This is a genomic window from Paenibacillus silviterrae (assembly GCF_030167925.1).
GTDB classification, from domain to species: Bacteria; Bacillota; Bacilli; order Paenibacillales; family NBRC-103111; genus Paenibacillus_G; species Paenibacillus_G silviterrae.
Map to the genome: position 1 here is coordinate 1 of NZ_JASKUT010000003.1, position 44387 is coordinate 44387.

At 46.4% G+C, this 44387-nt stretch carries 69 protein-coding genes and 9 pseudogenes; 63 read left to right on the top strand and 15 right to left on the bottom strand.

Annotated features, from left to right (window positions below; translation table 11 throughout):
- From QMO62_RS32535 to QMO62_RS32740, 44 genes and pseudogenes are all read left to right on the top strand, one after another.
- Window positions 1-329, top strand: a pseudogene (locus QMO62_RS32535) (hypothetical protein); the annotation flags it as partial.
- Window positions 284-457 carry a hypothetical protein gene (locus tag QMO62_RS32540; protein WP_284646758.1) on the top strand — a complete coding sequence of 58 codons (174 nt, stop codon included), beginning with the start codon at window positions 284-286 and terminating at the stop codon, window positions 455-457. The pseudogene QMO62_RS32535 and the gene QMO62_RS32540, both read left to right, overlap by 46 nt.
- A gap of 150 nt (window positions 458-607) precedes the next feature.
- The gene (locus QMO62_RS32545) at window positions 608-895 is read left to right on the top strand and encodes a hypothetical protein (RefSeq protein ID WP_284646759.1); all 288 of its coding nucleotides are present in this window, start codon (window positions 608-610) and stop codon (window positions 893-895) included.
- Window positions 892-1716, top strand: a complete 825-nt coding sequence (locus QMO62_RS32550; protein WP_284646760.1) for a terminase large subunit domain-containing protein — start codon at window positions 892-894, stop codon at window positions 1714-1716. The genes QMO62_RS32545 and QMO62_RS32550 overlap by 4 nt, the downstream gene beginning before the upstream one ends.
- A 135-nt stretch (window positions 1717-1851) precedes the next feature.
- Window positions 1852-2013, top strand: coding sequence for a hypothetical protein (locus QMO62_RS32555; protein WP_284646762.1), 162 nt, complete (start codon window positions 1852-1854; stop codon window positions 2011-2013).
- A complete protein-coding gene (locus QMO62_RS32560; RefSeq protein WP_284646763.1) occupies window positions 1992-2312 on the top strand; it encodes a terminase TerL endonuclease subunit in 321 nt (106 codons plus the stop codon). The genes QMO62_RS32555 and QMO62_RS32560 overlap by 22 nt, the downstream gene beginning before the upstream one ends.
- A gap of 15 nt (window positions 2313-2327) precedes the next feature.
- Window positions 2328-2576, top strand: a complete 249-nt coding sequence (locus tag QMO62_RS33310; RefSeq protein WP_348651748.1) for a hypothetical protein — start codon at window positions 2328-2330, stop codon at window positions 2574-2576.
- Window positions 2573-3661 (top strand): phage portal protein, encoded by a 1089-nt coding sequence (locus QMO62_RS32565; RefSeq protein WP_348651749.1) that lies wholly within the window; start codon window positions 2573-2575, stop codon window positions 3659-3661. Before QMO62_RS33310 ends, QMO62_RS32565 begins: the two co-directional genes overlap by 4 nt.
- Window positions 3658-3906, top strand: a complete 249-nt coding sequence (locus tag QMO62_RS33610) for an HK97 family phage prohead protease (RefSeq protein ID WP_372516762.1) — start codon at window positions 3658-3660, stop codon at window positions 3904-3906. The genes QMO62_RS32565 and QMO62_RS33610 overlap by 4 nt, the downstream gene beginning before the upstream one ends.
- Before the next feature lie 22 nt (window positions 3907-3928).
- The gene (locus tag QMO62_RS33615; protein ID WP_372516763.1) at window positions 3929-4369 is read left to right on the top strand and encodes an HK97 family phage prohead protease; all 441 of its coding nucleotides are present in this window, start codon (window positions 3929-3931) and stop codon (window positions 4367-4369) included.
- Window positions 4284-4598: a hypothetical protein gene (locus QMO62_RS32575; RefSeq protein WP_284646814.1), complete on the top strand. Its 315-nt coding sequence runs from the start codon at window positions 4284-4286 to the stop codon at window positions 4596-4598. Before QMO62_RS33615 ends, QMO62_RS32575 begins: the two co-directional genes overlap by 86 nt.
- A 421-nt stretch (window positions 4599-5019) precedes the next feature.
- Window positions 5020-5334, top strand: coding sequence for a phage major capsid protein (locus QMO62_RS32580; protein WP_284646764.1), 315 nt, complete (start codon window positions 5020-5022; stop codon window positions 5332-5334).
- On the top strand, window positions 5258-5473 hold the full coding sequence (locus QMO62_RS32585; protein WP_284646765.1) for a hypothetical protein: 216 nt from the start codon (window positions 5258-5260) through the stop codon (window positions 5471-5473). The genes QMO62_RS32580 and QMO62_RS32585 overlap by 77 nt, the downstream gene beginning before the upstream one ends.
- A gap of 12 nt (window positions 5474-5485) precedes the next feature.
- Entirely contained in the window at window positions 5486-5707 is a 222-nt protein-coding gene (locus tag QMO62_RS32590) for a hypothetical protein (protein ID WP_284646766.1), read from the top strand.
- An 85-nt stretch (window positions 5708-5792) separates the two neighbouring features.
- Complete coding sequence (locus QMO62_RS32595; protein WP_284646767.1) at window positions 5793-6017, top strand: hypothetical protein; 225 nt, start codon at window positions 5793-5795, stop codon at window positions 6015-6017.
- 10 nt (window positions 6018-6027) lie between these two features.
- The gene (locus QMO62_RS32600) at window positions 6028-6174 is read left to right on the top strand and encodes a hypothetical protein (RefSeq protein WP_284646768.1); all 147 of its coding nucleotides are present in this window, start codon (window positions 6028-6030) and stop codon (window positions 6172-6174) included.
- A 661-nt stretch (window positions 6175-6835) separates the two neighbouring features.
- Window positions 6836-7315 (top strand): phage neck terminator protein, encoded by a 480-nt coding sequence (locus QMO62_RS33655; protein ID WP_443690018.1) that lies wholly within the window; start codon window positions 6836-6838, stop codon window positions 7313-7315.
- Between the two features lies 1 nt (window position 7316).
- Entirely contained in the window at window positions 7317-7961 is a 645-nt protein-coding gene (locus QMO62_RS32605; RefSeq protein ID WP_284646815.1) for a hypothetical protein, read from the top strand.
- Window positions 7958-8323, top strand: a complete 366-nt coding sequence (locus QMO62_RS32610) for a hypothetical protein (protein WP_504928726.1) — start codon at window positions 7958-7960, stop codon at window positions 8321-8323. The genes QMO62_RS32605 and QMO62_RS32610 overlap by 4 nt, the downstream gene beginning before the upstream one ends.
- 14 nt (window positions 8324-8337) lie before the next feature.
- Complete coding sequence (locus QMO62_RS32615) at window positions 8338-8493, top strand: hypothetical protein (protein ID WP_284646771.1); 156 nt, start codon at window positions 8338-8340, stop codon at window positions 8491-8493.
- Window positions 8494-8587: 94 nt separating this feature from the next.
- Window positions 8588-8731, top strand: coding sequence for a hypothetical protein (locus QMO62_RS32620; protein WP_284646773.1), 144 nt, complete (start codon window positions 8588-8590; stop codon window positions 8729-8731).
- 225 nt (window positions 8732-8956) lie between these two features.
- Window positions 8957-9121: a hypothetical protein gene (locus QMO62_RS32625; RefSeq protein WP_284646774.1), complete on the top strand. Its 165-nt coding sequence runs from the start codon at window positions 8957-8959 to the stop codon at window positions 9119-9121.
- 180 nt (window positions 9122-9301) lie between these two features.
- A complete protein-coding gene (locus tag QMO62_RS32630) occupies window positions 9302-9658 on the top strand; it encodes a hypothetical protein (RefSeq protein ID WP_284646775.1) in 357 nt (118 codons plus the stop codon).
- Window positions 9627-9848 carry a hypothetical protein gene (locus tag QMO62_RS32635; RefSeq protein ID WP_284646776.1) on the top strand — a complete coding sequence of 74 codons (222 nt, stop codon included), beginning with the start codon at window positions 9627-9629 and terminating at the stop codon, window positions 9846-9848. Before QMO62_RS32630 ends, QMO62_RS32635 begins: the two co-directional genes overlap by 32 nt.
- A gap of 111 nt (window positions 9849-9959) precedes the next feature.
- Window positions 9960-10400, top strand: coding sequence for a hypothetical protein (locus QMO62_RS32640; protein ID WP_284646777.1), 441 nt, complete (start codon window positions 9960-9962; stop codon window positions 10398-10400).
- A gap of 302 nt (window positions 10401-10702) precedes the next feature.
- Window positions 10703-11245: a hypothetical protein gene (locus QMO62_RS32645; protein ID WP_284646778.1), complete on the top strand. Its 543-nt coding sequence runs from the start codon at window positions 10703-10705 to the stop codon at window positions 11243-11245.
- A gap of 19 nt (window positions 11246-11264) precedes the next feature.
- On the top strand, window positions 11265-11447 hold the full coding sequence (locus QMO62_RS32650) for a hypothetical protein (protein WP_284646779.1): 183 nt from the start codon (window positions 11265-11267) through the stop codon (window positions 11445-11447).
- Between the two features lie 177 nt (window positions 11448-11624).
- Window positions 11625-12073: pseudogene (locus tag QMO62_RS33500) on the top strand (phage baseplate protein).
- Between the two features lie 125 nt (window positions 12074-12198).
- A complete protein-coding gene (locus QMO62_RS32660) occupies window positions 12199-12399 on the top strand; it encodes a phage baseplate plug family protein (protein ID WP_284646781.1) in 201 nt (66 codons plus the stop codon).
- A 120-nt stretch (window positions 12400-12519) separates the two neighbouring features.
- Complete coding sequence (locus QMO62_RS32665; RefSeq protein WP_284646782.1) at window positions 12520-13182, top strand: phage protein; 663 nt, start codon at window positions 12520-12522, stop codon at window positions 13180-13182.
- A gap of 120 nt (window positions 13183-13302) precedes the next feature.
- On the top strand, window positions 13303-13524 hold the full coding sequence (locus tag QMO62_RS32670) for a hypothetical protein (protein WP_284646783.1): 222 nt from the start codon (window positions 13303-13305) through the stop codon (window positions 13522-13524).
- Window positions 13521-13958: a DUF2634 domain-containing protein gene (locus QMO62_RS32675; RefSeq protein ID WP_284646784.1), complete on the top strand. Its 438-nt coding sequence runs from the start codon at window positions 13521-13523 to the stop codon at window positions 13956-13958. The genes QMO62_RS32670 and QMO62_RS32675 overlap by 4 nt, the downstream gene beginning before the upstream one ends.
- On the top strand, window positions 13945-14907 hold the full coding sequence (locus QMO62_RS32680) for a baseplate J/gp47 family protein (RefSeq protein ID WP_284646785.1): 963 nt from the start codon (window positions 13945-13947) through the stop codon (window positions 14905-14907). The genes QMO62_RS32675 and QMO62_RS32680 overlap by 14 nt, the downstream gene beginning before the upstream one ends.
- A 34-nt stretch (window positions 14908-14941) precedes the next feature.
- The gene (locus QMO62_RS32685) at window positions 14942-15124 is read left to right on the top strand and encodes a hypothetical protein (protein ID WP_284646786.1); all 183 of its coding nucleotides are present in this window, start codon (window positions 14942-14944) and stop codon (window positions 15122-15124) included.
- Between the two features lie 177 nt (window positions 15125-15301).
- A complete protein-coding gene (locus tag QMO62_RS32690; protein ID WP_284646787.1) occupies window positions 15302-15766 on the top strand; it encodes a hypothetical protein in 465 nt (154 codons plus the stop codon).
- A 128-nt stretch (window positions 15767-15894) separates the two neighbouring features.
- Window positions 15895-16287, top strand: coding sequence for a hypothetical protein (locus tag QMO62_RS32695; RefSeq protein WP_284646788.1), 393 nt, complete (start codon window positions 15895-15897; stop codon window positions 16285-16287).
- Between the two features lie 218 nt (window positions 16288-16505).
- Entirely contained in the window at window positions 16506-16718 is a 213-nt protein-coding gene (locus tag QMO62_RS32700) for a hypothetical protein (protein ID WP_284646789.1), read from the top strand.
- Between the two features lie 1178 nt (window positions 16719-17896).
- A complete protein-coding gene (locus tag QMO62_RS32705) occupies window positions 17897-18346 on the top strand; it encodes a hypothetical protein (protein ID WP_284646790.1) in 450 nt (149 codons plus the stop codon).
- Window positions 18346-18456: a CD1375 family protein gene (locus QMO62_RS32710; protein WP_284641175.1), complete on the top strand. Its 111-nt coding sequence runs from the start codon at window positions 18346-18348 to the stop codon at window positions 18454-18456. The genes QMO62_RS32705 and QMO62_RS32710 overlap by 1 nt, the downstream gene beginning before the upstream one ends.
- Before the next feature lie 45 nt (window positions 18457-18501).
- Window positions 18502-18699: a CD1375 family protein gene (locus tag QMO62_RS32715; protein ID WP_284646791.1), complete on the top strand. Its 198-nt coding sequence runs from the start codon at window positions 18502-18504 to the stop codon at window positions 18697-18699.
- Between the two features lie 128 nt (window positions 18700-18827).
- Window positions 18828-19128: pseudogene (locus QMO62_RS32725) on the top strand (phage holin family protein).
- Between the two features lie 79 nt (window positions 19129-19207).
- Window positions 19208-19600, top strand: coding sequence for an N-acetylmuramoyl-L-alanine amidase family protein (locus tag QMO62_RS33505; RefSeq protein ID WP_369699123.1), 393 nt, complete (start codon window positions 19208-19210; stop codon window positions 19598-19600).
- A gap of 750 nt (window positions 19601-20350) precedes the next feature.
- Complete coding sequence (locus QMO62_RS33510) at window positions 20351-20506, top strand: LexA family protein (protein ID WP_284646813.1); 156 nt, start codon at window positions 20351-20353, stop codon at window positions 20504-20506.
- Between the two features lie 42 nt (window positions 20507-20548).
- Window positions 20549-20779, top strand: a complete 231-nt coding sequence (locus tag QMO62_RS32740; RefSeq protein ID WP_284641171.1) for a LexA family transcriptional regulator — start codon at window positions 20549-20551, stop codon at window positions 20777-20779.
- 839 nt (window positions 20780-21618) lie between these two features.
- Here the strand turns inward: QMO62_RS32740 and sda are convergent.
- From sda to QMO62_RS32780, 13 genes and pseudogenes are all read right to left on the bottom strand, one after another.
- Window positions 21619-21699, bottom strand: a pseudogene (gene sda, locus QMO62_RS33515) (sporulation histidine kinase inhibitor Sda); the annotation flags it as partial.
- 1007 nt (window positions 21700-22706) lie between these two features.
- Window positions 22707-23384, bottom strand: a complete 678-nt coding sequence (locus tag QMO62_RS33315) for a recombinase zinc ribbon domain-containing protein (RefSeq protein ID WP_348651752.1) — start codon at window positions 23382-23384, stop codon at window positions 22707-22709.
- Window positions 23385-23450: pseudogene (locus QMO62_RS33320) on the bottom strand (recombinase family protein); the annotation flags it as partial. It abuts the gene before it with no gap.
- A 4-nt stretch (window positions 23451-23454) separates the two neighbouring features.
- Complete coding sequence (locus QMO62_RS33325; RefSeq protein ID WP_348651753.1) at window positions 23455-23817, bottom strand: recombinase family protein; 363 nt, start codon at window positions 23815-23817, stop codon at window positions 23455-23457.
- 65 nt (window positions 23818-23882) lie between these two features.
- The gene (locus tag QMO62_RS33330; protein WP_348651750.1) at window positions 23883-24266 is read right to left on the bottom strand and encodes a recombinase family protein; all 384 of its coding nucleotides are present in this window, start codon (window positions 24264-24266) and stop codon (window positions 23883-23885) included.
- 921 nt (window positions 24267-25187) lie between these two features.
- Complete coding sequence (locus QMO62_RS32750) at window positions 25188-25370, bottom strand: hypothetical protein (RefSeq protein WP_284646794.1); 183 nt, start codon at window positions 25368-25370, stop codon at window positions 25188-25190.
- Between the two features lie 380 nt (window positions 25371-25750).
- On the bottom strand, window positions 25751-26173 hold the full coding sequence (locus QMO62_RS32755; RefSeq protein ID WP_284646795.1) for a hypothetical protein: 423 nt from the start codon (window positions 26171-26173) through the stop codon (window positions 25751-25753).
- Window positions 26160-26717 carry a helicase-related protein gene (locus QMO62_RS32760; protein ID WP_284646796.1) on the bottom strand — a complete coding sequence of 186 codons (558 nt, stop codon included), beginning with the start codon at window positions 26715-26717 and terminating at the stop codon, window positions 26160-26162. Before QMO62_RS32760 ends, QMO62_RS32755 begins: the two co-directional genes overlap by 14 nt.
- Before the next feature lie 67 nt (window positions 26718-26784).
- Window positions 26785-26976: a DEAD/DEAH box helicase family protein gene (locus tag QMO62_RS33520; protein WP_369699124.1), complete on the bottom strand. Its 192-nt coding sequence runs from the start codon at window positions 26974-26976 to the stop codon at window positions 26785-26787.
- A 222-nt stretch (window positions 26977-27198) separates the two neighbouring features.
- Window positions 27199-27405 carry a hypothetical protein gene (locus QMO62_RS32765; RefSeq protein ID WP_284646797.1) on the bottom strand — a complete coding sequence of 69 codons (207 nt, stop codon included), beginning with the start codon at window positions 27403-27405 and terminating at the stop codon, window positions 27199-27201.
- A 96-nt stretch (window positions 27406-27501) separates the two neighbouring features.
- Window positions 27502-27792, bottom strand: coding sequence for a hypothetical protein (locus QMO62_RS32770; RefSeq protein WP_284646798.1), 291 nt, complete (start codon window positions 27790-27792; stop codon window positions 27502-27504).
- A 16-nt stretch (window positions 27793-27808) separates the two neighbouring features.
- The gene (locus QMO62_RS32775) at window positions 27809-28099 is read right to left on the bottom strand and encodes a hypothetical protein (RefSeq protein ID WP_284646799.1); all 291 of its coding nucleotides are present in this window, start codon (window positions 28097-28099) and stop codon (window positions 27809-27811) included.
- A gap of 24 nt (window positions 28100-28123) precedes the next feature.
- Entirely contained in the window at window positions 28124-29491 is a 1368-nt protein-coding gene (locus QMO62_RS32780) for a helix-turn-helix domain-containing protein (protein ID WP_284646800.1), read from the bottom strand.
- Window positions 29492-29659: 168 nt separating this feature from the next.
- On the opposite strand from QMO62_RS32780, the gene QMO62_RS32785 reads away from it, so the two are divergent.
- The 15 genes and pseudogenes from QMO62_RS32785 to QMO62_RS32850 all read left to right on the top strand — a co-directional run bounded on the left by QMO62_RS32785 (window position 29660) and on the right by QMO62_RS32850 (window position 39696).
- Window positions 29660-29866, top strand: coding sequence for a helix-turn-helix domain-containing protein (locus QMO62_RS32785; protein WP_284641215.1), 207 nt, complete (start codon window positions 29660-29662; stop codon window positions 29864-29866).
- Between the two features lie 115 nt (window positions 29867-29981).
- Entirely contained in the window at window positions 29982-30134 is a 153-nt protein-coding gene (locus QMO62_RS32790) for a hypothetical protein (protein WP_284646801.1), read from the top strand.
- Between the two features lie 144 nt (window positions 30135-30278).
- Window positions 30279-30671 (top strand): XRE family transcriptional regulator, encoded by a 393-nt coding sequence (locus QMO62_RS32795; protein ID WP_284646802.1) that lies wholly within the window; start codon window positions 30279-30281, stop codon window positions 30669-30671.
- Between the two features lie 134 nt (window positions 30672-30805).
- Window positions 30806-31069 (top strand): hypothetical protein, encoded by a 264-nt coding sequence (locus tag QMO62_RS32800; protein WP_284641212.1) that lies wholly within the window; start codon window positions 30806-30808, stop codon window positions 31067-31069.
- 59 nt (window positions 31070-31128) lie between these two features.
- Entirely contained in the window at window positions 31129-31353 is a 225-nt protein-coding gene (locus QMO62_RS32805) for a hypothetical protein (RefSeq protein WP_284641211.1), read from the top strand.
- A gap of 6 nt (window positions 31354-31359) precedes the next feature.
- Window positions 31360-31722 (top strand): hypothetical protein, encoded by a 363-nt coding sequence (locus tag QMO62_RS32810; RefSeq protein WP_284646803.1) that lies wholly within the window; start codon window positions 31360-31362, stop codon window positions 31720-31722.
- A gap of 5 nt (window positions 31723-31727) precedes the next feature.
- Window positions 31728-32048 (top strand): hypothetical protein, encoded by a 321-nt coding sequence (locus QMO62_RS32815; RefSeq protein ID WP_284646804.1) that lies wholly within the window; start codon window positions 31728-31730, stop codon window positions 32046-32048.
- Between the two features lie 901 nt (window positions 32049-32949).
- Window positions 32950-33405 carry a hypothetical protein gene (locus QMO62_RS32820; protein ID WP_284646805.1) on the top strand — a complete coding sequence of 152 codons (456 nt, stop codon included), beginning with the start codon at window positions 32950-32952 and terminating at the stop codon, window positions 33403-33405.
- A gap of 205 nt (window positions 33406-33610) precedes the next feature.
- A complete protein-coding gene (locus tag QMO62_RS32825) occupies window positions 33611-34384 on the top strand; it encodes a DUF3102 domain-containing protein (RefSeq protein ID WP_284646806.1) in 774 nt (257 codons plus the stop codon).
- A 38-nt stretch (window positions 34385-34422) separates the two neighbouring features.
- Window positions 34423-34587, top strand: coding sequence for a hypothetical protein (locus tag QMO62_RS32830; RefSeq protein ID WP_284646807.1), 165 nt, complete (start codon window positions 34423-34425; stop codon window positions 34585-34587).
- A gap of 85 nt (window positions 34588-34672) precedes the next feature.
- The gene (locus tag QMO62_RS33680) at window positions 34673-34873 is read left to right on the top strand and encodes a hypothetical protein (protein WP_504928727.1); all 201 of its coding nucleotides are present in this window, start codon (window positions 34673-34675) and stop codon (window positions 34871-34873) included.
- A 622-nt stretch (window positions 34874-35495) separates the two neighbouring features.
- Window positions 35496-35675 (top strand): hypothetical protein, encoded by a 180-nt coding sequence (locus QMO62_RS32835; protein WP_284641205.1) that lies wholly within the window; start codon window positions 35496-35498, stop codon window positions 35673-35675.
- 1101 nt (window positions 35676-36776) lie between these two features.
- Window positions 36777-38171: pseudogene (dnaB, locus tag QMO62_RS32840) on the top strand (replicative DNA helicase).
- Window positions 38172-38301: 130 nt separating this feature from the next.
- Window positions 38302-38610 (top strand): hypothetical protein, encoded by a 309-nt coding sequence (locus tag QMO62_RS32845; protein WP_284646808.1) that lies wholly within the window; start codon window positions 38302-38304, stop codon window positions 38608-38610.
- A gap of 543 nt (window positions 38611-39153) precedes the next feature.
- Window positions 39154-39696, top strand: a pseudogene (locus QMO62_RS32850) (tyrosine-type recombinase/integrase).
- 539 nt (window positions 39697-40235) lie between these two features.
- On the opposite strand, the gene QMO62_RS32855 reads toward QMO62_RS32850, so the two are convergent.
- Window positions 40236-40409 (bottom strand): hypothetical protein, encoded by a 174-nt coding sequence (locus QMO62_RS32855; RefSeq protein WP_284646809.1) that lies wholly within the window; start codon window positions 40407-40409, stop codon window positions 40236-40238.
- A gap of 1237 nt (window positions 40410-41646) precedes the next feature.
- Between QMO62_RS32855 and QMO62_RS32860 the strand changes: the two are divergent.
- Window positions 41647-41921, top strand: a pseudogene (locus QMO62_RS32860) (P27 family phage terminase small subunit).
- A 685-nt stretch (window positions 41922-42606) separates the two neighbouring features.
- On the opposite strand, the gene QMO62_RS33335 reads toward QMO62_RS32860, so the two are convergent.
- Complete coding sequence (locus tag QMO62_RS33335; protein ID WP_348651751.1) at window positions 42607-42816, bottom strand: hypothetical protein; 210 nt, start codon at window positions 42814-42816, stop codon at window positions 42607-42609.
- Window positions 42817-42827: 11 nt separating this feature from the next.
- Between QMO62_RS33335 and QMO62_RS33340 the strand changes: the two are divergent.
- The 3 genes and pseudogenes from QMO62_RS33340 to QMO62_RS32875 all read left to right on the top strand — a co-directional run bounded on the left by QMO62_RS33340 (window position 42828) and on the right by QMO62_RS32875 (window position 44248).
- Window positions 42828-43603 (top strand): annotated as a pseudogene (locus QMO62_RS33340) (terminase TerL endonuclease subunit).
- A gap of 181 nt (window positions 43604-43784) precedes the next feature.
- Window positions 43785-43970: a hypothetical protein gene (locus QMO62_RS32870; RefSeq protein WP_284646810.1), complete on the top strand. Its 186-nt coding sequence runs from the start codon at window positions 43785-43787 to the stop codon at window positions 43968-43970.
- Window positions 43967-44248, top strand: coding sequence for a phage portal protein (locus tag QMO62_RS32875; protein ID WP_284646811.1), 282 nt, complete (start codon window positions 43967-43969; stop codon window positions 44246-44248). Before QMO62_RS32870 ends, QMO62_RS32875 begins: the two co-directional genes overlap by 4 nt.
- Window positions 44249-44387 lie beyond the last annotated feature (139 nt).

Sequence of the window (44387 nt, forward strand, 5' to 3'; positions counted from 1 at the left end):
TAATGCGAAAAAAAGTCCCCGACGAAAGTTTTGAAAGGAGGAGGTTGTTCGTCGTGCATGAGGTTGTTCGGTTCGACCACATGCGGGTCGGTAAAAAGGGTGGAGGAAAGCACTGGACCCAGAAGGAAGTGGAGGCCAGAGAAGCAGCTGCAAAGAAGTTTCAGCGCAGAAAGAAGGCTAAGCTCAAGATTCCCGAGTGGCTATCCGATGAAGCACGTAAGGTATGGCGCAAGACGGTTAAGGACATGGAGGAATTGAAGTCCTTGATAAGGTCGATGAAGATGTGCTTGGAACCTACTGCGACGCCGTTGCAAAATACCAGGAATTGAACGGGCTGATTGACGAGCATGGATACACGGAGTACAATGCTGCCGGTTCAAAACAGGTCAGTTCCTACGTGAAGCGGCACAGAGCTATGCTAGGCTTATTCTTACTTATTCCAGCAAGCTCGGACTGAATGCGGATTCCAGGGCAAGACTAGCGAAGAAGGATTCTGAAGGTGGTGGGGACGATCCTAATGGGGACCTCTTCGATTGATTGGGAGGACGTTCACCCCACGAACCGTTATGCTGCAGAAATCGTCATGGGGATTCGCCCCAGCTGCCGCATGGAATACCTCGCGTGCGAACGTCATCTGAAGGATTTGCAGAGGCAGGCCACTGCTGACTTCCCGTATGTTTTTGATGAATCGCGTGCCAATCGTATTTTTGACTGGTTTGAAAAATGCTGCAGGCACGTGCGCGGCCCGTTCAGCGGTCAACTCATCGAACTTCTACCGTTCCAAAAGTTCGACCTCGGGTGCGTGTTCGGCTGGGTTCACATGGATTCCGGCAAGCGCAGGTTCAAAAAGCGTTCCACATGCGGGCGCGGGGTAACGTTAAATCCACCGAGATGAGCGGACTCGCCCTGTATGGTATGTGCAGTGATTGTGTGTATCCCCCAGGGCAGCCGGAGTTTAAACGGTACGAGGACAGCCCAGAGGTTGAGTGTGCTGCTGTAGATAAGGGTCAGGGCGAACGGGTGTGGGGCGATGCTCAGGAAATGGGGAAGAAAAGCCCCGACATCTTAAGGCGGCTGCGGATCAAGCGGACGTATATCGAGCATGCTTCACGCGGCGGGTGGCTGCGGCCTCTGTCAAAGGACACGAAGAACAAGGACTCTGGAGCACCCTGCATCGTCATCATTGACGAGTATCACGCCCATTCTTCAAGTGAGATCCACGACGTTCTGCAGTCCGGTTTCGGTAAGCGACTGCAGTCGCTGATGATGATCATCTCTACAGCGGGCAAGGATGCGGAGAACAGTCCCTGTAAGAAGGAATACGATTCCCTGTGCAAGATGATGAAGGGCGAAATCGACATGAACGAGGCATATTTTGTTATGATCCGGGAGATAGAGAAGGGCGATGACCCACACGATGAGAGCGTATGGGTTAAAGCGAACCCCATTCTGCAGGAGAATAACGAGTATGCCGAGGAGCTGCGCAATCAGATCCGGCGAGAGCATGACGATGCGTACAATACTGGTGACCCGGATAAAATCCGCGAGTTTCTGATCAAGCGGGTGAATCGCTGGCAAGCGGACAGCGAAAAGAAGTACATGTCCGGGATTATGGACAAATGGAAGGCCCTCGCGATACCTCGGGAGGATTTTTTGGCGTTGGTTCGCGGCCTGCCATGCTGGAAAGGCTTAGACCTTTCAAGACCACCGACCTAACAGCAGATGGAACCGTGTTTCACTTGGAGGACGGGCGTTTTGCCGTTACTGCTCACGGATACATCCAGAAGATGCCGTGAAGAAGCACGAGCACGGCGACCGCATTCCTTATACGGAATACATCGAAGGTGGTTGGTGTACCAAAACAGACGCGCTGTCGTGGATTACCGCAAAATCAAGGAGCGATTGAAGCAGGAGCAAGAGGAACAGCAGCTGGATATCAGCGAGATTTGCTTTGACGATTACAACGCGACGCACTTCGCCAGGAGCTGGGGATGGACGGATACACTATGGTGAAGATCCCGCAAACGATGAAGGTGCTCAACGGACCGACGAAGTTTTTCCGTGAGCTCGTGCTGCGGGGCAAGATCGTTCACGATGGGAGTCCGTTGTTGACCTGGTGCCTCTCCAATGCGATGGAGATCGAAGACACGAATGGGAACATCAAGCTGTCAAAGAAGAACAAGGACGACAGCCAGCGGATTGACCTTATCGCTGCCATAATCAATGCCATGGCTCGTGCCATGATCGGCGCAGGGAATATCGACGTATCCGAATTTGCCGAGGAAGACGTGCTCGAAAAACTGTGGGGATAAGGAGGTGATGCCTGTGTGTTAAAAACATTACGCCGGTGGGTTCACTGGCCTGAAAAACGGGAGGTCTTAGATCTCAATGATTCCCGGCTCTTGGAGCTGCTTGGGATCCAACGGGGGGACGTGGACGTTCGCGGCAGGAAGGCGCTGAAAGTAGAAACGGTGTATGCCTGCGTGAAGATTCTTTCCGAATCTATTTCGAAGCTCCCTCTCAAAGTATACAAGGAAGATGAGAGTGGGGTCCAAAAGCGACCCGTCATCATTTGATTGACCTGCTGCGGCTTCGACCGAACCCGCTCATGTCGGCTTCGGACTTCTGGAAGTGCACCGAGGCGCAGCGTAGTTTTGGCAACGCCTATGCGTACATTGAGGTGGATCAACGAACCGGCAAAGTTAGCGGCTTGTGGCCGATTGACCGAAGCAAGGTTACGATCTGGGTCGATGATGCCAACCTGCTGAGTGGGATCGGAAGTTTTATCAATGGGGGCACACGGCTTTGGTATGAAGTCGATATCGGAGGCGGCCAGAAGCGCAAACTGCTGCCGGATGAGATGCTGCATTTCAAGGGCAGCGTGACGCTGGACGGTATCGTCGGCATTAACCCGATTGAATACCTGCGTTCCTCCATCGAGAATGCAGCCAGCGCAAGTAAATTCATCAACAACTTTTACAAGCAGGGCTTGCAAACGAAGGGGCTTGTGCAGTACACCGGCACGCTCGATGAGAATGCGAAGAAAATTTTCCGTGAGCGATTCGAGGAAATGTCGAGCGGGCTTAGCAACAGTCACCGCATTGCCCTCATGCCTGTGGGGTACCAGTTTACTCCCATGGCGCTCTCGATGGCTGATGCGCAGTTTCTGGAGAATACGGAGCTCACCATTCGGCAGATCGCCACTGCCTTTGGCGTGAAGATGCACCAGATCAACGAGTTAACCCGGGCTACGTTCAACAATGTGGAGCAGATGCAGATGCAGTTTTACTCCGACAGCTTGCATCCCATCCTTACGGGGTATGAACAAGAGCTTACGTGGAAGCTGTTCTTGGATCACGAGATTCAGGAGGGTTATTACACGAAGTTCAATGTCGATAGCATCCTTCGGGGCGACCTGAAAACGAGGTACGAAGCCTATCGAACGGCGATCCAAGGCGGATTCCTGATGCCGAACGAGGCACGGGCCAAGGAAGATTTGCCTCCAGTGGCCGGAGGCGATCGATTGTACGCGAACGGGAACTTTATCCCGCTTGAAATGGCTGGCACGCAATACGTCAAGAAGGGAGGTGACAAGAACAATGAGCCAGGAGCTGAAGACGAAGGAAGCGAAGGAAGTAAGAGCGGTACCGATAACGATTGAGATCCGAGAGCAGAACGGAGGAGGGAGTGCCTTCCAAGCGAACGATCTCCGGCTCGATCAAGTTTAATTCACTGAGTGGAGAAATGCGGGACTATTACGGAGATTCCTTTGTAGAAGAGATCGCCACAGGCGCCTTCGATGAAAGCCTGAAAACCCGCGGCGTGGTCGGGTTATGGTCGCACCGAACAGATATGGTCCTCGGGAACACCAAGAGCGGCAACGCTGCGGATCGTAGCGACAGCTAGTGAGCTCCGTTTCGAGATCGACCTGCCGGATACGAGCATCGGCAATGATGTGTGGGAGACGATCAAGCGCGGGGACGTAGACGGCGTTTCCTTTGGCATGCGAGTGACTAAGGATAAATGGTCCAGCGAGAAGCGAGAGTCTGGCGGCAGGCTCTACAAGCGGTCGATACTGAACGCGGAGCTGTACGAAATTTCGCCGGTCGCCTTTCCGGCCTATCCGGCCAATGAGGTTTCGGTGCGCAGCCTGGATGATTACCGTAACGAGCAGCGCAGAGCTGCCACGGAGTATCAAAAAAGAAAACTGCTGCTCTGGAGCTCGATGCAACCTAGTCGGCTCCTTTTTTTATTCACATCAAACCCATATGGAGGTTTTTTCAATGTCCAAAGAATTACGCGCTATGCTTCAGCAACTGGAGCAAATGAAACAAGAAGTCCGGTCCTTCATCGCGGCGGACAAAATTGACGAAGCAGAGCAGCGCATGAATGATGTTCGCGCATTGAATAAGAAAATTGAACTGCATCGAGCGCTCGACGGAGAAGAACGCGACGGATTCGGAGGCGGCAAGCCGTATGAAGGCACCAACCCTCTGGAGTCCCGCGAGGATGCGCAGCTTGAGCAGGAATACCGCAGCGTATTCTTCAAGGCGATTCGACGTCAAGACGTTCTTCTTCCGACGAACGGAGCATCTTGAGGGAATATGAGAAGCGTGCCGTTATGCATGCTGGCGGGGCTACCGGCCAAGCTAACGAAATTCTTCACTGATTGTGCCGCAGGACATTCAAACTCGGATCATTGCCGTGACAAGACAACTGGTTGACCTTTCACAGTACGTAAATGTGCAAGGGGTAACGGCATTGAGCGGCAGCCGCGTGCTGGAGAGATCGAGGACATGATTCCGTTCCCTGAAATCGAGGAGTATGGTCTCATCGGCAATACAGACAACCCGCGTTTTATCCCAGTTACCTATCAAGTGAAAAAGCGTGGGGGAATTTTGCGTTGACGAACGAGTTACTTGCGGACAGCGATCAAAATATCGCTGAGTATGTGAGTAACTGGATCGGTCGAAAATCTGTTGTTACCCGAATACCTTGATTCTTGCTCAGCTCAACGCGATGGCAAAGACAGCGTTAACCAACTTTGATTCGATCAAGACGGTGCTGAACGTAACGTTGGACCCTGCGATCAGCGCCAACAGCATTATGCTCACGAACCAAGATGGCTATGACTGGATGGATAAACAAAAGGATTCCACCGGAAAGTACTTGCTTACAGACGACATTACCCAGCCGGGTCGAAAACTGTTCAAAGGCAAACCGGTTGCGGTTGTATCCAACCGTCACATGCCAAGCAATGCCACAGATCCGGCCAACATCAAGCGCCGCTGGTCATCGGGACCTGAAAGAGCTGATCGTCCTCTTTTCCCGTAAGTTCTACGAGCTCGCCAGCACCAAGGAAGGCGGCGACGCGTTCAAACGCGACACCACAGACCTTCGGGCCATCATCCGTGACGATTGCAAAACGTGGGACTCCGGTGCCGCGGTGTTCGGTGAACTGGATATCAACTAGGAAGGTGATTGCATGCTGACGACGATTGCGATCGCAAAGCAAATGCTCGGCATTGCGGAGGATGACATGACTCAGGACGGGCAGCTTACGCTCGCCCTGATCGCCTCGTCTCAGCGGATTGAGCAGGAGTGCCGAAGGTCGTTTAAAAAGCAATCGTACAAGGAAAGGGCGAGTGGATTGGGTCGCAATATTTTCCTCTGCGAAATTATCCTATCGAATCTGTTCAGCAGGTAAACGTTGATGGGGTGGAAGTGACCGATTTTACGAGAATGAGGGTATCCTGTTTCGGCGCTGTGGTTGGCCGAGCGGGAGCTTCAACTTGGAGGCAACTTATGTCGGTGGGTATGTTCTTCCCGAAGATGCGACGGAAGAAACTCCTTCTACACTGCCGAAGCCGTTAGAGTTTGCCTGCATCTTATTTGCCCAGACACTGCTTCGCACGCCGGAGCTATTACGGAGCGGGTCGGGGATATCTCTGTTACCTATGCCAACGAAGGCGACGAACTCCCTTCATCTGTGCGGGCTCTGGTCCTTCCTTACGTGAGTAGCTGGGGATGAGCAAAGCGAAGAAGACGCGCACCCGGCGTGCGAATGTCACGATCGATGAAACGACGATGCTACCGGATATCCTGCAGAAGCTCCAAAAGCTGACTTCCAGGAAGTACATATCGGGGTGGATGGTGGAGAGGAGATCGCTATGATCGCGGGCATCCTGGAACACGGTTCCATCAAAGGCAAAAATTCCAGCCCGAAGCTTCATTGGGGCCGGAAGAAAGAAAGCTGCGGCTACCATCTCTAAAATGGTGAAGGCCGGACTGCAAGCAATTGTCGAGGGGAATAAACAGCCTGAGGACTTGCTTCAGGAGCTCGGGGCCGCGGCAAAAGATCGCGTACTTCGGAACTTTGACCGTATAAGGACTCCTCCGTTGTCACCGATCTATGCTAAACGGAAGGGAAGTAACAAGATTTTGATCGACGAACAGAACCTTCGAGATTCGATTACCTATGTTGTGGTGAGCAAGAGGAGGAGGAGTCGATGATCTTTCGATTTGCCCCGGTCATTCGAAGGCACGCCAAGCCATATGCGGTTATACGCAGCGGGAAGGGACCTGGGACGCCGATGGGGTTATCAACCGTCAAGTGACCAGTGTATTCCGCACGCCGGGTAATTCAGCCAATTAAATCGGAATTGCTTCAGAGCGAGGGCGGGAGATACACGGGGGACGATCGCGTGTTGTATACCACTTCCAACATATTGAGGGTGACGTGGTGGAGTACCAAGGACATCGGTACACGATTGCCGAAGAAGCGCCTCGTGACTACGTGGATGTGCAGAAATACACGATGAACGGGTGAGTACGCATGATACCATTCCGAGCAATACGGACAGCAATGGTGCAGGGGCTATCGGTTCATCTTAGCCTGAAGGTCATTGAGATGAATGATATCGGAAGATGCCTCATATCCCTTCCTGACCTACGACTTTACGGATCTCGGGGGACCAGAGAATTCCGGTCTTCCGGTCGTTACGATAGAGGGTTCCAAACGGGTGACAAGGGAGACGGAGCTTTTGACGTCTCCTTCTTGTCTTACGCAGCTTCCAAAGCTGAATCGATTGAAAATGCATTGAGAGCACGCGACTGGCTCCTTTACGACCGGAAAGATACTTCTTTCATCCATAGGAGTAATCGTTGTAACTGTGGGTCAAATCACCAACAGGGACATTCAAATCGGCCGGAGTGGGAGCGGAGACATGGTTTTGATGTAGAATTTCGCATCACTAACATTATCGAAACCGAAGCCGAAGTAATTGAGAAGGTAACGGTAAAGGAGATGAACTAGCTTGAATGACGTTACTGTCACGATAGATATCCAGCGGCCAACACCGAAAATCGGGTTCGGCAAACCTTTAATACTCGGCTCTAGCGCTGCGGGAAATGCCTATAAGACGTATAAAACCTTATCAGCCGTCCTCGTGGACTATGCAAGCGCGACGGAGGAATACAAGGCAGCTTCCGCGCTGTTTGGGCAAGGGGATAACTCACCAACAGAAATCGCCATTATTGCCCGTAGGACGGGTAGCACGCCGGAAACTCTTGAGGAAGTGTTGGAAACATTGTTTCTCAAGGATTGGTATTACCTTATCAGTACGAGCACAGACCTTAACGATATTACAACCATCGCTGAGGCTGTGGAGCAGGATAACTCAAGGCAATATTTCTTCCGCACGAGCAGCAAGACGGACCTTGCCACGATCTTCGCTGAAGGATATACAAGAACAAACGGTTTTTATCACATCGCAGCGGAAGTAGCGAAGTACCCGGAAGCTGCATGGATTGGAAGGGCCGGCTCTGCTCCTCCGGGTAGCTTGACGTGGAAATTCAAACGCTGTCAGGGATTCAGCCTCTCGATATCGATTCGACTGAATTGGAGAGTATTCACGCTCTTGGTGCAAACACTTACGTTACGAAAGCCGGAGACAACGTGACCAGTGAAGGGAAGACGATGAGCGGGGAATACATCGATATCATCCAATCCAAGGATTATCTTGTTTCCTCAATCGAGTTCGCTGTTCAAAAGCTACTTAACTCGAAGGATAAGATCCCTTATGACAATGGAGGTATCTCCCAGATTGAAGCGACAACGAAAACAGTGCTTCAACGGGCAGACAACAACGGGATGATTGCCAAGGATACAGATGGCATCAGCTTGTTTGGAACCTCCTTCAAGGCACGTTCCGAGGTAGATCCAGCGGATCGTGCAGTTCGCGAGTACAACGACGGGACATTCTGGTTCGAGCTCGCTGGGGCAATCCATAAGACTCGCATTCGCGGTACCATTAAACTGTAAAGGGGGAGCTTTCATTGCCAGCAAAGACTTATGATCCAAGCGACGTGAGCGTCATTGTCGATAACGTGTATATCACGGGTCTCGGCGAGGACATGGTAGAAGTGTTAAGGATGAAGATGGCTACGAGCCGAAGGTGGGAGCCCAAGGCGATGTCATCATTGCTAAAATAACAATAAGCTGGGCACCATTACGATCACTGTCCAATCCTCAAGTCCTGCTATTGCTCACTTGGACCGTCTTGCCAATAGCGGGAGATTGGTACCGGTGAGTGTAATCTATTCTGGAGATCCGAAGGAAACCTCTTCCGCAACGGAAGCTTATGTAAAGAAGCCTGCAGACCGTACCTACGGCAAGTCAGCAGAAGACCGTGAGTACGAGCTGCAGTGCCTTGACCTGAAAATGGAGTAAGCTGCATTAACCAAAATCCCAAGCGGTTGGGATTTTGGTTTTTCTTTAAAACATATTACAAAGCGAGGAGCAAATGAACCATGAAAAACTTCAAGCAAAAACAGTACACTTCCAAATCCGGCACAAAATATACCTTTCAATTTCCGGCATCCGGTCCGTAACCAAAATCAACGATCGATCAAGAACAAACACGGCATTCCACAGGATGAAAAACTTGCCGACGAAATGCTAGAACACGTCATTGTGAATCCGAAAATGAAGATGGATGACTTTTCATCGATTCGAGAGTTTAACGAAGTTGTCCAGGAAGCTTATAAGTTCGTGAATGGTCTAGATGAGCAAACGGAGGATTCTTTTCGACAAGAAGAAGGCGGCGCGGGAGAGGGCTGAACGTAACTGGCCGCAATGGAGGCTGCTGTGCGCTCAGATGGTGACATACTCCGAACTGGATTTAATGGACCAGAATGACATTTTGGAAGCTAATGCAGCTCTTGATCTTCATATCGAAATGCAGGAAAAGATGCTCCAAAGGCAAAGGGGACGCCGCCAGGGAGAGGAAGGAGGTAAAACATGGGCATTATCGGCAATCTTATGTTTGCCGTTGGCTTCAAGGTGACGAATAAAGCCGTTCAAAATGCGGATAAGGACCTCCAGAACCTTCGGCGCAGCACAGACGAAGTAGACGATTCGATAACAGGGCTCGGCAGGGGATTCAGCATGTTCGCTTCGGTTAGTGCCGGTGCTTTGGACGCAGTAGCTGTTGGCGTTGCAACTCTCGGATATAAAGCGTTCAATGCGGCTCGGGAATACGAGCAAGCCATGGGCAGGATCGAAGGGGCCACGGGTTCCGTGGGTGAGTTAATGGACGAAACCCGCGGAATAGCAGCGAGGCTGTATGAGCAAAACTACGGTGAGAATTGGGGGTGATCTTGCGGGGTCCATCTCTTTGGTGAAGCAGATCACCAAAGAAACGGGAGACCAACTTGAAGAAACCGCAAGGAATGCGATGCTTCTTCGGGACAACCCGGACATTGGCTTCGAGATCACAGAATCCCTCCGGGCGGCACGCGGCATGATGAAAAACTTTGCATCGAATCAGACGCGGCATACAACCTGATGGCACAAGGAGCGCAGCAAGGACTCAACGCAAATGGAAATTTGCTCGACTCCGCGAATGAGTATTCCGTATTCTTCAAATCACTTGGATTCTCAGCCAACGAAATGTTTGATGTTTTCGGAGCGGGGATGGAGAACGGGGGCTTTCGACCTTGACAAAGTCGGTGATGCTGTAAAGGAGTTTAACATCCGGGCAAAAGATGGCTCCAAAACAACGATCGAGGCGTATCAAATGCTCGGGCTGAATGCTGAGGAGATGATGCAGACCTTTGCAAGAGGCGGGCCCGAGGCGAAGGCTTCTTTCAGTCAGATCATGCAAATGATCGATGCGATTGAAGACCCTGTCGAACGCAACACCGTTGGAGTATCGCTGATGGGTACCCAATTCGAGGACTTGGAAGCGGGTATCGTTTCGGCTATGGGGTCAGCCCGCAGCCAGTTTGATATGACGAAAGATACCATGGAGGAGCTTAACAGAATTAAACTGGAAGAGCCGGTCATGCGATGCAAATTTTTTGGAGGCAATTTGAGACGGGTATCCTTATCCCGATAGGTGATAGGTTTCTTCCTGTTGCGGACCGCTTTCAGAAATGGGTGATAGGGATTAATCCCGCTATCCAAAGTCTTGGGCAGGTAATCGTAACCGGCATTGGTATTGCTTTTGCCATATCCGAAGGAGCGATATCAGGTGTGAGTGATGCGATTCAGTGGTCGACACAATTTTTGAGGACCACCAATTCGCTATAAGCATCACAGCCGGGATTATCACTGCATTCTTCTTACCTGCATTGATCAGCTCGGGTGTTCAGGCAACGATCGCTGGAGCTAAAAATATCTGCCGGGTTCATCGCATCCATGGCTACTACCGCATGGCAAGCGACGGTGACGGGAGCTACGATTACAGGGCAGCTCGTCATGGCGATGCTCAGCTATGCGGCACAGGGTTGGGCAACAGCCACATCCATCGCGCTCACTACCTCTGCATGGATTGCACAGCGGACTGTCATGGCCGTTTCAACAGGGCTTACATGGGCGATGACAGCCGCACAGTGGGCGCTCAATGCAGCGTTTTGGGCTAACCCTATGACCTGGGTAATCGCAGGCATTGTTGCCCTCATTGCTGCAGTGGTGTGGATGGTTGCCAACTGGGATATGGTAAAGGAAAAGGCATTCGAGGTATGGGGTTGCCATTCGCGATGCATGGGAAGAGCAATGGACTTTTTAGAGTCCATCGATCTCGTTCAAATTGGAAAAGATATACTTAACGGGTTGATCCACGGCATTACCTCAATGGGAAGTGCCGTATGGGACGCTGCCAAGGGCATCGGCAAAGGGATTAAGGACAGCATCACTGGCTTCCTTGACATCCATTCACCATCCCGCGTAATGATGGAGTAGGATTCTGGACCGGAGAAGGATGATCGAAGGCCTTGCAGGCACGGAAAGCGATGTTTCCGGCGTCGCCGGTGGATTGGCAGAAGAAGCAGTTGCTCCATTTGAAGAATCCCAATACGCATTGCCATCCACGATGCCAGCAACTGCTACGCAGGCCAATCCTTACGGATCTTCATCAAACATTCACCGATTCAACTGGTCGTAGAAGTAAAGGGGACAACACCTATCTCTGAGTCCAATGCAATCAACATAGCAGATGGAGTTAAACCTGTGCTTGTGGAAGCGGTCGAGAGTGCCATCCGTCGACTTGATTGGATTCAGGTATGGTGGAGGTGGAGACGTAATGGCTTACCCTGAACGGCAATGTATATCCTAGTGGAAGATGAGGATCCAGATTAATGATGTGGATGTCACAGAACAACCGGTAGAAAGCGGTATTAACATCTCGGATCACGTTCAGCCTAAAGCCCGGTTCATGACCATTACCGGGTACGTGGTCGGGGATGATGCGGCAGAAAAACGAGCTGCAATCATTGCCTTAATGAATCGGGGTCCATTGTGGAATACGATGGGCGAAATTATTTCGTGGGTCTTATCACAAGCCTGAAACCAAAGCATAATAGCCGAGTAGCCAACGGGTTTGCATTCTCTATGACCCTCAAAGAGGTTCGGACCGCTAAAACCTCCTATATTGAAACGTTGGAGGCTCCTATTCGTGCCCAGGTTGCTCCCGTGATCAGTTCTGGACGAAAGCAAACGAAGTCAAGAAAAAAAGATGACGAGGTCAAAAAGGTTACATTCAAGGCTGGAAGCCCATGGGCTGAAGGGTAAGGTGCCATGATGGAGTATATTGAGATTCAAAAGAAATCTGTACCGTATCGGTTTGATATTTCTTTGGCCGGTACGGTTTTTATTTTTGAGATTCACTAGCAACAGCGAATTCGATTTTCTTTACCGTGGATCTAACTAGAGATACGGAAACCCTAGCCACAGGCGAGAAGATCGTCTATGGAATTCCCTTGTTCGCTGATATTTGGGATAATCGCTTTCCCGCTGTCGATATTGTACCGCTGGACATGGCCTCTAACACGGATCAAGTAACGTGGGAAACCCTCGGCGAGAAAGTCCTGCTCTACGTGGTGAGCCGCGATGAGTAACTTTGGAAGAGTGGTAGAGGTAATGGTCAACAACATGATGTTCTCTAGCGATGATTTCGCCATCGAGGGCTCGGTACCGTTTGATAATGATCCGCTTCCCAATGAGAGCGAGATTAAGATTTGGAACCTACACAGGACACGATCGAGCGAATTCAACGCGGCGATGTGCTAACAATTAACGCAGGCTACAGGGGGGATGTAGGAGTCATCCTCCACGGGTTTATTTCCAAGGTTCATACAAAACGCGAGGGCGTCGACAAGATCACGACGATCTATGTTTTAGATTCAGAGGATCTTTCTAGCCGTAAGCTAACTGATGTGGCCTATGCAGAAGGCACCCTTGCTTCCTACATCCTTAAAGAAATGGCCGCGCAGTTAGGTCTGCCAATCGCACAATTCGAACTTAATCAGGATTACCGCTATGAGGATGGTTACACTGCCAGTGGTGAGGTGACCAAGATCATTAGCGATATCGCGGCGGATTGTGGAACAAGCGCTTACGTCAATAAGGGGAAACTATACATTCGCAACTTGCGAAGAGGGGCCGATGACGTATTCTCCTTAAATGTCGAGACGGGCATGATTGGATCGCCTGAACCCTTCGAGATGAAACATTTCAAGGGCTATAACCTGAAGTCTCAACTGCAATACCGGATAACGACAGCTTCTATAATTGATGTGACCAGCTCGTACTTCGAAGGCAGGGTTCACGTGAGAAGTGGGAGTCACACGTTCAGTCGCACTGGTGACTTCATCACGGAAGTGGAGGCGATTTTGCCATGAATAAAAATGACCCATCTAAGCCTTTGGCTGAGCTTGCTCTCGGGATCATCAGTGAAGTGTTTAAAGAACTTCGAGTCGCTTTCCCCGTGCAAAGTATTATCTTACGATGAGGGGACGGGTATGGCTGTCGTATCTCCGTTACTGCAGCTGGCGGACCTTACACCTTCCCCCATTCAGAACGTGCCAGCGATTGGACACAAACTGAAGGTGAAGGAGCACGCGCAAACCATTGTTGATCAGGGCTCCGAACGAACGGTCATTGTACGGAGCATGAACAAACATGTACACCAAGTCTTTCTCCTGGAGACACGGTATATGTTGTTTGCGCGGATCGCCATATGAAAACAGCTCAGTCAGGAGTCCTTTCCAAACCAGATAGCAGGAGAATGCACAATGCTAACGACGCCGTGATTGTGGGGGGTGCTTCCATGCAGTCTATAAAGCTAGTTAACGGCGATCTTGTTATCGAAAACAATGATCTTACTTTAGTAGAGGGTATTGAGGAGCTGGCCCAGTGTTGTGAAATTGTACTTGGAACAAATAGAGGGGAATGGTTTCTGAATCCTCAAATGGGGATTCGTTTCGATAAGCTTCACGGTAAGCAGGTGAGTGTGGAAGCTGCCCGCGAGGAGATCCGCTCCGGTTTGCGACAAGAGCCTCGAATTCAGACGGTGGAATCGATCGATGTCACACTAAACACAACGGCTAGGGAGAGTTCAATCGCGTTTACCGCCACGAGTACTGAAGGGGAGGTGATAAACAGTGGCACTGGATAGTACCGGTTTCAAGAGAAAACGGTTTGATGATCTATTTTCGGAAATGGAGACCAAGGCAAAAGAGGTTTTTGGTCAACAGATGAACACGACCGAGAGGAGCGTTCTGGGAATTATCCTTCGTTTGTTTGCATGGTTTCTGTCCATCGCATGGCAGAATTCGGAGGATGTTTACAACAGTGGGTATGTAAATACTGCAGAAGGGGTCAGCCTCGATAAGCTTGGCCCATACGCAGGCATTAAACGAATTCAGGCTTTACCGGCGAAAGGCAGGGTTCAGTTATCGGGAACACCCAATTATACTATTCCTCCCGGATTTCGGGTTTCCGGTGCTGGTCAGGTTTTCGAGACGGAAGAACCGGTTACGTTAAGCGGAAGTGGTACTGGATCGGTAGCGATTCGCGCAATCACGCCAGGTAAAGCCGGAAACGTGTCTGCCGGTGTCATTACGACAATCGTAAATACAAATGCCAACGTTAGTACAGTAACGAACGCAGAACCAACATTCGGTGGCCGGGAGAAAGAGACCGCCAAGGAATTTAGAGATCGTTTTGCGATTTCTTCTGAAGGAAGAGGCAAAGCAACTGTTGCGTCAATTCGTTCAGAGTTATTGAAGACCCCCGGTGTTCGTGCTGCAACGGTGATCGAGAATTATGATTCGACGCCGGATGCCGACGGTAGGCCTCCCCATTGTTTTGAGGCGTATGTACTTGGAGGAATGCCTCAGGACATCGCTAAAACGATATTGAATACAAAGGCCGCGGGAGTAAAGCCCCATGGATCACAAAGCATCGTGGTAAAGGATGATGCAGGGTATGATCATACCATGAGTTTCAGCTATGCCACGGAGGTAGAGATACATGTTCGATTTACGATTGTCACCGACAATCGGTATCCCTCGGATGGGGATAACCCAGCTAAAGACGGCTACCGTGCGTTACATCGGGGGTGAGGATGCAAGTGGATCTGTATTTGTGGGGTTAAACATGGGGGATGATGTTGTTTATTCCCGCCTGATCGCAGCAGCATACAACGTAGAAGGCGTGATCGATGTAGTAGTGGAACTTAGCAATGACGGTGCAAGTTGGACGGCCACAAACCAATCCATCGCCACAAACCAAGTAGCGCAAACGAGGCACAACCTGATTACGGTGGTGCATTCGTTATGATTACACCACAGGATGTGCTGAGGCGTTTAACCGATGTGTTCTCCAAAAACCCAAATAGCAACATTGGCAAGCTACTTACAATCATGGCCGATCAAATTCGAGAGTTAACTGAAACCCAAAATCGAATACGGGATTGGCGGGATATAGATCAAGCGCAAGGAACAACTCTAGATCGGATTGGGCAAAACGTGGGCCAACCCCCGTGGTGTGGCTACGGATGAGGTGTACCGCATCTTAATTAAATCTAAGATCGCCCGGAACCTCTCCACAGGTGATATTAATACCATCATTCGGGTGGTATCGACTGCGCTGGATTGTGACCCGAGCGAGATTGAGATCAAGGAGACATTTGAAGATCCTGTCTCCCCCGAGCCAGCGGGGATCTCCGTCATCAGCGTACCTCTTCAACGAATTAACGAGATTGGTTTGTCACCTGTTCAATTTTCAAAGATCATTCAAAGGACAGTAGCTGCAGGGGTTCGCGTGAGGGTCATTGAACTTGAAGGTACCTTTTCATTTTCAAGTGTCCCGGACCAAAGTGAGAGCGATGATAGCACGGGATTCGGGGACTTGGCAGGTAGTATCGGCGGGTATCTCGGAGCCGCATACAGCCCTGCAGACGAAAAGGACTTGCCGATATGATGGGAGTGAGACATAGTGCAATTCAATGAACAACAACCGGATTGGCAGCCAGAAGGGACGGAACCGCCTGCCTCCAAGAAGGTGACGGGCTTTGTTCCAGGGGAGAAACCTCCAGCGGACTACTTCAATTGGCTATTTACAAGATTTCAAAAGTAACTGCTGAGATACGGTCAAAATTAATAGGGGCTTTTAGTGGTTCGTCTGGTCACGGACATACGGGCACAGACGGTGATGGCCCAAAGATCACCTCTTCAGGATTAGCCAACGGTGCTGCTACAGATACTGTTATTGGGAACCGAACCATCGACGATTCTGACACAGCCATTTCCGGACCGAACACGATCACGAAGCTCTTTAATTTCCTCGCTAACCGCTTGAAAAACTTGACTGGTGAAACGAGTTGGCTTACCGCTCCGGCCATGACAATTAAAGCTATTGCGCTTGCCTTAGGAGTATTGAACGGAAGAGTGAACAAGATGTCAATACGACCAGCAGCCCGAACTTCGCGGGGCTTACAGTAAACGGCGTAGTCGATATGGGCGGCGCTACCTACGGCTTCGCTATAGGTGACAAAGCGGGAAGGCGCAGGGTATATGCCGATAGCACAGCTTTCAGTTTCTTAACCGATGCGAACGCCTACGCTGGGTTATATGCAAACACAGGACAATTTACTGGAGTACTACAATCTAACGTACAAGTAAGGGCGGCTTCCCCGTCAAACTGGCAGAAGTTTACCTTTATGCAGTACAACGATACAAGGGACGTAGGCGAAGTGCTAGCCGTTCATACCGGGAATGTATTTAAGCCGCTACACCTGGTAGCCGATGGGCTGAAATACCGCCCAACGGTAGGCGGTGGGGAAACGACGGTATATGATATTCTTCATTCGGGCGGCGGTACGATTTCCGGGAACATGACACAACCAACGGCAACCCCTGGGTATCTAAGTTGACAGGTAGGAAAAGCTGGCTTTTCCACCACCCGGGAAAGCGACGCATTTATACTGGCCCCATCTACCGCCGTCAATGGGGAAACATGGGATTGGGGAAACCAGTTTGTATTTGAACCGGATGGAAAATTCACTACCGGGCAGCTTGTCGTTAATGGGCGAACAAATAACCAAAATAATAACTTCCAGCTGTGGGTAAAACCGGGCGCTGGCGGTTCGAATGCATCGGGGAACCAGATAGCACTGGGGGATTCTGTTAACGACTATGTTACGGTATTCGGTACGCGGGCAAGCGGCTATGATACGGTTATCGTACAAAACGGCTACCAGCCCACGTCCGGTACCGACAGCTGGAAACAGGCGCGGCGTTTGCACAAACCCGCGCTATCATTATGGAAAACGGCTACGATACAAAGGATTTACGTAACGTTTACCTAATGTATGCCCAACCGGGGAAGGCGCAAAATAACTACTCAACATTTTTTGATAGGACGTTGAAATTCCAACTAGCTACATACGGGACGAAACCTGTATGTAGACTTCGCCAATGGTAGCAGCGCAAACGATGGACGAAGCCCAGCCAAAGCGAAAGCCACGATTCACAGGTAATCAATAACCTGCCCCGGTAATAGACCATGCAATAACTATTATCATGATACCGGGACAAGCAAGTAATGAAGGCGTATCTATCACCGGATTCACAGGAAAGGGCACTATTACATTAACCGCTAACGGTGGTTTGTACAGCATAGACAGCATATTTGTAAGCCAGTGTACGGTACAAGTGACCTTAATAAACATGGAATGCACACGGACAGGCACAGGCCCTATAGCTGCCTTCTACCTAACAAGAAACAGGTATGTGTATTTAAGTAATTGTCGGGCCAATGGCATGAAGACTTCTTCCGGGGGGCTGGGATTCAAGCAGAGCCACTTCGGTATATTTACACAGCAGCAGCTTTTCCAAATTCGTACTATGCCATTAGGGCAAACATGGATAGTACAATATTTGTAGATGGGGGCACTGGAACCAACAACACATATGGGCTATACGCAGATTTAGGTTCACTCATTGCCAGTTATGCGGGGTCTACAGTCCAAGCGGTTCCCAGGCTACGTACGGGGGAGGTACGTTGAAACTATCATGATTATAGGACTGGTATATAACAAAGAAAGCCGCGATGTTATTTTTATCGCCGGAACGTAAAGAATTCACCGATACCGACATTATCGGCAGCGATACGATTACGGGAATAGACCGTAGCGCTTACGACTTTATCCTGGTAGACCAGCTGCCCCAGGCAGAGGACCGGATGCTGGAAATGGGCGATAAGTTGCCTGAAGGTCTGAAAGACGTAAGAGACCAGCTTCCTGAAACGATAGATAAGAAGACATACAGGCTCGAAGCAGAAAGCCTCTCGACCATGTTAGCTATAGCTGAATCATACGAGAAGCAGATCGCCGACACGACCCAGCGGGAGCAGGAGACAGTAGAAACGATGCTTGGGCTTGCTGAAGCGTACGAGATCATTCTACAACAAGGAGAACTCATTGCACAGCAAGCGGATCGCATCGCACAACTGGAATCACGTTTGGAACAAGTAGAACAGAATTCAGGAGGCACCAGCTGATGGCCCAGATATATGCGAATTTGATTCGTAAGAAATTGAGAACGATCAATGATGTGCCGGAACATTTAAAACCGGAAGTCGAATTATTACTGGCGGCAAACAATGGCTAGGGTCATTGTGTTGCTGCTTTTATATTGCGGGGAGGAGGTGAATCAATGGTTACAGTATACGTTACTCTTATCATCAAAGGTTATAAGAATTTCCAACAGGTGCCTGCAAATCTCCAGCCAGCCGTTGAAGCCGAATTATCAGCTATGGATCTCGGAACAGATGGCAAGCCGTTACCCCCAATAAAGATAAGGCGACTTAGCTACCGCCCCGAGCCGATCGGGGCTATTTTATTGCCCAAATGACGGGCATGGAGAGGTGAATATATGGAGCGCATGGATGTGATTCTAAAGGCAGGGACAGGTATTATAGGAGGCGTATTTCTTGGATGGTCGGGGGTCTTGGGTTAGCCCTGACGATACTTATTGGCATGATGTTATTCGACTTTGCTACTGGATTGATGGTGGCCTACGTACAGAAGAAAATAAGCCGAGGATCGGCATTCAGGGACTATTTAAAAGACATACGTTGTGATTCTTATCGGATGCGTGTACATGGTTGAAAAGTCAGTTCCCGGTGTTCAGCTCAACGGTGCAATTGGTGATGGAGTAGTGGTTGCCTATATCATTATAGAGTTTTTAAGCATCTTGAAAAACGGCGGGAAGCTTGGTGTTCCTCTCGGGCCATTAAAGGCACTGCAGTCGGCTTTTGAACAGAAAGGGGTCAGCAAATGAAGATCGCGCTAGACGCGGGGCACTCTGCTAGCACATATGATCGCGGGGAGGCAAGGGAGTTGTCACACCATCCGGTGCTGTGTTTAAAGAGCATACGTTCAATGCTGGGGTATCCCGATATGCACAGGAACTCCTTGAGGCGAATGGGTTCGAAGTCGTACAGCTGCAGCCATTGAATGATGAGGACGAGATATTCTTAAACGAGCGTGTTGAGAAGGCCCGTACGTTCGGTGCTGATCTTCTTTTTAGCATCCACGCAGACGCAAACGGAAACCGTGACGCTCGCGGCCACTGGTGTTTTTATTGGCATGATCATGGGCAGAGCAAACGGCTTGCTCAAATATGGATAAGTACGCCGACAGCCTCCTTCCCCATCCGGATCGAAACATTGTACCAAGCATGCCGGGAACGTGGACGGATTCCATATGTGCCGTGTTCCGGCGCGATACGGAATCCCAGCGATCCTCATTGAGCATGCATTCATGACAAACCTAGACGATCTTGAACTGCTTCAGGATGAAGGGTTTCAACGCCTTTGCGCTGAGGTGATAGCACGGACCGCTTGTGAGTATACCGGTCAGGAATTCAAGTCGAAGGAAGGAGATAACGTGACTAAGAAGTTGAGTTCAAGCACAGCAAACAACATTATCGATTCATACCTGTCCCCCGGAGTGGTTCAAGTGTGATGACGAGAGAAAAAAGCTGAGGCAGAAGGCCGATTAGACGATGCTGAAGCTTGGAAGAGGCTCAGAGATCACCAGAAAGCTCTGCTGACGAACTACGCGATGCAGCCGGAATCATCCGTGAATAAATTGCCAATCGCTTGAGAATTTGAACCGACCCCATACAGGCCCGCCAGAGGGCTTTGTATGGGGGTTATTTGCATTTGGTGGAGCTTTACTATTTAACACTTGATTTGAGAACAACGTTCTGTTATTCTATATACAGAATTTATGTTGGTATAAAGGGCGAGCGATGTCAAGATGGATCAATGCATCGGCGTTTTGGGTGATTTTTCAGATCTGATAGAGGAAACCATTGAAGAAATGTTCGATGGGGAAAAGATAATACGGAGTAGTGATGACAACGTGACTTTCGATAGAGAGCTTGAATTGTTACAAAAAATTGCTAGCTTAAGGCCGAATTAAACGTACTCAACAGGTAACCAACTCAATCCTTTAACAAAAACACTCTCTCGCAAGCAAGCGGAAATTTAAAAGTTATTCACCAGTACATCATAGAGAAGGGTTACCCGCCTACGATTCGCGAGATAGGCACTCTTGTAGACCTGAAATCGCCAAGCACAGTGTACGGCCATTTGGAGAGGTTACGAACCGAGGAGCTATCACGTGGGATGAATCATCACCGAGGACGTTAAAAGTGTTGGTGAGTCTTGATGCTTCCTGACCATGAACGTAAATTGTTAAGGATTATCTCCAACTTTTTAGCCATACGAGGTAGGACTCCAACGATCAATGAGCTGACGATAAAGACCGGTCGTTTCGAGAAGAGTATATACAAGTCACTGGCCGTGCTTGCCGATGAAGATTTCATTGAGTGGAGCCAGGACGATCCGGAGAGCATATTATTGCTTCGAGCCTGGGAGAATCCTCCGCCTGAATACAACGACTATAAGCTGTTTATTGAATAAGGTTTTAGCAAAAAATTGTTACTTAATAAAAAGCACATCCCACAAGCCCTGAGAGCTGGCTAGTGGGATTTTTTTCATTAGGACTTTTATTTTATATTAATATTGCTTTGTCCATCTGTTTTTCGTTGGATTTAACTGAGTCGCTTCCAACCGTTTCGGTGCCTCTGTATGTATATTTTGTGTTTTGTAAGAAGTCGAGAGCAAACGAATCAATTGGTTTTTTATCTTTATCCGCATAATGTCTCTCTACTACGGTGGCTTTAAAAACATTGGTTAGCATGTATACATGGTTTGAAATATCACTTAAATAAGTCTTGTTTTTATACTCACTTAAAATGTATGCCTCGTATGCTGTTATCTCCGCATCACTTGCCTTATATGCTCGTGCTAACTTTGTAACCTCATCGAACTTCTCAGTTGCGGTCTTGCTGCTATTAGCAATCTCAGTTAGGCTGCCTTTCCATGCTTCATCATTAGTCGATATCGCCGTTTGCGTTGGGGCGGTTGTCGCAACCGGTGGGTTTGTTGATTTTCCGCAGCAGAGAGAGATGTAAACACTACTGCAGCAACAGATACAATAATTGTGAATCTTCTCATTTGGCTTGTTATCCCTTCAATATGGTATATTTTACATCCATATTTACGCCTACTTGAGGGATTTAGTTTCGAGCATCATTGTGTTACGAATCTCAATCCACAACATTATCAACAGCATATCAACAGATTTCACAAGGCGGAAGTATCAGCCGACCATTGCGACGCTTTCGGCAATAAAAGCGTATAAGAACGTTACCTTAAGCAGCCTAAGGGTAGCGGTCTTTCACAATGGTCCAATGCTATTAATCATTATCATCAGCTATAACTTCTAAGTTTCTCCTGTGTATTTCTTGTCTTAGCACTGAAATAAATTCTTGCGGTAACTTTAAAAATTACAGCATCTTTATAGGCCATAAGCAAGACATCTTCCTCTAGTTCCGACAGAGTCAATTTTTCGTTCATATCCACAGTAAGCTCCCTATGCAAGTTGTCACTGTTTCGGCAATTGAAACAGACAATTTTAATGTAGTGCATTAAACCAAAGATATACAATATCAAATATGTTAATATATAGAATATTTCTTTATAAATTTTAGTTTAGTTTTGCGTCACGAACTGAAATCTTTTATGGTCAACATTTCCCCGAGTACTATTTTTGCAATAAGTGCCGAACAAAATGGTAGTTGAGTACGAGAATTAAAAAAATTAACGGATAGCATAATAGCGAGTACATGGGATTCCATCCATTGTAATAAAAAACCCATGTGTATGACGTTATCCACTCCCACATTGTAAACAGAATGCTGGTTTGCAGAATATACTTTACCTGTTGTAATTTACCACCCGAAAAGGGGTAATAATTGATAAAAATAATGCTTGCTTGTGGTAATACACCAAATAATATAAAACTATACTGCCAATCAACACCATGTCTAAAGAATCCATACAAGTCATACTTAAAGTCAAGAAAAACATCAACGAAGGAATTTAAGAACAATGCAAAAAAAACAGTAGTATAATAATCAATTTTTGATAATCTCTTTTTCATAAAGAACACAACCATATTCAAGATAATGATATTTGCAAATAAATAATACATATGCCACCTCCATATTTTTTAATTATTACCTTATTACATCGAATTCAACAGGGTTAATAAAAAACAAATGAGAAACGTTAGCAAAGAAATCATTAACGGCTGAGGTTAAAATCTAGCTGCAGGTATAAACCCGAAAGGATATAATCCTCGTCGGGTCTTTTTTGTTGTGTATATTTAGGTGGCAAGAAATATTTAATTTCAAAAAGACATTTGTAAGGAGCTCATTCATATATTATACAGAAGATAAAAATACTTATAACATATTGGCGCTAAAGAATTTGCACACCCATGTTATAGGTGTGCAAATCGGGGATAAAGTTTGAGGGTAAAATCGTCTAACCGCTGGTGCTTTTCCTTACGGTACACGACTTGCTGCAGTACTAACTTCAGGAGCTCGTTCTTCTTAGCCGGATCTTCCGATTGGCTGTAGAGATCAAGAACTCGTTCCACCACGGGGATGACTTCCTCCAGTGCCTTTGTCTTGGAAGACTCCAGTTCAACCTCGGTTTTCAGCTTACTGAGTGTTTCCTCGGCTTTCTTCATCTCCTCGGCAATCTCATTCGACCTCTGAACGAACATATCGACCGAATACACCCCTAATTCGAGCAGCTTGTGCAAATTCCCCTTTTGTGTGTGAAGATCGCTCAGATCCTTTTCTACGGCTTTTAGCGCGTTCCTTTTCACTTCCGTTTGGGAAGAGGTATCGGGAATGTCCCGCTGATGCTTGTCCCATTGTATTCGGTATTCCTGAAGCCACTGCTGCAGCCCCTTGATGACCTTATCTTCAACGTAAGAGAACCTGGCGCTTTTGTTAGTGCAGTATTGATTCGAGCAAATTAAATGAGCCGGCTGTTTGGTATAGGGTCTGTACACCATTGCCGCGTTGCAGACATCGCATCGAACCAGTCCGGCAAGAGGGTTCGATATTTTTCCATTCGGAGTAGGGACACGTGTTTTCTGCTTGAAGATCTGCTGAGCAGCTTCGAACTGCTCCTTGGAAATGATAGGTTCGTGCTTTCCCTGGACAAGCGTATACTCCTCAGCTCGGGGGCCGCGAGGTCCGTGACTCGCCTTTCACCTTGGTCGTCTTTCTATGATCCCAGCGTATCATCCCTGTGTAGGTAGGATTCTGGAGGATATCGCGTATCGTTGCCACGATCCACTTAGACCCTCTTTGGGTTGGTATTTGCAGCTCCGTAAGCTTTCTGCAGATGGTAGCCGTACCGATCTTCGTTATCTCACCGTTTTCATCTAAATATCCGTTCGTATACCAGTCATAGATTAGCTTAACTATGTTGGCCTGCTCCGGATGAGGTTCGAGGGTGAGGCTTCCATCTGGAAGTCTCTTCTTCTGATAGCCATAGGGAGGACGTATTTCCGATATAGTTTCCTTCCCGGACAGAAGCTAATCTGCCGCGCTGTAAGCGCCGGTTGATGATCTTGAGCTCCTTACGGGCCATGAACTGCTCAAATTCGCTGTATTCTTCGTCCATTCGTCATTGAGGTCATAGGTCTTGCGAGGGGTGATGATCTTTGTGTTCGAGTTCTTGAGGTCTCCTGAATCAATCCCTGCTCTTGCATGTTGCCGCGGCCTAAGCGGTCGACGTCCATGACCAGTACCGCGTCGTAAGTTCGTTTTCTACTTCCTTTGAGGAGCTCCAGCATTTCAGGGCGGTTCATTAGACTCTCACCAGATACGATTTCTTCACGGATTTTTATTATGTTAAGGTCGCGATCCTGGGCTACCTTTAGCAGCGTCTTGCGATGTTTGGCGAGAGTTTCGCCTTCGCCGCGATTCTCGGCTTCTAAATCGGCGCGGGATTTACGTAAATAGATGCACACTCTGTCCATTTGTACCTCCAAGTTAGAAGTATATTGGTAGGATAACACCTCAGTATATAGAGAGACAAGCAGAAGCGTGTGTTATAGTCGAGCAAATGGTAGTATAATTACAGAATCGGTTATCTATTTCGAAAGGACATAATTAAATGTATTTAGATTTCCATAAGTTTCATGAATTTGATTTAAGATATAATCCAGCTCATATGTTTTTGGTCAATGCATACGGTGATTTAATTAATTTAGGGGTGCGATTAATTTTTTTGAGACACAAATAGAGAATCATCTTGATCTGTCTGTTCCTGAAAAGAAAGATCCTTTAATAATTCCCTTTGTAAATGATAAGGAGAACTATAAAAGTATTATCTATTCTTCAATGATAATTTCTATTTACTCTCTTATGGAGAATCATTTACTCAAATTGTGCCAGTTGCATAAATTGTTTTATCCAAACGATCCTGATATAAAAGATCATAAAGGAAAAGTGGAGTTAAAAAGTTCGCACAGTATTTAAATAAAACAGCTGGATGTACAGACGTATATGGTAGTAGATGGGGAGAAATAGATGCATGGAGAAAAGTAAGAAATTGCTTAATTCATGACAACGGGATCCCCAAACCCGATGATGCTGAAATATTTACATCTATTTTAAATCTAGTTGTTGTAAAAAAAGAATATGTAATTATCAATGGAGAAGATTGTAGAAAGTATATCGATTTGATAGAAGATTATTTATTCTTTTTAACCCACCAATTAAAATTCGATATTAGAGAGAGACAGAAAAAAACATGATCAATAGTTACCTGCCAACTCACGGGGTATAATAATGCTCAAAACATGTGAATGTAAGGTTGTTTTTTTGGAAGTTGAAAAAAAACAAAAAAGAGCGCTTGTGAAACTAAAAGCGCTACTTTTGTATGTTCTATTCAATTACTACACAGCTTCTGATTTTAAATTAGCGGCAAGCAGGTCTTGAAGTTGTTCTTTTATTTCTTGGATGGCTATTGATCGATTATACTCAACTTTTTCTATTCCATCATAAAAGCTTGTCAATGACAACAGTTTGTCGTTTAGATCAAATTTATAGACAAATTTAGCATATATTCCTGCACCCATTAGGCAAGATGACTCCACTGTAAGTCTTCAGACTCTTTGTACATGTTCACATACTGATAGTGATCTAATTTAGCATTGGATACTAGTTCGTATGGTGTTATTTTTGGTGAGTAAATCTCGTCATAAAGTTTATTCAATAATGTTCCACGCGTCTAACTCCCTTTCGGAAATCTGAGATTAAGTGTTGAACGGAGATAGCTGACTATTGTTTCCAATTCTTGTTCAGCTCTCGGCCAATCTTCAACCGACCATTCGCTCCTCTTACCACCAATAGCATCATTTAGTCTGTTTTCAAGGTAAATCGCAAGGATTTCACCGTTCATTTCTTTGTGTTGAGTTATCCATCTATACTTTGCAGCAAAAAACCGAGGGAGAACTTTTTAGCTGCGTCCGTTCATATCTAAATTATACTCGTCAAGAAGGTCAGGTACAATTTCAAATTTTATCTTTCTGTCAATTCTTTTTCTAGAACGGTCCACAAATAGATCAGGGCGCAAGAGTCTTTGCTTATCAGTATTTTCTTCAGCTTGTCGTAACATCTGAATTGCTTTATCTTTTGAAATATTAAGCAATTCCATCATTTGAGTTATTTTTGCTGATTCTTCGGCAAGTCGCTCATTACGCTTTTGAATGAGTTCGGATTCAATAAAACTGTCGACTTCGAGTGAAGCATTTCCTTCTTCAAATGCAATTCCAAACGATTTATTTTTAGTCGATTCAGAGTCCTTGGGATTAATATTAGAGTCTTCTTTAATTTTCAATATGATATCTTTTTTTCTAAGTTCTTCTTTATAATATTCCAAGTTTTTCTAATCCGAGTTCTTTATGATAGACAACCGCGGCAATATTATCCTCAGGAATTGTTGTAATATCTTCAGTTGAATCAATTGATCTTAATACTCTTCCGATGAACTGTGCGTATGGTAGCAAGCCCTTGTAAGGTCTAAAAATAGCTGCTACAGACAAATATTTATGATCGTACCCTTCACCGAGCATTGCCACGTTCACGACGACTTTTACTTTATGCTTTTCAATTTTATCAAGTTCGATTTGCCGGGTGACTTTTTCTTGTTCACTATGTACTAATGCAACAGGATAACCTTTGACTTCATACATCTCTTTCAATTGTTCAGCATGCCAGATGCTAGATGCTACAGCAATGATTTTATGTGGAAATTTACTAATCGACAGCTTTTCCTCCAACAGTTCTATACTTCTATCTATAATTACGTTGTTACTTTCTTTTGAGAGAGCTACCGAACGATTGATCCAGTCTTCTTCTTTTAAACCTAACGCCCTAATTTCTTCGATGGTATATAACTTATCTTCATTTTGATCAATAGACAAGTATAACTTTTCTGGAACATGAGTTATTTTCTCTAAGTCTTCACGTATCCATTGGCCATGGCTTCTCTTAATTTATATTCGTAGACGTCTTTACCTTGGATAGGCTTACCATCAGTTCTGAAAGGAGTACGGTAACCTTTACAACCTTAGCACTGCTAAAATAATCAATGGCTTCTTGCCAGGTTTTTGCTTCGGCATGATGTGCTTCATCAATTATGATGAGATCAAAAAAGTCAGGGTCAACTTTTTCAACAAAGATGACTTTAGACGTTTCTGGAGTTTATGAATATTCAAAATCACGATGTTGGCATACTTTAGAAGATTCACGTCATGACTTGTTTCATATTCAATCACAGAAGGCAGTTCTTCTCGATGTTCGAATACCTTTGTCATAATCCAGAAATTCCGATCGAACTCAGGATCTAACGAACCAAGAACTGCATCCTTAATAACAAGTTGAGGAGTAATAATGAGTGTCCGGCTATTTGAGAGGCTGTAAGGGATTATTCCCATTAACCCGTCTTTCCTGTTCCAGTTGGTAGAACAACCTTAGCATGCTCACTGCTTTTAGTAATAGTAAAATGTCGAATACCGCCTGATAAGCCTCAATTTGAGGGGCTCTGAGATTCATATTTTCAAGAATATAGGGTTTAGCTTGCATAAAATAGTCTTTAGAGTATTCAAACATTTATAAATGCCCCCTGATAAGAATTTTATCTTAGACTCGTATTACTCATCCGACGATCGGTTATACTCGAATTCAAACCCTTTACAAAAAATAATCTTAGAATGCTTTGGGTAATGTGATTTTATTTTGAATTGCAATGCTTTCAATTTTTGAATTGATAGCAGCATAATGAAGACGGGTTTCCATTGAAGCCCAATCAGCTCTAATCTGCTCTTCTTCCTGCTCTGTGATGTAAGGTGCAATGATAGTTAATCTCTGATTAAAACTGGTATTCATTTCAACATTAACAAATTCAGTGAAATAACTGAAATTGACAGGAAAAACTGCGAGGACAGCTGCGATTAAAAACATAATCAGCAAAACTTTCTTTTGTTTGCTTTCCTCCATTGCAAATAGTTTTTCTTTAAATCGATTTCGTGATTTTTTTAGTAGAATTACCAGAATAAACGCGATCAATAATCCCAATAATATACCTGCCCAATAATCCGAGCAAAGTTAAATTAATGGTATTTACTTGACTTCTTGCAGCTTTAGAATAAAGGAAATCAATTAATCCAGAAAAAGAATTAGCTAAGAAATTCAAAAGAATCTTATTCAACCAGTTAAGTATTGGCTGAAATAATATTAAAAAAATCGCTGAAGAAATAATGCCACCAATTATATTAATTCGCATTTCTTTTCCAGATACCCCCAAGATTTTTTTCTATAATCAACAAAGCTAGAATCTCCTAACTGTCTTACTCATCCGACGAGAGATGGCTTCTTCATCTCGGAAACGCTCCGCCTCCATCTCTCTCCACGTCTTCAACAACCCCATCTTCGACATGTAAGTCTCTGATCCACATGCTTCACAATATCGCGCGTCAGGTGGGTTGATCTCGCCGCAGTTGCTTCTTGGCATATCTAGTTGATTTTGACAGTCATTGTACAAAAAAAGACCGCACATTTTGCAGTACGACGCTTTCTCGGAGAACTTGTTATGTCCGCACCGAGGGCACATTTTAAAGCGGCCGTTTGAGTCGGACTGAAAATTCATGAATTTAACGTTCATATATTTCACCTCTGCCGAGACTTTATGGATATGACGATTAGGTAATGGCACAGGAATATTGGAGCAATAATTAACTTCTTTGAAGTAAGGTGCGAAATTCTTTTCGTAGAAAGTATGGCCGAAATCGTCCACGTTCCTCTGGAAACGAACTAGCTCTTGCGCACGATACTTAGCAGCTTGCCTTGAAATTTTGCAAATGAATTCAATGTCAGCGGCAAGTGTAGCACCAAGTTTAGAAAGCACATAGGAGGGGGCCAGCAACTCCTGAGCAAAAAGATCAGCTTCGTTCTCTAAGGTTCGATATTGGTATTGAGTCAGCCCGCCGCGGTTAATGGAAGTGAGCTCATAATCGAAAAGATGATTTAAAAAGATGTGCCCGATCTCATGAGCTAATGTCCATCGAATCCGCTCAGAACTGTATCCTGCAGTGTCATCATAGATGGTCAGATATTGCTTTCCATTCCAGACGGTAACGGCATCCGCTTTGGTAGCCCTGAGTCTCAGTGGATCAGTAGCTCCGTATAGCAATTCTGCTTCTGATAGTTTAAAGAGCAGCCAGTTATTTTTCTTATAATAAACAAAAGGATTAACCGGCAATGAATCAATCCCGAACCTCTCCATAAAAACGAGAGCCCCTTGCTTAGCAAATTGTCTACGAGGAACCATGGGGATTTTCTTCATGCTGTTAGTCCTTTTTTTTGTTGCCTTGCTCATATAGGAAATCAATGAAGCTTTTTGCCTGCTCCAATTGGTCGGGAGCAGCTCTTTTGCTCGGGCAATCATTCGGTAAATGGATTCATCTTGCACTTTAATTTGATCTGAGTATTCACTTGATTCCAAAAGTCTACCCAGTAAATAGTCAGCGTTTACATCGAAAATGTCAGAGAATTTAGCAAGAAGGTAATCTTCGACAGGACGTTTATTCGCTTCTATTCTCGACAGAACACTATTGTTGATACCTGCTTTATCTGCAAGTTCTAGTTGAGTCCATCCCTTTTTTTCGCGGAGTGCTTTGATTCGATCACCAATCTTCATAAGGTCACCAACTTTCCGATTTAGCAATTCTATTTTAACATTTTTCCATATTAGAAAAAACGACTTTGCTAAAACAACAAAAAAATGTTGACTTTGCTGAATTAGCAAAGTATATTATTGCTATGGGATTTGCTAAATTAGCAAAATGGTAATGGGAGGAGGAAGAGAATGAATGAACTAAATTTAACGTACATTTCTGATAGGAGGCAGGAACTAAAGATATCCCTTCAGGATATGGCTGAGAGATTAGGCTTTAGGAATGCTTCGACTTACATGAAGTATGAGAAAGGAGAGTATTCCTTTAAAGCAAACCACCTTCCAGCCATCTGTGAGAAACTTCAATGCAGTCTTGAACTGCTTTTTTTAAGGAACTGAATTTGCTGAAATAGCAAAATAAATAGACCGATTGATTTTGAAAGAAGGAAGTGAAAAAACAATGCCCGTCCCACAGGCTTCACAGCATACAAATAGTCGTAGGAGTGTGATGCCTGTGACTAGCCAAATCGAACAACCTGCCATGGTGATTGAACCCGGCCGCGGCCGTATCGAGATTTATACAACACATGTGACGACTTCTAAAGAGAGCTCGAGCGCATTGATGCCGGAATTGCGAGAATTTGCTGGTCCATTATTGATGAAATGATCGCACGCGGGAATTACTCCATGGTCAAGCAGCAATAAAGAACCCGCTAGGGTCGCGGGTTAAAGGAATGTTGGTTGATTCCATCATAAACCGCATACCTGTCCAATGGAACTACCTAATTCTGCCAAGGAGGTGAGAAATCAAATGACGTTTGGACAGACCCTTGAAAAAACGATGAAGGCAAACAGCGAAACAAAAATTGAAGTTGCTCGAATGCTTCACGTAGATAACTCCACAATTGGTAAGTATACAAATGGATCTCGAAAGGTTCCGAAGGATGTCATGCGCTCCTCGACACAGCACTATGATGATGCTGAGCTTTATGTGGCCGCGGCCAATGAAGTCACTGGGAACGCATGGGTACCTTGGTTGGACGGCGAAGGGGCCGATCTGCACAAGGCTTCAGTACACCTTAAGACCATGGAAGAAGTAAAAGATTTATTATCGCCATGGAAAAGGTTCAAATCACCAAAAGGAAAGACCAGCTCTGCGAACGAGGGCATGAGGAAATCAAGCAAGCAATCATGGAAGGGCTAGAGGCGATGACCGCGCTGACGCACTACATAGGCGTTCTTTGTAAAGAATATTGCTTCAGCTGGCTTGGGATGTGGAAGGAACATCGGCGCGATCTAAAGTCGAAGAAGTATATAAATTAAAGGATGGTGAAGTGGATGAATACATCAAACCCACGAATTTTAACGGTCAGCGATGGCGTTCTTAAGGGGTGGCAGGTTCGACAAATGGCTGCTGACTTCCGAGCTCAGGAGCATATCGGTCCGCAGACGGACCGGATCCTCCGTGAGAACAATTGCGGACAAAATGAAAAAGCCGCCTGGCGGGGCGACTCTTCGGAAATGCTATTTAATCAAATTACACCTGTACATATTATAGCGGAGCAATCCAGCTTTAGCAAGGATGTATCAGGGTGTCATTAGGCACCCTTTTTATTTCAACTGTTATTTTCAAAGAGTAGTTTCATAGGCGAGGGAGGGCGATGCAGATATTTGAGGCTAAAGAAGAATGGTTGGACGAGCCGTTAACCAAAGTCGGCATCGCTTTAAAACTGTGGAACATAAAAGCTCGTGATCCGGAAGATTTCAAACGTCGTGTACTCGCTTATTTGGCTATCGGCTACACTGGATGGGTTGTTGTTCGACTGGACAAGCCCTTTGTCTTGTGCAAAGACACAAGGGAGAAGAAGGGCAAGAGAACGAGGTAAAGCCATATGGAGAATTACAAAGACGAAAATCAGTTGACCTTAGAAGAAGCACTCGGGTTAAAGGAGCTGAACGAGATGAAGCTCTCAGAGAAAGCTACTATGGTGGTAGAAAAAGCCTTAGTGACGATCCTGCAGTCAGACAAGAAGATCGAAAGAATTGCAATGAACGTTTCTCCGCATTCCCAACTGGCTGCATGCCATACGGTAGAGACCAAGTACGGACATCTACGAGTCCAATGCAATCCATTTGTTCCAAAGGGATGCTCCTACTTGATCGAAGATCCGGGGGTTCCTCTCCGCGGCTTTGCATGGGTTGTGACCAACAAGCCGAGTTATTTGAGCGAAATAAAGAAAACGTCAGGAGGGTAGTCAAAATGTTGAATAAAGCTGTTGAAAAGCTAAATACGGAGATTGAAAAGGAAAATAAGCCATATGTCACGGCGATTGGCAATTTCCTGCTACAGCACCTGCAGAGCAAGCCGCATGATGCTGAGAAAATTCTAAGTCAGGATAAGTCCATCGTTAAAAGCCTAGATGCGATGAGGGCTGTAGCCGAGAAGAACAAGGTTGGCAATTGCGCTGTTCTTACAGATCAAGAGGGATTTGCGATCGTTCTGAATTATTTCGGCATCGAAACTGAGGCTGCAGCTGCGCCTCAGGAAAAAAGACGGTTCACTGCTACACTTGATATTTGATTGGAGGGATTCGCGGTATGAGCTTCGATGACTTCAAATCACATTTTTCCACACAGATCAGCACTGATATCGTTAAATTTGCGACCGACACAGCGCTAAAGACGAGTCGCTATTTATTCTACAAGACAGTGCTTGGTGTTCAGTATGCATGGTGTACTCACTGCAATCAAACACACCTTCCAGCAGAGAAATTGAAGCACAAGCAAGAAACACTTGCTACCTGCTCAAAATGTAAGTCGTCGTGTAGGGTTCGAGCAGAAGGAATGAGCCGCAAGTACATGGAGGACAAAGCCGTTTCGTTTGGTATGAACGCTCAATTGCTGACAAGCAATCCGTAACGGCACGAGTGATCGAAGTGAGACGTGATTACAGCGGTGATTATAAGAATGTGCAGACTTCATATAATTGCAGTCACATGTATCTGTTTTCTCCCGGCCAAAGCCATTACTATCGCCTGAAATACAGCAACGAGTGGGAGCGGCGATCGACAGTCTACAGCGCTTTTGACAATTACTTTTCTGGAATGGGTAACTACCCGAAATACGTGTCACTCAATAATATTAAGCAAGCGGTCAAAGGGACTCCATTCCAGTATTCCACATGGGAAGATTACACGAAATATCGAATCATTTTTATGTAAGTGATATGGTTGAGTTCTTTGACCTAGCTGCTCGATACCCCTGCGTTGAGTATTTGACGAAAGCAGGATTTGGCAATTTCGTTAAAGCAAAGTTACACAAAGATTCAACTTACGGGGCGATCAACTGGAACGGAAAAACACTAGAAAAGGTTCTTCGCCTGTCAAAGTCCGAGTTGAAGGAACTCAGAAAGTTGGGATTGAATTAGGGCCTCTCGAATTGAGGTTCTACCAACTTTCTAAGAAACAGGGACTCGGATCAGCATGGCGGATGCTCAAGTGCTGGCTCCTATTAGTAGTCATTATTATAAAAGCTATTTGAATGAAATATTGAAAGTCACATCCATGGATCAAGCCGCCAAATATATTCTGAAACAGATCCGCAACGGCCACTACTCATCGAGTACAAGTGCTTTGTCGGATTGGCGAGACTACCAAAAGGAATGTAAGCAGCTCGGGATGAGTCTTCAGGAAGAACGCTATCTGTTCCGAACAATCTCAGGGATGCCTCATCGGAAAACATCAGCCCGAATCAAGTTTAAAGAAGATCAGGCTTTAGCCGGAGGATGGCAAAACGGAGTGAAAAGCTTGCATCGCTTTCATTCGAAAAAGACGGTCTTATCCTACGCCCAGCAGCCGACACTGCGAGCTCGTTGCGAAGGAAAAGCGCTGAATCATTGTGTGCCGGTTACGCCAAAGATTATGCGGATGGCAAGATAGACATCTTTTGGTACGCAGGTCATCAGCACCTGATGTACCATTCTACACGATGGAGGTTTCCTCCAACAAAGTCAGCAGTGCAGAGGCTTAAGAATTGTGAAATGACCTCTGAGGTACGAGCCTTCGTCAATGCATTTTTACAGGCGAAGCTAACCATTAAGAAAAGAGTTCGATTCAACAATAAACATAATCAAGGAGTGGCAATATGAGCAGAAAAATAGTCCAAGCGGAAGCAACAAGTATCCAGGAAAGACCCTTAAATGTTATTGCCGAAGAGATCCGGGAGATTGACCTCAAAGCTAGGCAGGTTGTAGGTCAGAGCATCATCGAGATTGGCACTAGGCTTATTGAGGCCAAGAACATGGTTGAACACGGCCAATGGGGTGACTGGCTAAAGAACAATGTCAACTACAGCCAGTCGACAGCCAACAATTTCATGCGGATCGCTACAGAATTTACAGAAATGAATTCCCAAGCACTTGCAAATTTGAGCTATACCAAGGCTGTTGCTCTGCTCGGCCTACCTGCTGAGGAGCGCGAAGAGTTTGCCGAGAAAAACGATATCGAATCCATGTCGAGCCGGGAACTGCAGGCGGCAATTAAGGAGAAGCAGGAGCTCGAGCGAAAGCTTCAGGAGGCTCAGCGGACCGCTGATCAAGAGAAGGCTGCACGGGAGGCACTAGCGGCGTCAATGGCTAAGCTGCAGGAGCAGCAACAAGCCCACGATGAATTGGTGAAGAAACTGACCGCGGACGTAGAAAGTGCACAAGCGGCAAAGGACAACAAAGCTGCAGAGGCGGCAAAGGAACAGCTGAAAAAAGCGAAAGAAGAACTCGCCGAGCTAAAGAAGCGGAATAAGGATCTTGAAACGGAGCTGAAGAACATCCGATCGACGTTCCAAAGGAAGTCATTCCCGATGAAGTGGCTAAAGAGCTTGAAAGCCTTCGGGAGCAAGAGAAATCCTTGCAGGAGCTTCTAAAGAAACAGGCTGAGGAATCAGAACGAAAGATTGCCGAAATGAAGACCATGCTTGAGAAAAACAACAATGTCGATGCCATTCAACTCAAAGTTGCCTTCGACACGTTCGTCAACAATTTTGACAAGCTGCTCGGAGCTCTTGAACAGATCAAGAATGAGGAGAGAAAAGGAGAAGTTCCGCAGTGCCATTATTGGACACATTGATCAGATGAAGGCAGCGGTATAATGTTTCTTCTTCTTCGAACGAGATCGTGATGATGAATCGATATCAGTAGGAGCTAAGTGCAAAATTGTAGCGGTGCACATGCCTCTTTTTTCTGACAGTCTCGGTAGGAGAGTCGTTATAGCTGAAGTGGATAGGAAGATGAGAATGGTATTGGCTTATGATGACAAACCGATACGTTACAAATTGAATCGCCAAGGAACGAGGGTCATTGATTTCAACCCTCGGTGCATCTTGTCTTGTTACAGCTTCGACCAACTGAGGTGATTTCACCTTGAATAAGCACGATAAAGTCAGGAGAGATCGCTTAGTCCGAACGCTTAATAAGCCCTGAAGGAAGCAGACATCACTCTGCTTTATCTTCAGGCTAATGAGCGCGATCAGGAGGATATCATGGACACAATCTTGCCAAAGAGAATATTAAAATTGCCTTGAGACACCTCGGGGCCGATGGAGGCGGCAATGATTCTGAGAACTGAAGACGGGTAACCCGGCCAATGACAAGCGATACATGGAAAGAAGTAGAGAAGAAACTGCTCTCCTTATACAACCAAGTAAAGCTTTTATGCGACGGATATGAGTTGACGATCATGCTTGAGCGTTCGGGACAATTTAAGAATCATATATCGATCTACATTAACGAGCAGATCAAGGGCGCCTGGATGATCGAAGATTGTGAGGAAAGACGAAGATTTTTCTGCGAGAGACAAAAATCTTTTTATACCAAAAAACAGAAGGAAAGTGTAGGGAGGTCAGCAAGAAGCTCGCCAAAGAGTTAGGCTTCGATAAAAATATAGCTACTACACTCCCTATTGAACTCGTTCCGATCGCTTAAAAGTCATTTAATTAAGAATAATCAAAATATCGAACTAATAGAGGGACATCACGAATGAAGAAGTTCAAGCAAACAGATTACTTAAAGTACGCACCGTTGGTTATCGCTTTTATTTTGTGGGATTTAAAGAATAGAGTACGGGACAGCGGCTCTCTTGAGCATGATGTGGAATCGGTGAGACACCCGGCAGATGAGCCGTGGCCCGTTAAAAAAGCACGAATCATTGAAGATTAGCTAGGCACACATTACAAAAGTCAGGAGGTGAGGAGTTTTGAATTACATAAGAGAAATGAACGCCTTCTTCGATTGGCTCGAAACAAATCCATTGACTCATCGGCACAAACTTTGTGGTTCCACCTTATGGCGGTTGCAAATAAGAGCGGATGGCCAGAAGTGGTTTGCAGTAGCGAATCCCTTGCTCCAAGCGAAGGTCGCATTCTGAAAACTCTCTCACCAAACATCGAATGACTTCTGATCAATAAAGGTCGTATTGAGTATAAGGGTCAGGGTAAAAAGAATCCGGGAAAATATAGATTAATACCGTTTGCCTCAAAAAATGAGGTAAACGAGTGGGTAAACCATGAGGTAATCCGAGGGGTAAACCATGAGGTAAAAGGTTCAGCATTATTTAATAATAAATTAAACGATACAAAACTAAGTGGTGGTGACGGGGAGAAATCGTCGACTTGAACCTTGCCAAAGCAATAAAGGCGATCGATGCACATTTTCCAGCTAGGACCAACTCCCTTCAAACGGAATATGTTGTGAAGCTCATTAGGCGAAGGGTTTGACCCAGAGATCGTTGTCCGTTCTGCTGAGATCACTCGCAAGAAGGGCAAAGATATTGATTACTTTTGGGGTATCTTGGAAACTGCGTAGAGCGAGCATATTCACTATCGCCGCATTCGAAGAGGGCCAGAAAAGAAAGAAGGACTCTACTCAGAGCGGTAACCAAGGTGATAAAGCTTCGTTCTTCGCGAAAAAAGCAAGGGAGGCGCAGCAGCGTGAAGGAATATGAAATCTGGAATTTGTTCGAGCAGATTGTGCGTTTATTACCCTTATTTCACGGTGACGAGGTTAAAGCTGTCGCCTGGCATAAGCTATGAAAGACGTCCCGTATGAGGTAGCTTACGAAAACCTTATCCGCCACGTCACGATCGATAAAAAAGCACCTACGATTGCTGATCTATCCGCTCCTCTTGAGCGGAAAAGGACAGAGTAAGCCGTTATCATGACGCGTTGAAACAACGGTCGCAAGATTATTTCCAGTTCATCTCTGATTCTGAGAAAAAGGCGGTTGGACCAACGGAAGAACAGCGAAGAAAGGTGCGTGAAATGTGTGGAAGAAATGGAGTTTCTTTTACCAAGAACATCGAGGCTGAGCAAGCGGTATTAGGCTGCATACTCTACGACAATGAAGCCTTAGATGTCGCAGAAGAAATTGTCTCGATGCTTCTTTCTACAACCGAGGTCATGGCAGGATCTACAGGGCTATGCGGAAATGCGGGAAGAAGGAGAGCCGATCGATTTTGTCACACTGACTGCGTATTTGCAATCAAGCAAAGAGCTCGATCAAGTTGGTGGCATTGGGTATCTTTCTCAGCTTGCTAACAGTGCCCCGACCGCGGCGAATGTTGCACACTATGCTGAAATCGTGAGGGAACGTTATACTCAACGGTGCGCGATACTTGAAGCTAAAAATATACTGGATGAGGCTCGCAAGGTAGGAGACCCCGCTCAAATTGCTCATGTGATGGCGACTGCAGCTGATTCCTTAGCGGACCAAACATCCAAGGGAAAGGATTTCAAAAAAATATCCGATGTAGCGATGGAAGCCTTTGATCAGGTAGAGCTTAGGTATAACAACAAGAGCACTTCTGGAGGTGTGACGGGCATCCATCAGGTTACACAGATCTAGATAATATGACAAGCGGGGTTCCAAAGGAGCGATTTGATTTACATAGCTGCTCGTCCATCGGTAGGGAAAACAGCACTCGCCCTTAATATCGCACAGAATGTAGGGATAAGGCACCGCGCACAGTGGGGATTTTAGCCTGGAAATGTCTGAGGGTCAACTCGTTCAGAGGATGTTTAGTTCAGAACAGCACATCGACGCAGGCCGACTTCGTACTGGATTCTTGGAAAGCGACGATTGGGAAAGACTCACGATGGCCGTTGGATCTCTAGCCGACGCAAACATATTCATTGATGACACACCCGGAATTTCTATCTCCGAGATTAGAACGAAAAGCAAAAGGCTACAGAAGAAACACGGTCTTGATCTTATCCTCATTGATTACCTACAGCTTATTACGATCCGAGGTCGCCGCGATAACAGGCAACAAGAAGTATCGAAATATCGAGGATGTTGAAGCTTATCGCTAGGGAGCTCAATGTACCTGTCATCGCCCTATCCCAGCTGAGCCGTAACGTAGAGCAGCGCCAGGACAAACGACCAATGATGTCGGACCTCAGAGAATCAGGGTCTCTGGAGCAGGATGCAGATATCGTGGCCTTCTTGTATCGAGATGATTATTACGATAAAGAGTCTGAAAAAAAGAACATTATCGAGGTCATCATTGCCAAACAGCGTAACGGCCCGGTCGAACCGTGGAGCTCGCATTTATGAAAAATTTCAATAAATTCGTAAGTCTGGACAGGACTCATCATTCTTCTAGCAAGCCAGAATCGTCAAAGAGAGAGAACGAAGTCCAATGCAGACATGTTTAGAAAATAAAAAAAGCCCCAACAATAGGGCAGAAAATTTCCCAGCTAAGCAACTTGTCGGTTTAAGCTGGGAATGTCCAAACCTCACCTTCTATTATATCATAATAAAGGACGGGTGAGGGGAATGTTGGTAATGCAAGAACTGATTCCATTGGCTACGAAGGAAGAGATAAAGAAAACTCGGCAGGCATTGGAAGATTACAAGACCGATAAGCTCATGTTGGAATATCTTCAGGAGAACCCTCCGACTTGTGAACGACAAAAGGAAGCGATGGAGGAGCTGGCGGTTCGATTGAAAAAAATAGATAGAGCAATTGCATTAATAAGAAAAGAAAGAATTCGGAAAACCATCGAATATCGATATATAAAAAGGAAACGAGCGACAGACGCTATTTTGGTGTTTAATGATCGACTTCCAAAACTCTCGATCGCAGGACAATGAGGGAATAACCTCTATAGCCAATAGCTTGAAGTGGATGGAATGATAAGCCAAAAAATGTCCCTCAAATGTCTGTAAAATGTCTTTGCAATGTCCCAAAATGTCTATTAAACCGAGGTACAGTAGATCCAGAGCCCAATGGCTCCATGGTAATGTCTACTGTACCTTTATCACTGTAGGCACTCGGTCATGCTGTGGGACTTTGATCCTTAGACGCCGGTCGTCGAGAGTGTGATATGAGGAGGGGTGAAATGCCCCATTTCATTCATTTCTTTGCATAGCAGCTCGGATGTGAAGTTTCCGGTCTGCTAGGAAAGGCATGAAAGTTGAGTATTACGTGCAAAGAGTCGCTTCTAGCGGCTCTTTTTGTGCTGGACTATCACGCAGCGGACAAGGGAGGGAGTCGCGTGAAGAAACGAAGGTACAAGGACCCACCCGCGCAACACCCGAAGTGTCGTGGGTGCATTTGGGGGAAGTGGAAGGAACGAAGCAGATTTGCTTCAAGCCATTATCCTGTATTAAGGATTCGAAGAGTGGTGTTAGAAAATGAACACAGTTCGAACCACTACGGATCCGAACTCATTGAAGATATCCTCAGTTATCTGAAACAGAAAAGCTCCAGGAATTACATTTTGGTATTAACCGGTATCAACACAGGTTTCCGCATAAGTGACATTTTAAAACTTAGAGTTCGAGATGTTACTGGGACTCACATAACCATTCGGGAGAAGAAAACCAGGAAAGAGAAGTCCATCTTAATCACTCCTGAGCTTAAGCGGGAATTGAAGGAATACATCAAGGATATGGCACTCATGAGTACCTTTTAAAAGTAGACAGGAGCAAATAGACCCATCGGTCGGACCATGGCTTACACAATTATGCAGGAGATTGCGACAGAGTTTCGCCTGAGCGAGATTGGATGTCACACGCTTCGAAAGACCTTCGGTCACTTCCACTACAAACGATTTAAAGATATCGTCATGCTAATGAACCACTTCAATCATTCCAGCGAGAAGATCACATTAAGGTACATTGGCGAACTTCAAGGACACCATGGACATGGCAATGAAGCAATTTAAAATCTTCTGAATTGGTCATAATGAGACTATGTTCAACTAGATTTTATTCACCACCACAAGCCTTTGAATCTTAAGGCTTTTCTTCGTTGCGCGAGTTTAACAGAATATCTGTTATGTCCAACTTAATCGACTAATATTTTCCATAAAAAAGGGGTGAAAAAGCGTGTTAAAACGGCTGATGAAGTTGCTGAAATTGACTCGTGAGAAGACCATATTAACTCCTCTCCCGAGGTTCGAACCGATCGAACACAGATTGAGTAGGAAGCAACGAAGGAAGCTCTGGAGAGAGGCTTGGAGCCGTCATACACGCCGACGTTAATGCCGAAGAAACCTTTAAGGCCGTGCAGCAGGCAGGTTGCAAGGAGCTTACAAGAGAGCGGCATTGTGCCAATTGTGCTGGCGAGTATGACAAGCAGCGCGGCTCCTCGTATCAAAGAGGATATGATTCCAGGTGGAGGAAAGAGCGGCTGACGTTTCTCCTTGCCAACCCGCTCTGCAGGCATTGCCTAGAGCGTCAGCACTTATCGGAAGCTACGGTAGTAGACCATATCATTCCGCATCGCGGCGATCAGCGCCTTTTTTGGGATCAATCGAATTGCAAGCATTATGTGACAGCTGCCACAGTACCAAAACAGCCAAGGAAGATGGCGCTTTGGCAATCAACAAAATCCCAATCGCTTGGGAAAATAAGAAAGGATCGATGAAACAGATGAAGTCATCCATTGTATTGCTTACCGGCTCCGTCATCACCATGGCAGAGAGCGAGTTTCACCGCATCAAGAAAGCTGTGAAGTCTGCTCCTAGCGCAAGCGTAGTCACTCTAAACTTTGTAGACGAAGAAGGGACGGAACACATCCTTCCGTTCAGCAGCGTATGCGATCTGAGACTTACTGCAGCCGAGGCAGAATCGCCCGTTAAACCGAAGAGGTTACAACTGGCGACGACAGTGAGATCAGTGCTGATGCTTCAGTTAAGCAACTTAAGGAGTATCTTGATGTTGCCAAGGATTTGAAGACTGTCCAGCACCTCCTTGATGAAGAGAAGGCCAAGGAAAAGCCACGTGAGACAGCGGTCAAGCTTCTGGAGGATAGGATTGCTAAGTTGAGCAGTGATGTATCATGAGGGTTGAATTTATTATTTATTTTTAATAGCTTTTCTCTTGAGGTACTGAACAAACTTGTGGTTGTACATGTTAATGACAAAGCAAACCGGATAGCATAAAGCTGAGTACCACCATTTCCACTGAAAGTAAGAGAACATTCCTACCTTTACACTTAACAATTCATACAAAATGGAAAAGGTAGACATGCTAATATATATAAAAGTTTTATGATGTAACTTTTTTTAAACGGGTAGAAATTAAGAAATAAGATGTTAACCAATGGAAACAGAAGAAAAATATGAAATAAACCTTGAATATCAACGCCTGCGGTGTAATAACTGTAAAGTTTCAATTGTAAATTAAGGAAAAATCTGTCAAGGTTGCAAAGCAAATGGCAAAAAGCGCTGCATTATATGTGTCTATAGGCGAAAGTCTTTTAGGCATGAAAAAAATAATAACAGCAAATAAAATTATCGTGGTAGTAAGTAGAATATCTGCCATAGTGACCACCCTTCAGGGAAAGTATTTCCAGATATATTAGATTTTATGTCAACACAGGAGGGGGTGGGTCCAATTTTTTTGGAATGTTCATTTGGAGGACCGCGGCTCCCTCTAATGCGAAAAAAAGTCCCCGACGAAAGTTTTGAAAGGGAGGAGGTTGTTCGTCGTGCATGAGGTTGTCGGTTCGACCACATGCGGGTCGGTAAAAAGGGTGGAGGAAAGCACTGGACCCAGAAGGAAGTGGAGGCCAGAGAAGCAGCTGCAAAGAAGTTTCAGCGCAGAAAGAAGGCTAAGCTCAAGATTCCCGAGTGGCTATCCGATGAAGCACGTAAGGTATGGCGCAAGACGGTTAAGGACATGGAGGAATTTGAAGTCCTTGATAAGGTCGATGAAGATGTGCTTGGAACCTACTGCGACGCCGTTGCAAAATACCAGGAATTGAACGGCTGATTGACGAGCATGGATACACGGAGTACAATGCTGCCGGTTCAAAACAGGTCAGTTCCTACGTGAAGGCGGCACAGAGCTATGCTAGGCTTATTCTTACTTATTCCAGCAAGCTCGGACTGAATGCGGATTCCAGGGCAAGACTAGCGAAGAAGGATTCTGAAGGTGGTGGGGGACGATCCTAATGGGACCTCTTCGATTGATTGGGAGGACGTTCACCCCACGAACCGTTATGCTGCAGAAATCGTCCATGGGATTCGCCCCAGCTGCCGCATGGAATACCTCGCGTGCGAACGTCATCTGAAGGATTTGCAGAGGCAGGCCACTGCTGACTTCCCGTATGTTTTGATGAATCGCGTGCCAATCGTATTTTTGACTGGTTTGAAAAATGCTGCAGGCACGTGCGCGGCCCGTTCAGCGTCAACTCATCGAACTTCTACCGTTCCAAAAGTTCGACCTCGGTGCGTGTTCGGCTGGGTTCACATGGATTCCGGCAAGCGCAGGTTCAAAAAAGCGTTCCACATGCGGGCGCGGGGGGTAACGTTAAATCCACCGAGATGAGCGGACTCGCCCTGTATGGTATGTGCAGTGATTGTGTGTATCCCCCAGGGCAGCCGGAGTTTAAACGGTACGAGGACAGCCCAGAGGTTGAGTGTGCTGCTGTAGATAAGGGTCAGGCGAAACGGGTGTGGGGCGATGCTCAGGAAATGGGGAAGAAAAGCCCCGACTCTTAAGGCGGCTGCGGATCAAGCGGACGTATATCGAGCATGCTTCACGCGGCGGGTGGCTGCGGCCTCTGTCAAAGGACACGAAGAACAAGGACTCTGGAGCACCTGCATCGTCATCATTGACGAGTATCACGCCCATTCTTCAAGTGAGATCCACGACGTTCTGCAGTCCGGTTTCGGTAAGCGACTGCAGTCGCTGATGATGATCATCTCTACAGCGGGCAAGGATGCGGAGAACAGTCCCTGTAAGAAGGAATACGATTCCCTGTGCAAGATGATGAAGGGCGAAATCGACATGAACGAGGCATATTTTGTTATGATCCGGGAGATAGAGAAGGGCGATGACCCACACGATGAGAGCGTATGGTTAAAGCGAACCCCATTCTGCAGGAGAATAACGAGTATGCCGAGGAGCTGCGCAATCAGATCCGGCGAGAGCATGACGATGCGTACAATACTGGTGACCCGGATAAAATCCGCGAGTTTCTGATCAAGCGGGTGAATCGCTGGCAAGCGGACAGCGAAAAGAAGTACATGTCCGGGATTATGGACAAATGGAAGGCCCTCGCGATACCTCGGGAGGATTTTTTGGCGTTGGTTCGCGGCCTGCCATGCTGGAAAGGCTTAGACCTTTCCAAGACCACCGACCTAACAGCAGATGGAACCGTGTTTCACTTGGAGGACGGGCGTTTTGCCGTTACTGCTCACGGATACATCCCAGAAGATGCCGTGAAGAAGCACGAGCACGGCGACCGCATTCCTTATACGGAATACATCGAAGGTGGTTGGTGTACCAAATACAGACGGCGCTGTCGTGGATTACGCAAAATCAAGGAGCGATTGAAGCAGGAGCAAGAGGAACAGCAGCTGGATATCAGCGAGATTTGCTTTGACGATTACAAACGCGGACGCACTTCGCCCAGAGCTGGGGATGGACGATACACTATGGTGAAGATCCCGCAAACGATGAAGGTGCTCAACGGACCGACGAAGTTTTTCGTGAGCTCGTGCTGCGGGGGCAAGATCGTTCACGTGGGAGTCCGTTGTTGACCTGGTGCCTCTCCAATGCGATGGAGATCGAAGACACGAATGGGAACATCAAGCTGTCAAAGAAGAACAAGACGACAGCAGCGGATTGACCTTATCGCTGCCATAATCAATGCCATGGCTCGTGCATGATCGCGCAGGGAATATCGACGTATCCGAATTTGCCGAGGAAGACGTGCTCGAAAAACTGTGGGGATAAGGAGGTGATGCTGTGTGTTAAAAACATTACGCCGGTGGTTCACTGGCCTGAAAAACGGGAGGTCTTAGATATCAATGATTCCGGCTCTTGGAGCTGCTGGGATCCAACGGGGGGACGTGGACGTTCGCGGCAGGAAGGCGCTGAAAGTAGAAACGGTGTATGCCTGCGTGAAGATTCTTTCCGAATCTATTTCGAAGCTCCCTCTCAAAGTATACAAGGAAGATGAGAGTGGGGTCCAAAAGGCGACCGTCATCATTTGATTGACCTGCTGCGGCTTCGACCGAACCCGCTCATGTCGGCTTCGGACTTCTGGAAGTGCACCGAGGCGCAGCGTAGTTTTGGCAACGCCTATGCGTACATTGAGGTGGATCAACGAACCGGCAAAGTTAGCGGCTTGTGGCCGATTGACCGAAGCAAGGTTACGATCTGGGTCGAGGATGCCAACCTGCTGAGTGGATCGAAGTTTTATCAATGGGGCACACGGCTTTGGTATGAAGTCGATATCGGAGGCGGCCGAAGCGCAAACTGCTGCGGATGAGATGCTGCATTTCAAGGGCAGCGTGACGCTGGACGTATCGTCGGCATTAACCCGATTGAATACTGCGTTCCTCATCGAGAATGCAGCCAGCGCAAGTAAATTCATCAACAACTTTACAAGCAGGCTTGCAAACGAAGGG

What these genes read in the sequence shown, in the direction of transcription:
- QMO62_RS32545 (WP_284646759.1), top strand. Translation starts at nt 608, where the DNA reads ATGGAATACCTCGCGTGCGAACGTCATCTGAAGGATTTGCAGAGGCAG.
- QMO62_RS32550 (WP_284646760.1), top strand. Translation starts at nt 892, where the DNA reads ATGAGCGGACTCGCCCTGTATGGTATGTGCAGTGATTGTGTGTATCCC.
- QMO62_RS32560 (WP_284646763.1), top strand. Translation starts at nt 1,992, where the DNA reads ATGGACGGATACACTATGGTGAAGATCCCGCAAACGATGAAGGTGCTC.
- QMO62_RS32575 (WP_284646814.1), top strand. Translation starts at nt 4,284, where the DNA reads ATGTCCAAAGAATTACGCGCTATGCTTCAGCAACTGGAGCAAATGAAA.
- QMO62_RS32580 (WP_284646764.1), top strand. Translation starts at nt 5,020, where the DNA reads ATGGCAAAGACAGCGTTAACCAACTTTGATTCGATCAAGACGGTGCTG.
- QMO62_RS32585 (WP_284646765.1), top strand. Translation starts at nt 5,258, where the DNA reads ATGCCACAGATCCGGCCAACATCAAGCGCCGCTGGTCATCGGGACCTG.
- QMO62_RS32590 (WP_284646766.1), top strand. Translation starts at nt 5,486, where the DNA reads ATGCTGACGACGATTGCGATCGCAAAGCAAATGCTCGGCATTGCGGAG.
- QMO62_RS32600 (WP_284646768.1), top strand. Translation starts at nt 6,028, where the DNA reads ATGAGCAAAGCGAAGAAGACGCGCACCCGGCGTGCGAATGTCACGATC.
- QMO62_RS33655 (WP_443690018.1), top strand. Translation starts at nt 6,836, where the DNA reads ATGATACCATTCCGAGCAATACGGACAGCAATGGTGCAGGGGCTATCG.
- QMO62_RS32625 (WP_284646774.1), top strand. Translation starts at nt 8,957, where the DNA reads ATGCTAGAACACGTCATTGTGAATCCGAAAATGAAGATGGATGACTTT.
- QMO62_RS32630 (WP_284646775.1), top strand. Translation starts at nt 9,302, where the DNA reads ATGGGCATTATCGGCAATCTTATGTTTGCCGTTGGCTTCAAGGTGACG.
- QMO62_RS32635 (WP_284646776.1), top strand. Translation starts at nt 9,627, where the DNA reads ATGAGCAAAACTACGGTGAGAATTGGGGGTGATCTTGCGGGGTCCATC.
- QMO62_RS32640 (WP_284646777.1), top strand. Translation starts at nt 9,960, where the DNA reads ATGTTTTCGGAGCGGGGATGGAGAACGGGGGCTTTCGACCTTGACAAA.
- QMO62_RS32645 (WP_284646778.1), top strand. Translation starts at nt 10,703, where the DNA reads ATGGCTACTACCGCATGGCAAGCGACGGTGACGGGAGCTACGATTACA.
- QMO62_RS32650 (WP_284646779.1), top strand. Translation starts at nt 11,265, where the DNA reads ATGATCGAAGGCCTTGCAGGCACGGAAAGCGATGTTTCCGGCGTCGCC.
- QMO62_RS32670 (WP_284646783.1), top strand. Translation starts at nt 13,303, where the DNA reads ATGGCTGTCGTATCTCCGTTACTGCAGCTGGCGGACCTTACACCTTCC.
- QMO62_RS32675 (WP_284646784.1), top strand. Translation starts at nt 13,521, where the DNA reads ATGAAAACAGCTCAGTCAGGAGTCCTTTCCAAACCAGATAGCAGGAGA.
- QMO62_RS32685 (WP_284646786.1), top strand. Translation starts at nt 14,942, where the DNA reads ATGGGGGATGATGTTGTTTATTCCCGCCTGATCGCAGCAGCATACAAC.
- QMO62_RS32700 (WP_284646789.1), top strand. Translation starts at nt 16,506, where the DNA reads ATGCAGTACAACGATACAAGGGACGTAGGCGAAGTGCTAGCCGTTCAT.
- QMO62_RS32705 (WP_284646790.1), top strand. Translation starts at nt 17,897, where the DNA reads ATGTTATTTTTATCGCCGGAACGTAAAGAATTCACCGATACCGACATT.
- QMO62_RS32710 (WP_284641175.1), top strand. Translation starts at nt 18,346, where the DNA reads ATGGCCCAGATATATGCGAATTTGATTCGTAAGAAATTGAGAACGATC.
- QMO62_RS32715 (WP_284646791.1), top strand. Translation starts at nt 18,502, where the DNA reads ATGGTTACAGTATACGTTACTCTTATCATCAAAGGTTATAAGAATTTC.
- QMO62_RS33330 (WP_348651750.1), bottom strand. Translation starts at nt 24,266, where the DNA reads ATGGACAGAGTGTGCATCTATTTACGTAAATCCCGCGCCGATTTAGAA.
- QMO62_RS32750 (WP_284646794.1), bottom strand. Translation starts at nt 25,370, where the DNA reads ATGGGTGCAGGAATATATGCTAAATTTGTCTATAAATTTGATCTAAAC.
- QMO62_RS32765 (WP_284646797.1), bottom strand. Translation starts at nt 27,405, where the DNA reads ATGTTTGAATACTCTAAAGACTATTTTATGCAAGCTAAACCCTATATT.
- QMO62_RS32770 (WP_284646798.1), bottom strand. Translation starts at nt 27,792, where the DNA reads ATGGAGGAAAGCAAACAAAAGAAAGTTTTGCTGATTATGTTTTTAATC.
- QMO62_RS32780 (WP_284646800.1), bottom strand. Translation starts at nt 29,491, where the DNA reads ATGAAGATTGGTGATCGAATCAAAGCACTCCGCGAAAAAAAGGGATGG.
- QMO62_RS32785 (WP_284641215.1), top strand. Translation starts at nt 29,660, where the DNA reads ATGAATGAACTAAATTTAACGTACATTTCTGATAGGAGGCAGGAACTA.
- QMO62_RS32795 (WP_284646802.1), top strand. Translation starts at nt 30,279, where the DNA reads ATGACGTTTGGACAGACCCTTGAAAAAACGATGAAGGCAAACAGCGAA.
- QMO62_RS32800 (WP_284641212.1), top strand. Translation starts at nt 30,806, where the DNA reads ATGAATACATCAAACCCACGAATTTTAACGGTCAGCGATGGCGTTCTT.
- QMO62_RS32805 (WP_284641211.1), top strand. Translation starts at nt 31,129, where the DNA reads ATGCAGATATTTGAGGCTAAAGAAGAATGGTTGGACGAGCCGTTAACC.
- QMO62_RS32810 (WP_284646803.1), top strand. Translation starts at nt 31,360, where the DNA reads ATGGAGAATTACAAAGACGAAAATCAGTTGACCTTAGAAGAAGCACTC.
- QMO62_RS32815 (WP_284646804.1), top strand. Translation starts at nt 31,728, where the DNA reads ATGTTGAATAAAGCTGTTGAAAAGCTAAATACGGAGATTGAAAAGGAA.
- QMO62_RS32820 (WP_284646805.1), top strand. Translation starts at nt 32,950, where the DNA reads ATGGCGGATGCTCAAGTGCTGGCTCCTATTAGTAGTCATTATTATAAA.
- QMO62_RS32825 (WP_284646806.1), top strand. Translation starts at nt 33,611, where the DNA reads ATGAGCAGAAAAATAGTCCAAGCGGAAGCAACAAGTATCCAGGAAAGA.
- QMO62_RS32830 (WP_284646807.1), top strand. Translation starts at nt 34,423, where the DNA reads ATGAAGACCATGCTTGAGAAAAACAACAATGTCGATGCCATTCAACTC.
- QMO62_RS32835 (WP_284641205.1), top strand. Translation starts at nt 35,496, where the DNA reads ATGAAGAAGTTCAAGCAAACAGATTACTTAAAGTACGCACCGTTGGTT.
- QMO62_RS32845 (WP_284646808.1), top strand. Translation starts at nt 38,302, where the DNA reads ATGCAAGAACTGATTCCATTGGCTACGAAGGAAGAGATAAAGAAAACT.
- QMO62_RS32855 (WP_284646809.1), bottom strand. Translation starts at nt 40,409, where the DNA reads ATGGATGACTTCATCTGTTTCATCGATCCTTTCTTATTTTCCCAAGCG.
- QMO62_RS32870 (WP_284646810.1), top strand. Translation starts at nt 43,785, where the DNA reads ATGATTCCGGCTCTTGGAGCTGCTGGGATCCAACGGGGGGACGTGGAC.